A 56,287-nucleotide genomic window follows, 5' to 3' on the forward strand; every position below is an offset into this window, starting at 1 on the left:
TCTCCCAGCCGACGGTCTCCCATCACCTGAAGAAGCTGCGGGAGGCTGGCCTGCTCAGTTCTGAGCGGCGCGGAACGTGGGTCTACTACCGCGTGGAGCCCTCTGTCCTCGCGGCCATGGGGCAGCTGCTGTCTGCCGCCGCCTGACCTCCCTGGCAAGGCCCGCCATCCGCTGCTCGTAAAGGCCGGTGTGGTGTCAGTGGCCGCAGGGATGATGTTCTGATGAGCATCGATATCGAATGGGCCCGAGCCGAGTTGGCCAGCTTCCTGAAGCTGACCGAGCTGTACTCGCCGCCCGATCCACCTGGCGTGGTCGTCTTCAGCAGCCGCCTGGCCAACCGCGGCGGAGGCCGCGAGATCGTGGCGAGTGCCCAGGTCGTGGAACAGATCCTGGACCGGGTCCTGCCGCGATGGCGCACTGAGGTTCCCGACGACCGCAACAAGTCCGTCAACCGCTGGTGCCAGCACCGTGAAGCGGTCCAGCGTGCTGACGCTGTCCTGCTGCGGGAGGCGGAGGTGCGCGAGCGGCTCGGGGACGACGCACCCCAGGTCAGTGCGGCGGCCATGCACCGGTGGGTGTGGGATGGAGCCAGGTCCCTGTGGCGGAGCGGGCACTTCCGTGAGGCGGTCACCGCCGCCGCCAGGAAGGTCAACGCCGAGACCCAGAACAAGGTTGCACGCCGCGACGTGAGCGAAACCGCCCTGTTCCAGAGTGTGTTCTCCAAGGACGCGGCCAAGCTCGGTCAGCCTCGCCTTCGTCTGATGGCGGACGACGGCAGTGACACCTTCCGCAGTGTGCACCGCGGTGCGATGTCCTTCGCCGAGGGCTGCTTTGCGGGCATCCGGAATCCCAACAGTCATGAGGACGGGCTGCCGGAACTGCCGGAGCACGAAGCCCTGGAACAGCTCGCGGCCTTCAGCGTCCTGGCGCGCTGGGTGGACGCCGCGGCCCTCGACGAACCCTGATTCCGCCCGGGGAAGCGTCAGCCCAACAGGGTGGTGATGTCGCGGACGGCGTCCCGGGATGGGCGGCCGACGCCGATCAGCGTGGCCGAGGCGGGTCCCGTCCAATCGCCGTAGCCGAGGAGATGCAGGCGCGGTTCGTCCACCGCCCGGGTGCCGTGGGTGGGGATGTGGCCGCGATCGCCGCGCAGGCCCAGCGGGGCGAGGTGAGACAGGGCGGGCCGGAAGCCAGTGCACCAGATGACCGCTGCGGCTTCCGCTCTCGTTCCGTCCGCCCACTCCGCACCGTCCTCGGTGAGCCGGGCGAACATCGGCTGTGCCTTGAGGAGGCCGGCATCCCGTGCGGCGCGGACCGGTGCGACGGCGACGATGTCGCCCAGCGAGGCGACGCCTCCTGTGTCCGTGTCCCCGGTGTCCACGGCGCGGCGGCGGGCGGTGGCTGCGTCGAAGAGTGCGCGGCCGTCGATGTCGTCGGCCAGGAAACGCGCAGGCCGTTGGGTGACCCAGGTCAGGTCCGTGTGCGCTGCGAGGTCGGCGGCGATCTGTGCCCCGGAGTTGCCTCCTCCGACAACGATGACCCGCTGCCCTGCGAACTCGCGAGGGCTGCGGTACTGCACGGTGTGCAGCTGGCGGCCGGCGAACGTCTCGCGGCCGGGGACGGCAGGGAGAAAGGGTCGCCACCAGGTCCCGGTCGCCGAGACGACCGCGCGGGCGGACCAGGCACCCGTGTCCGTCTCCACCCGCAACCGCTCACCATCACGGCGTACGGCCTCTACTTGGACCGGCCGCTGAACGGGCAGGGCGTAGCGCTCTTCGTACGCGGACAGGTACCGGACGACGTGATCCGCGTCCGGGTACTCCGCTCCGTCCTGGACGGGCATCAGCCAGCCCGGGAGGGAGGAGTATGCGGCCGGGGAGAACAGGCGGAGGGAGTCCCATGTGTGCTGCCACGCGCCGCCTGTTGTGGGCTGGGCGTCGAGGATGACGAAGTCGAGGTTCTGGCGACGCAGGTAGTAACCGGCGGCGAGCCCTGCTTGGCCGCCGCCGATCACCACTACATCCACCGCTCGCGTCACGAGGCCACCACCGTACCGAAGCTGGGCACCTCGGCTCCCGCCGCATCCCTGCGCAGCGTTCCCCCCACCATCGGCCGGATGATGACGCGGGCCGAAGTGCAGGCAGCGGGGTGTGGGCGAGAGCCGAGGCTGTGCATCAGTGCTGTGTGGTGCTGGTAGTGAGCGCGGATGAGGTGAACTTCTTCCGCCAGGCCAGGGACACGTAGACCAGCGCGATCAGGACCGGGACCTCGATGAGCGGCCCGACGACGCCGGAGAGGGCCTGACCGGAGGTGACGCCGAAGGTGGCGATGGCCACCGCGATGGCCAGCTCGAAGTTGTTGCCGGCCGCGGTGAAGGCCAGGGTCGCGGTGCGGTCGTAGGCCAGGCCGATGGCCTTGCCGATCAGGAAGCTGCCGAAGAACATGATCGCGAAGTACACGAGGAGCGGCAGCGCGATGCGGACCACGTCCAGCGGCTGCGAGGTGATCGTCTTTCCCTGGAGGGCGAAGAGGATGATGATCGTGAAGAGCAGGCCGTACAGGGCCCAGGGGCCGATCTTCGGCAGGAACTTCGCCTCGTAGGACTCGCGACCCATCCTCTTCTCGCCCAGGCGTCGGGTGAGGAAGCCGGCGAGCAGGGGCACGCCGAGGAAGATGACGACGTTCAGGGCGATCTTCCACATGGAGATGTCGAGCGTCTCGCCTTCGCCCAGGCCGAGCCAGCCCGGCAGCAGGTCGAGGTAGAGCCAACCGAGCAGGCCGAACGCAATGACCTGGAACACCGAGTTCAGGGCCACCAGGACGGCGGCGGCCTCGCGGTCGCCGCAGGCCAGGTCGTTCCAGATGATGACCATGGCGATGCATCGGGCCAGGCCGACGATGATCAGGCCGGTGCGGTACTCAGGCAGGTCCGGCAGGAAGATCCAGGCCAGCGCGAACATGACGGCCGGGCCGATGAGCCAGTTGATGACCAGCGAGGAGACCATCAGCTTGCGGTCGCCGGTGACCGCGTCGAGCTTGTCGTAGCGGACCTTGGCGAGGACCGGGTACATCATGATCAGCAGGCCGACGGCGATGGGCAGGGAGATGCCGCCTATTTCCACCTTCGCCAGTGCGTCGTTCAGGCCGGGAATCAAACGGCCGAGGCCAAGGCCCAGGGCCATGGCCAGAAGGATCCAGACGGCGAGGAAGCGGTCCAGGGTGGACAGCTTCTGGACGACCGAGGAGTCCTCGGTCGTCGCGGGTGCTTCGGTGGGGGTCACGGACAGGCCCTCTTGTTCTCGGCGGCGTTGCGGGCGGACTCGGCCAGGTCGGTGAACTGGCCGGCGAGCTGGGCGATGACGTCGGGTCGGAGCTTGTAGTACGTGAAACGACCGCACGGCTCGGTCTCCACCACACCCGCCTCGCGCAGCACTCTCAGGTGGTTGGAGAGGTTGGTCTGCCGGGCGCCGGTCTCCTCCACCAGGTGGCTGGCACACAGCGTCTCGCGGGCGAGCAGAGTCACGATCTGGAAGCGGAGCGGATCGCCCAGCACCCTGATCAGTTCAGTGTCGACTGACGTCATCATGTACTGATACTCTCACATCAGTGGCCGCTGATGCCATCGGGCGCTGATGTCACTTGTGCCTGAACTGATCGTGAGACGAGAGAGACCTCCTGATGTCCGAGAAGCCCTCTGTGCTGTTCGTCTGTGTCCACAACGCCGGCCGCTCTCAGATGGCCGCCGCGTGGCTGACTCACCTGGCCGGGGACCGCGTCGAGGTCCGCTCCGCAGGCTCGAACCCGGGCGACGCGGTGAACCCGGCCGCCGTCGATGCGATGGCTGAGGTCGGCATCGACATCTCCGCCGAGACTCCGAAGATCCTCACCGTCGACGCGGTGAAGGAGTCGGACGTCTGCATCACGATGGGCTGCGGCGACACCTGCCCCGTCTTCCCCGGCAAGCGCTACCTGGACTGGAAGCTTGAAGACCCGGCCGGTCAGGGTGTGGCAGCTGTGCGCCCGATCCGTGACGAGATCAAGGTCATGGTCGAGGGCCTGATCGCCGAGATCGCCCCGGAGAAAACGGCATGAGCGCGGACATACGCAACGTCATCGTCATCGGCTCCGGCCCATCCGGCTACACCGCCGCGATGTACGCCGCGCGCGCCCAGCTGAAGCCTGTCGTGTTCGGCAGTTCGATCTTCGTCGGGGGTGCGCTCACGACCACTACCGAGGTGGAGAACTTCCCCGGCTTTCCGCAGGGAATCGACGGACCGGTCCTCATGGAAAACATGAGGGCCCAGGCGGAGCGCTTCGGAGCCGAGATGATCGACGACGACATCGTCTCCGTCGACCTGACCGGTGACATCAAGGAGCTCACCGACAGCGAGGGCACCGTTCACCGGGCGAAGGCCGTGATCGTCTCGACCGGCTCCGGCTACCGCAAGCTCGGCCTGCCGAACGAGGACGCACTCTCGGGCCGTGGCGTCTCCTGGTGCGCGACCTGCGACGGCTTCTTCTTCCGTGACCGGGACATCGTCGTGGTCGGTGGCGGCGACACCGCGATGGAAGAGGCCACCTTCCTCACGCGCTTCGCCAAGTCGGTGACCGTCGTCCACCGGCGTTCGACCCTGCGGGCCTCCCAGGTCATGCAGAACCGCGCTTTCGCCGACGAAAAGATCTCCTTCGTCTTCGATAATGAGATCGCCGAGATCAAGGAAGAGAACGGCATGCTTGCCGGGGTCGTGCTCCGCGACACCTTCACCGCCAAGACCCGGGACCTGGATGCGACGGGCTTGTTCATCGCGATCGGCCACGACCCGCGCACCGAACTCTTCCAGGGTCAGTTGGAGCTGGACGCCGAGGGCTACCTCAAGGTCGAGTCTCCCTCTACCCGCACGAACATCCCCGGCGTCTTCGGCGCGGGTGATGTCGTCGACCACACCTACCGTCAGGCCATCACCGCTGCCGGTTCCGGCTGCGCGGCAGCCCTGGACGCCGAGCGCTACCTTGCTGCCCTCGCCGACGCCGAGAAGACCGCCGAGCCGGCCCCGGCTGCGGCCACTGTCTGACTGACCCGATAGGCAAGGAGGCTCCGATGGCCCTCAAGAACGTGACCGACGATTCCTTCGAAGCGGACGTCCTCAAGAGCGACAAGCCCGTCCTTGTCGAGTTCTGGGCGGCTTGGTGCGGACCCTGCCGCCAGCTTGCGCCGTCCCTGGAAGCGATCGCGGCCGAGCGCGGCGAGAAGATCGAAATCGTCAAGCTCAACATCGACGAGAACCCGGCCACGGCCGCCAAGTACGGTGTCATGTCGATCCCGACAATGAACCTCTACGTCAACGGCGATGTGGCCAAGACCATCGTCGGCGCCAAGCCGAAAGCCGCGCTCGAACGCGACCTCGGCGACGCCATCGTCTGACCGGGCATCACGCTGGCCCAGCGTGGTGCTGGATCCGCCTACCGCTCCGTCCCGACCGACGACCGAGCCGTAGCTTGTGCCTCTCAGCGTTTTCCGTGTCAGCGAAGATGGGAGTTGCTCGCTACGGAAAGTAGCTGCGCGAAGGTGAGGGGCGGTAGGCCGAAATTCCAAGATCACGAAGATCCGGCGATGGCAAGAGCGATCGTTCCCCCGGGCTCCTCTGCGGCAGCTCTTGCTTGAGGCGGTGGTGCGGCGAACGCCGCACGGTTCCCGTTGCAGTCGGATCGAGCAGGATCCAGGCGGACGGAAACGGGGCACTTTGTCCGTTGTTTCGGCATCGTTGCAGGTGAGAGGCGTCACTTGGATGGGTTCGAGTCCCACCCGCCCCACCCAGCATCCCCAGGCAGAATCGTTCTGACCTGGGGAAACGCGTCTTCCGGGGGCGGTTGTGTGTGCAGCGAACGCCTCACGTAGGTGCGGTCTCGCGCCCTCAAGACCATGACTGTGCGGCCTTGACCTGGTGTTTTGCGGCGACTCCGCTGCGGGAGCGTAGTGGGGCGGTCCCACGCGCCGTCCACCGGTCGCCGACGCGGCATCTCGTCCAGCAGGACGATGAAGGCGGAGTCCCATCAGGAAGTCGCCAGTGGGTCTGAGGGCTCCGCTGGTCACCTGGTCGATGGTGCTGGTCTGCAGGGCCCGCTCGGCGGACCGTTCTGTTTTCAGCGTGGTCGGATCGGGTACTCAGTGCCGGGGCGTGGAAGCCCGTCACGAAAGTCATGGATCCTCTTTCGAGGGATGCTCGCGGAACGAGGAAAGGATCGGCGTGTGCGTACACGAACCGGCCCGGTACTGGTGGCTGACGCGGGGTCATCGAGCCTGCGCCTGACGGTCTTCGGCGATGGTGGTCAAGTCCTCAACGAACACCACAGTGACTCTCCGCCTGGCGAGGGGGCAACCGAAGCGCTGCGGCAGTTGCTGAAGGAAGGACCGGCTCCTACAGCTGCGGGTCACCGTATCGTCCACGGCGGATCGGAGCTGCACAGCCACACTCTGCTGGACGATGCTGTGCGTGCCCGCTTGAACCGGGTGGCAGACCTCGCGCCCTTGCACGTCCCCCAAGCACTGACCGTTCTGGACGCGGCTCGGAACCTGCTGCCGGGAGTTCCCCACGTCGCCTGCTTCGACACCGTCTTCCACGGCGGCTTACCCGTTGCGGCACGGGAGTACGCGGTACCTTCCAGCTGGCGCGACAATTACGGACTGCGCCGCTACGGCTTTCATGGCCTGTCCTACGCCTGGGCGCTGGCCCGCACCGCTGAACTCCTCGGCCGCCGTCCCGAGCAGCTGCACCTGGTGATGGTGCACCTTGGCGGTGGCTGCTCCGCCTGCGCGGTGCGCGACGGGCGCAGTGTCGACACGACCATGGGCTTCACGCCCTTGGAGGGTCTGGTGATGAGTCGTCGCAGCGGCAGCATCGACCCTGGCGCCCTGACCTGGCTGCTCACACGGAAGAATGTGTCTGCGGACGAGATCGAGGACGTTCTGAACCACAGTTCCGGTCTGCTCGCCCTATCCGGTACTTCGGGCGACACGCGCGATCTGGTCCGCAGCCGGGCGGCAGGCGACGAGCGCGCCGCACTCGCCCTCGACGTCTTCACCCACCAGTGCCGTCGCGGCATCGCCGGCATGGCCGCATCCTTGAGCCGCCTGGACGCTCTCGTCTTCACCGGCGAGATCGGCGAGGATCAGCCCGAGGTGCGTGAGGAGGTGTGCGCCGGGCTGTCTCTGCTCGGTCTCACGGGCGGCCTGAGACCACTGGTCGCCGAACGCCCCGAAATCATCAGTGAGCCCGGCGCGCGAGTTCCCGTCGTGGTCGTCCCCACCGGAGAGGCCCAGCAGATCGATGTCGAGACCCGGGTTCTTCTGGATCGCGGCTGAGGTGGGCCGACGCCCGCCACCCCGGCGTGACCGGGGTGGCGAGGAGGTGCTCAATGACCTCCGTGATGACGTCATGGACCATGGCGACGAGGGCGGCCGAGCGGGCAGGGCGGCCGGGCCTCGCGAGGTTGCCAGGGAGGCCGCCCGCCGGGCTTCGACCATGAGGTCTGCAACTGCAGCAGCGGTATGAAAGGGTACTTCGACCGCTTGGAGCGGCGGTGTGGGTTCGCCGTCCACTCCGACATACCGCTCGATCCTGCGCGGCGGCCGGCGTCACTCCTCACGGGGCGTGACGGCTGAGGGACCACCTCAGTCCATGTCCTCCTCCATACTTTCGCACCCGGAGTGGAACAGCGCCGAAAAGCTGAAGTACTTCGTGGTGTCGCCGTACTTCGGTGTGAACTCGTAGGCGGCCCACTCGCCGTCTGGCCCGACGTCGGTCGGGTCGAGCAGCCAGAAGTCCTCTCCCCGGGCGATCTCGATGGAACGGCGGAACAACTCGACGTCTTCCTCGTTGCCGGGTATCGAGGAGTAGGTCTCGGTCACGCGTCCGCCGGCCTCGCTGTCCCGCATCCACACGACGCGGTCGCACGGATGGACGCCGTCCACCCAGCCGTCGAGGCGCGTCCACCCGTCGCTCGTCAGGAAGAATCCCCGCAGGCCGGGCGGGAACTGTACGCCGAGCCGCTCCTCGGATGCCGCCAGCGCTTCCCCGCGAGCAGGCGCTTCACCCAGCCACGGCTCAACCCGCTCCCCTTGGTGCAGGGCCTCCAGTTGATCCTCGTCCAGCAGGCCGACCAACTCTTCCTCGTCGGCACGGACCTTCACGTACAGCTCGCCATACCGCTCCAGAAAGGCGCGCCACTCCTCCGGTGTGGTCGGAGCGCCAGCAACTTCATTCTCTTCAGGCTCAGTTGTATCGGTCACACCGATCATGGTGCCAGGCGGATCCGACAACGCTGACGTAGGCGCGGCCTTTTGCGGGGGGCGTAGGAACTGCCGGGCGGTCAGGCGTTGCTGACACCGGTCTCGGAGGTGTGGACCCGACGTTCGGTGATGTAGCGGTACAGGGCACCGAGCGCGGTGGCCTGGACGATGGCACCGATGGGAATGCCTATCAGTCCTACGGGGCCGGCGACGAGGAACACCATCGAGGTCGGTGCGGTGGCCAGGACGGCCCACAACCCGGCGAAGCTGGCGTCTCCGGAGGAGGAAGCGGAGACGGCGTCGATGGTCACCCACAGGCACACCGCGAGGACAACGCCCAGATATCCCAGAGCCAGCGGGTTGACCAGGTAATGACGGAGTATCTGGGGCAGCGAACGAGGATCCTTGTCCATGGCGGATCTCCTGGAGAGACCGGGAAGCCCGGTGTGATGACTGATGTGCTGACGATGTGAACAGTGCCGTCCGCCGGCATCCTCCGCGTGCGTAGCCATACTCATGTTCCTCGTCGTTCTTCGCTGCTGTCCGCCGGGTTCTGACACGCCGAGGCGGTTGAGGATGCCTGGTGAACACACTTCCCGGCCCCCGGACGGGGCACTGCCCTTGCCCGGCTCCGGTGCGATGCGTCAGCCGAATCCGCCCAGCACGATCTTCCACACTCGGGTCGCCACCTGGAGGTTGAGCCGGTCCTCGACGTTCGCGAGGTCGTTGCCGCTGATCTCACGGATGCGCTGGAGCCGGTAGCGCAGGGTGCTGCGGTGGATGGAGAGAGAAGCGGCTGTCTCGTCGTAGTTGCCACCGCAGTCGAAGTATCGGGCCAGGGTCTCCGCCATGGCCGAGTTGTTTCGGGCGTCGTAATCGATGAGTTGCCCGAGCCACTCATGGACGAACGCCTCCAGTTCCCGGAAATCGTTGCCAGGCCCCAGGATGCGATAGAGGCCGAGTTGGTCGAAGAACGTCATGCCGTATCGCTCGAGGGCGTGCCGACGCACTTCCAGGGCGCGCTGCGCCTCCCGATAGTGCTGAGGGATGTCGCCGGGGGAATCACACCGGGCGCTCACGCCAATGCTCCCGGACGGTGCCCCCGTTTCCAGGGTGAGCGCCTCGTACAGCGCTCGAGCGTGCGGCCTGTCATCAGCCAGCAGGACCACGTGCTCGGCACGTCGGGTCAGCAGCGAGCGCATGCCCACGGCAGAGGCCGCCCGGCCCACGGTCTGCGCGAAGGAATCGTCCGCAGCCCGGTCCGACCACTGCACCACGACGATGTAGTGGCTGCGGTGCAGGTCGTGTCCGACGGCCTCGGACCTGGCGTAGGCGCTGGTCTCATCCGTTCCTGCCAGTAGGTCGTCGGCCAGCTCGCGGTGCAGCCTCAGTTCCACTTCGGCCAGGTTGCGCAGGTGTGCCAGCTCCGGGGCGAGTGATGTGGCGGCCTGTTCCAACGCGAGCACGGTGTGCTCGTCTGCCTCGCCCTGGGGATCGACCAGAGCCAGCATGCCCAGGACCTCGCCATGCTGGCGGACCAGCGCGATCAGCCGGCCTTTGATCCGCGCCGGCCCGGCCTCCCTGGCGGCGGCGTTCAGCAACGCGTCCTGCCGGACGGGGTCCGGCTCCGGATAGGGGTCGGGCCGGCTGGGGCCTGCCCAGGACCTCAGCCGGCCGAAGCGGTCCTCGACCAGGGCGGGGAGTCCAGTCAGGCCGTGCAGTGCGCGAGTGACGGCCTCCTCGTCACCGCCCGCGGCGGCGACGTGGGCCATGAGTGCGTGTACAGCACGCCGGTACGCCAGCTCAGCCACGACGGCGATCAGCTGCCGCTGGAGGGCTGCGCGTGCCTCCCTGAGCCGGTGCAGCTCCAATGCCTCCTCGCGGCGGCGGCGGTGTGCGAAGGCGACCGACAGCGCAGCAGCCGTGTGCTGGATGAGTACGGCGAGCAGGGACTGCTCGGCTTCGGTGGGCCGGGAGCGGCACGTCACCACAAGGTAGCCGTGCAGTCCCTCAAGTCCGCGCAGCCCAAGAGCTTGGCCCCGGGGCCTACCGGGGACGGCCACAGGACCGTCCTGCCCCGCCAGATCCCGCACCTTCCGGTCCATGGTCAAGGCGTGATCCTGGCGGTTCTTCGCGCTGGGGACCAGGCCACCGTCCGCTTCGAGGAGGTAACCGGCCTCGGCACTGTAAGGCCCGGCGGCGGCTATGTGGTCCATGGCCAGGCGCAAGATCTCGCTTTCGTCCGGGGTGTCGAACAGGGTGCGGGAGAGCGCCGTAAGTTCGTGGAGGGCCTGGTCGGCGGGAGGCAGCGCCTGTGGGTGGGGCTCTTTGTGTGCGGTTGCGGGAGGACGCCTATGGCTGGTCGGTGTACTACTGCTTTCCCTGTCGGAGCGGCGGTGCAGGTTGTGCGGCCGACTCTTGGCCATGGGATCACTCCCGAGCCCTCAGGGGGCAAGGCAAGCGAGGAAGCGATATTTCGACTCTCGCTCGCGCGCCACCCCGTGCGATATGTCCGTAGTTTCACTCTAGTACTCGTAGGGCGACCGGGCGCGTGCATTCCTGGCCCCCCAGGCGCAGGCGCCGCGCCACTCGGCTCGCCATCCTGGGGTGCGTTGGAAAACCTCCGTACGCAAACCCGCAGGAGGGAGACCGCGATGCCGGAGCAGCATGACAGGTTGGCTGACTTGTACGGGACGTACCGGCTGGCTACCGCTCTGATGGCCCTCCGGCCCCGTTTGTTCCTCCGGCCAAGGGCTGAGCCGAGCCTAGCCCGAGCCGCTACGGGTTGATCGCGGCGCCACATCACTTGGCGCGCTGTGAGGTGCCTGCGGAGGTCCTATCCGTACCTGAAACGAATCTGAACCGGAGAGTCGGCGCAGGCCGCAGCACCGGGAGGAGTTCCTCATGGCCAAGGCAGTGGGCATAGACCTGGGTACCACCAACTCGGTGATCGCCGTGTGGGAGGGCGGCGAGCCGTCCGTGGTGCCCAACACCGAGGGCAACCGGACGACACCGTCCGTGGTGGCCTTCACCGACACCGGGGAGCGCCTGGTGGGCCAGATGGCCCGGCGCCAGGCGATCCTCAACCCCAAGGGCACCATCTACTCGGCCAAGCGATTCATAGGCCGGCACTTCGACGAGATCTCCGACGAGGCGAAAGCGGTGGCGTACGACGTCGTCGAGGGCGACGGCGGGGCGGCCCGCTTCAAGGTGCGCGACAAGCTGTACGCGCCTGAGGAGATCAGCGCACAGGTGTTGCGCAAGCTCGCCGACGACGCCTCCAAGCAGATGGGGGAGCGCGTGACGGAGGCGGTCATCACCGTGCCCGCCTACTTCAACGACGCCCAGCGCACCGCTACCAAGGACGCCGGTCGGATCGCGGGTCTGGAGGTGCTGCGGATCATCAACGAGCCCACGGCGGCCGCCCTCGCGTACGGCATGGACAAGAAGGAGCACGAGACAGTCCTCGTCTTCGACCTGGGCGGCGGCACCTTCGACGTGAGCATCCTTGATGTCGGCGACGGCGTGGTGGAGGTTCGTTCCACTGCCGGGGACAGCCACCTGGGCGGCGACGACTTCGACCGGCGTCTGGTGGACCATCTCGCAGACGGCTTCCAGAAGGAGAACGGCATCGACCTGCGTAATGACCCGCAGGCGCTGCAACGGCTGTTCGAGGCGGCGGAGAAGGCCAAGACCGACCTCAGTTCGGTGACGCAGACGCAGGTCAGCCTGCCGTTCATCACCGCCGACGCCTCGGGCCCCAAACACCTCACCGAATCCGTCATGCGGTCCACATTCGACCAGATCACCGGCGACCTCGTGGAACGGTGCCTGGAGCCGGTCCAGCAGGCAATGACCGACGCCAAGGTCGGTGAGAGCGACATCGACGAGGTCATCCTCGTAGGTGGCTCCACACGCATACCAGCGGTCCAGGCCCTGGTCCGCCGGCTGACCGGAGGCAAGGACCCCAACATGAGCGTCAACCCCGACGAGGTCGTGGCCCTGGGCGCCGCGATCCAGGCCGGGGTGCTGAAGGGCGAGGTCAAGGACGTCCTGCTGCTCGATGTGACCCCCCTGTCGCTGGGCGTCGAGACGCGCGGCGGAGTCATGACGAAGATCATCGAGCGGAACACCACCATCCCGGTGCGGCGCACCGAGACGTTCTCCACCGCCGAGGACAACCAGCCGGCCGTCGACGTGGTGGTCCTCCAGGGTGAGCGCGAGCGTGCTGCCGACAACCGGGTGCTCGGCCGGTTCCAGCTCACCGACATCCGGCCGGCGCCGCGAGGCGAACCCCAGATCGAGGTCACCTTCGACATCGACGCCAACGGCATCCTCAATGTCACGGCGCGCGACGGGGACACCGGCAAGGAACAGGGCATCACCATCAGCGAAAGCTCCAACCTGGACCGCGGTGAGGTCGAGCGCATGGTCCAGGAGGCCGAGCGCAACCAGGGCCAGGACCGAGAGCTCCGCGAGGCCGTCGACGCCCGCAACGAGCTCGACGCCGTCGCGTACCAGGTCGAAAAGCGCCTCGCCGAACTGGGCGACGCGGCCCCCGCGCACGAGAAGGCGCGGGCCGAGATGCTCGTCTCCGATGCCCGGGCGGCGGTCAAGGAAGAGGCGGGCGTGGAGCGCGTGCGGCCACTGGCCTCCGAACTCCAGCAGGTCCTCGCCGGACTGGCTGCCCAGCAGGGTGCTACCGCCAAGGGAGGCTCGGGTGAGGACACCTCCACCGGCGCTCCCCCGAGTGGTGGCAGCGGTGACGATGATGTCATCGACGCAGAGTTCGACAAGGGTTGAGGCCGTCATGCCCCGCCACCCCCAAGAACCCGACCGAGCCACGTCGGCCGAACAGGCTCCGGAAGGCGCCGTACGCCCTCCGCGCGAGGACTCGCGTCAACCCGGCCCGCCTTCCCCGCCGGAAGCGACGAACGACGAAACGGGACCCGACGCCGCCGGCCCTGCACCCGCAGAGGACGAGCACACAGCCCCGATACAGGAACTGGAGGACCGCTGGCGGCGCGCGCTCGCCGACCTCGACAACCTGCGCAAGCGTCACGCGAGGGAACTGGAGCGGGAGCGGACGGTCGAGCGTTCGCGTACAGCCGCCGCCTTCCTGCCCGTCCTGGACAACCTCGAGCTCGCTCTGTCCCACGCCGACGCCGATTCAGGGCCGGTCGTGGAGGGCATCCGGGCAGTCCGCGATCAGGCGGTGAACGTCCTCGAACTGCTCGGCTATCCGCGGCACGCGGAGACCGGCGTGGCCTTCGATCCGGCCCGGCACGAGGTGGTCGGCGTCGTCGATGACCCCGACGTCGAGCCAGGCACCGTCGTACAGGTGCTGCGCCCTGGATACGGCGACGGCGATCGGCAGCTCAGGCCCGCCACCGTGACTGTCGCGAAGCGGGAGTGATCTGCCATGGCACGGGACTTCTACGACGTGCTCGGAGTGTCGCGGACCGCGAGCCAGGACGAGATCCAGCAGGCATATCGCAAGCTTGCCCGCAAGCACCATCCCGACGTCAACAAGGACCCGGCGGCGGAGGAACGCTTCAAGGACCTCAACGAGGCATACAGCGTCCTGTCGGACCCGAAGACCCGGGCGCGCTACGACCGCTTCGGCGAAGACTTCCGCAAGATCCCCGAAGACTTCGACGACCGGGTCGCGGCCGGAGCGGACGGCGGATTCCGCACCCGGCGGACCGCAGGTGCGGGCGGCCCCCGCGTCCGGTACACCACTGGCTTCGGCGATGGCTTCTCAGCCGAGGATGTGGACATCGAGGACCTGCTCGGCTCGCTCTTCGGCGCAGGCGGCGGCTCCGGCTCCGCAGGCGTACCGGGAGCCGACCAGGAGGCCGAACTGCCGCTCACCGTCGAGGAGGCGTACAAGGGCGGCCGCCGTACCGTCACACTCGCCGGGCCGACCGGGCAGCCACGGCGCTACGAGGTCGACGTCCCGCCGGGCGTCACCGACGGGCAGCGCATCCGGCTGGCGGGAGAGGGCGGGCGGGGCAGTGGTGCCGCACCTGCGGGCGACCTGCACCTGCGAGTTCGGATTCAGTCCCATCCTCAGTTCCGGCTGGACGGCCGCGATGTCCACGTGCAGGTCCCGGTCACCCCCTGGGAAGCGGCCCTGGGCGCGACCGTGCCGGTGCCCACCCCAGGCGGTGCCACAGCCAAGGTCACAGTGCCTGCGGGCTCGTCCAGCGGCCGCCGGCTGCGGCTGCGCGGCGAGGGCATGCCGAACCCGCGCGGTGCGAACGGCGACCTGTACGCCGAACTCCGCGTCATGGTGCCACCCACGCTCGGCGACCGGGAGCGTGAACTGTTCGAGGAGCTCGCCGCGACCTCCTCGTTCGACCCCAGGAGGACGCGATGAACGACCGACCCACGGGAGCGGCAGGCGTCGGCCGGTCCGGTGCAGGCAACCGTCCGGTACAGCCGGTCACCTATGTCGCCACCGCTTCGACAGCTACCCGGTATGCGCTCGTTCCCGCCCCGAGACTTTCCCTGGAGGCCGTGGCCCGCCGAGCAGGTCTCCATCCTGATCTGGTCCGTCGGTTCGTCGCCCTCGGGCTGGTCGACGCCGAACGCGACGCCGCCGGCCACCTGGTTTTCGACCGCGACGCCCCAGCGGTACTTGCCCGCATTCAGCGGCTGCGCTCCGGACTCTGCCTCAACTACGCATCCATCGGCCTGGTGCTCGACCTGCTCGACCGCATCAGCCTGCTCGAAACCGCCCTGCGCGGCCGCGGCACGAGGAGTGATACACCCCCATGGACATGAACCGTCTCACACAGAAATCCCAGGAAGCCCTCCAGGAGGCCCAGACTGCGGCCGGCCGCATGGGGCAGACCGAAGTGGACGGAGAACACCTGCTGCTCGCACTCCTCGATCAGGAGGACGGTCTGATCCCACGACTGGTGCAACAGGCGGGAAGCGAACCGAAGGAACTACGCGCGGCCGTGCGCGAAGAACTCTCCCGCCGCCCGAAGGTCACCGGCCCGGGTGCGACGCCCGGCCAGGTCTTCGTCACTCAGCGCCTCGCCGGCCTGCTCGACACCGCTGAACGGGAGGCCAAACGCCTCAAGGACGAGTACGTGTCCGTGGAGCACCTCCTGCTCGCCCTGGCTGAAGAGGGGGCATCGACAGCCGCCGGACGTCTGCTCAACCAGGCAGGGATCACGAGGGACTCGTTCCTGGGCGCGCTCACCCAGGTCCGCGGCAACCAGCGCGTCACCTCCGCCAATCCCGAGGTGGCCTACGAGGCTCTGGAGAAGTACGGCCGCGATCTCGTAGCCGAAGCCAAGGAAGGCAGGCTCGACCCGGTCATCGGCCGGGACGCCGAGATCCGCCGCGTCACCCAGATCCTGAGCCGCAAATCCAAGAACAACCCGGTCCTCATCGGAGATCCCGGTGTCGGCAAGACCGCGATCGTCGAGGGCCTCGCCCAGCGCATCGTCCGCGGCGATGTCCCTGAGAGCCTTCGCGACAAGATCGTGTTCGCCCTCGACATGGGCTCCCTGGTCGCCGGCGCCAAGTACCGAGGAGAGTTCGAGGAACGCCTCAAGGCCGTGCTCAGCGAGGTCAAGGCTGCGCAAGGCGGCATCCTGCTCTTCGTCGACGAACTGCACACCGTGGTCGGCGCGGGCGCCGCAGAAGGGGCCATGGACGCGGGGAACATGCTCAAGCCCATGCTCGCCCGCGGCGAACTGCACATGATCGGTGCCACCACCCTCGACGAGTACCGCAAACACATCGAAAAGGACGCAGCCCTCGAACGACGGTTCCAGCAGGTCCTGGTCGACGAGCCCAGCCTCGAGGATGCCATCTCCATCCTGCGTGGACTGCGTGAGCGCCTGGAGGTCTTCCACGGCGTCAAGATCCAGGACACCGCGCTGGTCTCCGCCGCCACCCTGAGCCACCGCTACATCACCGATCGATTCCTGCCCGACAAGGCCATCGACCTCGTCGACGAGGCATGCGCCCGGCTGCGTACCGAGATCGACTCCATGCCGGCCGAACTCGACGAGATCACCCGCCGCGTCACCCGCCTGGAGATCGAGGAAGCCGCCCTCTCCAAAGAGACCGACCCCGCCAGCAAAACCCGCCTGGAGGAACTGCGCAAGGAACTGGCCGACCTTCGCGGAGAGGCCGACGCCAAACACGCCCAGTGGGAGGCCGAACGGCAGGCGATCCGGCGGGTGCAGGAACTGCGCCAGGAACTGGAGCAGGTCCGCCACGAGGCGGAGGAGGCCGAACGCGCCTACGACCTCAACCGCGCCGCCGAACTCCGGTACGGCCGCCTCCAGGACCTGGAGCGCCGACTCGCAGCGGAGGAGGAGCAGCTGGCCACCAGGCAGGGACAGAACCGGTTGCTGCGCGAGGTGGTCACCGAAGAGGAGATCGCCGAGATCGTCGCCGCCTGGACCGGCATCCCGGTCGCCCGCCTGCAGGAAGGTGAACGCGACAAGCTGCTGCGCCTCGACGAGATCCTTCGCGAGCGCGTCGTCGGCCAGGACGAGGCCGTCCAGCTCGTCGCCGACGCGATCATCCGCGCCCGCTCCGGTATCCGCGACCCTCGCCGCCCCATCGGTTCCTTCATCTTCCTCGGCCCCACCGGCGTCGGAAAGACCGAGCTGACCAAGACTCTCGCCCGGGCGCTGTTCGACTCCGAGGAGAACATGGTGCGCCTGGACATGAGTGAGTACCAGGAGCGGCACACCGTCAGCAGGCTCATGGGCGCACCACCCGGATACGTCGGCTATGAGGAAGGTGGCCAGCTCACCGAGGCCGTACGCCGCAAGCCGTACTCGGTTGTGCTGTTCGACGAGATCGAGAAGGCGCACAGCGACGTCTTCAACACCCTGCTGCAAATTCTCGATGACGGCCGCATCACGGATGCTCAGGGCCGCACCGTCAACTTCCGCAACACCGTGATCATCATGACGTCCAACATCGGCTCCGAGCACCTCCTCGACGGCGCCACCGCCGAGGGTGAGATCAAGCCTGACGCCCGCGCTCTGGTGATGGGTGAGCTGCGCGGGCACTTCCGTCCTGAGTTCCTCAACCGCGTCGACGACATCGTGCTGTTCAAGCCGCTGGGTGAGCGGCAGATCGAACGAATCGTGGAGCTGCAGTTCGACGAACTGCGTCAGCGGCTCGCAGAACGTCGCATCAACGTAGAACTCACCGATGCGGCCCGAGAGCTGATCTCCCACCAGGGCTACGACCCGGTGTACGGGGCCCGGCCGCTGCGGCGGTACATCTCCCACGAGGTCGAGACGCTGGTCGGGCGCGCCCTTCTGCGCGGCGACGTCCAGGACGGTGCGACGGTCCGCGTCGACGCCCAGAACGGAGAGCTGGTGGTCACCTACGACCAGCAGGAAGAGGCCCGGGAAGCGAGGGCAGCGTGAACACCACACGTACGACGACGGTGACCTGCCCGCACTGCGGGCGCGACAACCGCATTCCTGTCGCCGCCGAGGGACGCCCCAAATGCGGCCATTGCAAGCAGCCGCTGCCCTGGGTCGTCGACGCCGGTGACGACGACTTCACCGAAGTCGCCGACAAGGCCGTCCAACCCGTCGTCGTCGACCTCTGGGCCACGTGGTGCGGCCCCTGCCGCATGGTCAGCCCCGCCCTCGAACAGGTCGCCCGCGACCTCGCCGGACGGATCAAGCTCGTCAAGGTCGACATCGACAAGAACCCAGGAGTCAGCCAGCGTTTCGAGGTTCAAGCAGTGCCCACACTGCTCGTACAGGACCAGGGTGAGACGGTCGCCCGACAGGCCGGTGCGGCACCCGCGCACGTCCTGCGTCAGTGGGTCGAGCGGGCCCTCGAAGGTCGGCAGACCACTGCGGGGCGGCGGTGAGTCACCATGGCCCGGCCACCACAGGGGCTCCCCGAAGCCGCACGGTACCGGGCTGTACGTCCGACCCCGACGCGGGCCACATGGGGCCGCCGGACAACGTCCCGTCATCGCCCAGCCCTCCGGTAACGAAAGGAGCCACGAGATGAGTGAAACGACATTTTCCTCCTTCGATACCATGGTGGACAAAGCCAATCGACTCCTCAGGGACATCGAGAAGGCCAACGGCTGGCCCAAGGAACGCCGGAAACAGTCGTACGCCGCTTTGCGTGCCGTCCTGCACCGGCTACGGGACCGCCTCTCCGTCGACGGGGCGGCGCACCTGGGGGCGCAGCTTCCGACTCTGATCCGCGGCGTCTACTACGACGGATGGAAGCCGTCTGAGACGCCAGTGAAACTCAGCGGCGAGGAATTCTTCCAGCGCGTGAGGGACGACTTTCCCTATGCGGTCGACGGCGGTATCGAAAAGGTCGTGCGGACCGTGCTGGAGGCTCTGAAGCACTACGTCAGCGAAGGGGAGTGGGATCACCTCAAGTCCGGCCTACCCAACTCGCTGGCCGCCGTACTGCCGTAGTCCCTGGGCTGACCGGCAGGGTCCGGAACGTCTGCGTGAGCGCCTGCGACCGGACTGGAGACCATCACGGGGGCCGCGGCCGAGCAACCATCCATGAGAGGAGAACGCCATGGCCACGATTCCGGATCCGCACCTGGCAATGGTGCGGCCAGTCACGCCGCGTACCCCGCAAGGCTGCGAGGAGTGCCTCAGGGAGCACACCCCATGGGTGCACCTGCGGCTCTGCCTCACCTGCGGGCACGTCGGCTGCTGTGACTCCTCACCCCTCAAACACGCCCGGCGACACGCGGGCAGCGCCGAGCACCCCATCGTGCAGTCCTTCCAACCGGGAGAGGACTGGCGCTGGTGCTACGTCCACGAGGCTCTGGTCTGATGAGTACTGTCCAGCACAAAAATGGTGCGGTGCGCGAGACGCCGGACCGGTACGGGGCGTTCCCGCGCCTGACACCGGAACAGCTCCAGGACCTGACCGCGCACGGTGAGCGCCGCAGAACCACGGAAGGTGAGGTGCTGTACCGGGAGGGCGAGCCGTTCCAGGAGTTCCTCGCGATCCTCAGCGGGACGGTCGAGATCCTTCAGGACCACGGCGGGCCGGAAGAGCGCACGGTGGCGGCACACGGACCCGGAAGATTCCTGGGGGAACTGGGGATGCTGGAGGGGCAGGCGGCGTTCGACACCGCCGTGGTGCGTGAGGCAGGTGAGATCCTGGCGGTACCGGTGGAGCGCCAACGCACCCTGGTCGGCCGCGACCCCGTACTCGGCGACCTGATCCTCCGCGCTTATCTGGGCCGGCGGTATCTGCTCATCGGCCTCGGCGCAGGCTTCCGCATCCTGGGATCGTGCTATTCGCGGGACACGCTGCGGCTGCGTGAGTTCGCTGCCCGCAACCGGCTGCCCCACCGCTGGCTGGATCTGGAGAGGGACAAGGAGGCTGAGGCGCTACTGCGTCGGTTCTCCATCCGCCCCGAGGAGACTCCGGTGGTCCTCTGGAAGGGCGAGCGGGTGCTGCGTAATCCGAGCAACGCCGAACTCGCCAGGCTCATCGGGCTGCCCGCCCCCACGGCGAAGGCCGCCCAGTGCGACGTGATGGTGGTCGGCGCGGGCCCCGCGGGACTCGCCGCAGCCGTGTACGGCGCCTCCGACGGCCTCACCACGATTTCCGTCGATGCCGTGGCCACCGGAGGCCAGGCAGGCACCTCGTCCCGCATCGAGAACTACCTCGGCTTCCCGTCGGGCATCTCCGGAGGCGAGCTCATCGAACGCGCGGTGCTCCAGGCCCACAAATTCGGTGCCCGCCTCATGGTGCCGGCCCAGGTCAACGGGCTCGTCCCGCAGGAGGACGACTACGTAGTCACCTTCACAGACGGGTCCCACATCCGGGCGGGCGCCGTGGTGCTCGCCTCAGGTGTCCGGTACCGCAGGCTCGAGGTGCCCGGGATCGACCGTCTGGAGGGCATCAGCGTCTACTACGCGGCGACCGTGCACGAGGCCAGTCTCTGCGAGGCAGACCCGGTCGCCGTCGTCGGCGGGGGCAACTCCGCCGGACAGGCGGCGCTGTTCCTGGCCCGCCACGCGTCCGGAGTCCACCTCCTCGTCCGGGGCAGCGACCTCAACGCGAACATGTCCCGTTACCTGGTGGACCAGGTGGAACGGCATCCGAAGATCGAGGTGCTGCTCCACACCGAAGTCCGGGGCGTCTCCGGGAAGGAGAAACTGGAGTCGCTGAGCGTCGAGGACAACGCAAATGGTGAGCGCCGCACACTGCCGGCCGCCGCGCTGTTCGTGTTCATCGGGGCTCGCCCGCGCACGGAGTGGCTGAGGGGCGTGCTCGCCCTGGACGAGAAGGGCTTCGTCTTGACCGGGGCGGATGCCCAGGCTGCTGCCGACGCGACCCGGTGGGACTTGCTCGGCCGTAGTCCATTGCTGCTGGAGACCAGCCTTCCCGGGGTCTTCGCAGCCGGCGACGTGAGGAGCGGCTCGGTCAAACGAGTTGCCTCGGCCACCGGTGAAGGCGCCATGGCGATCCGCCTCGTGCACGAGCACCGGGAAAAAGCCGGCAACCTGGTCCGCACCGCAGGCCCGGAGGGGACTCGACCGGAGACGGGCCAGTCCGCGGCCCGGCGCTGATTCCTCACCGCCAGACCCTCAGGCTGGACACCATCGGTCCAGTGCCGCAGCAGTGAGCGCTTGCGCCCGGTCCTGATGTGACGTGCCGTCCACGCCTCGGGCTTGGTCCACCCGGACCGGCGTCGAGGGTCTCGCACACTCCGGGCGCCCTGTCGAGCGGAAATCGTGCGAGACCAGGAACCGCCGGGGCTTGCCAGGGCGTGTACGAATATGCAGCCCGGGATATTCCGGACGCTCGTGTGAGCGAAGCCCGGTGACGGCTCCTGTCGCGCGGTTCCCGGCGCAATCAGGTACTCAGGAATAGTGAACAAGGACGCGGCCGACCCCTTCGTGCATGTCCGGGGTGCCAGTGAGAACAACCTGCGGAACATCGATGTCGACGTTCCGCGGGACGCGATGGTCGCCTTCACCGGCGTCTCTGGTTCCGGCAAGTCCTCGCTCGCGTTCGGCACGCTCTACGCTGAGGCGCAGCGGCGATACTTCGAGTCCGTAGCACCGTACGCCCGAAGGCTGTTGCAACAGGTCGGTGCACCGCACGTGCAGGAAATAACCGGACTGCCACCGGCGGTGGCCCTGCAGCAGCGACGTGGCTCGCCCAGTTCGCGCTCGACGGTCGGCACCATCACCACGCTGTCCAATCTGCTGCGCATGCTGTACTCCCGCGCCGGCACGTATCCGCCCCGGGCCGCACGGCTGGAAGCCGAGTCGTTCTCACCCAACACCGCGGCCGGCGCCTGCCCGAAATGCCACGGACTGGGCGTAGTCCACGATGTCGCCGAGGACCTGCTCGTCCCGGACCCCTCGCTGAGCATTCGCGAGGGGGCGATCGCCGCCTGGCCGGGCGCCTGGCAGGGCGCCAACCTGCGCAGCGTCGTCAGTGGCCTGGGGATCGACATCGACCGGCCGTGGCGCAGGCTCAGGAAGAAGGACCGGGACTGGTTGTTGTACACGGACGAGCAGCCCTCTGTGTACATCGAGCCGGAGGAGGACCGCGTCGACTACGGCTACCAGGGCAAGTTCTGGAGCGCCCGCAAGCACGTCATGCACGTCCTTGCCGACTCCAAGAGCGAGAGGATGCGCGAACGGGCGCTCCGGTTCGTCAGGAGCGTGCCCTGCCCGGAGTGTCACGGCAGCGGACTGCGGTCCGAGGCGCTCGCCGTGACCTTCGCCGGACGTTCCATAGCCGAAATCAACGCGATGCCGCTCACCGAGGTTGCGGCGCTGGTGCGGCCCGTCGCGCGGCGGTCCGACGCCGACGCCACCACGTCGACGGCCCGATCCGGGGAGACGACCGAGGTCGCGGTCCGGATCTGCCGCGATCTGGTCGCGCGGGTCGACGTACTGCTCGACCTGGGCCTCGGATATCTCAGCCTCGGGCGCCGCTCGACGACCCTGTCGCCCGGCGAGGCGCAGCGCCTGCGGATCGCCACGCAACTGCGCTCGGGGCTGTTCGGCGTCGTCTACGTCCTCGACGAACCCTCCGCGGGCCTGCACCCGGCTGACGCGGAACCGCTGCTGGACGTGCTGGACCGCCTCAAGGCGGCGGGCAACTCGCTGTTCGTCGTGGAGCACGACATGGACGTCGTACGGCGGGCGGACTGGGTGGTCGACATCGGTCCCGGCGCGGGTGAGGGTGGCGGGTGCGTGCTGTACAGCGGTCCGGTCGCCGGTCTGGAGCGGGTGGAAAAGTCGGCGACGAGCCAGTACCTGTTCGGGCGCGCCAAGCCGCTCGAACACCGGCCGCGCACACCGCACGGCTGGCTGCACCTGAGCGGCGTCTCCCGCCACAATCTGCACGACGTGTCCGTGGACGTACCGCTCTGCGTACTGACGGCGGTGACGGGTGTGTCCGGTTCCGGAAAATCGACGCTGGTCACGCAGGTGCTCGCCGAGGTCGTGCGCGGCCACCTCGGGCTCGTGCCCGAGGAGCCCGACGAGGCGCAGCTGGAGGTCGACGTCCAGGACGCGTCGGGGGTCGAGTCGTTCGACCGGCTGGTCCGGGTCGACCAACGGCCCATCGGCCGAACTCCCCGGTCCAACCTGGCCACGTACACGGGGATGTTCGACGCGGTGCGCAAGCTGTACGCGGCGACGGACGAGGCCAGGGCGCGCGGCTACTCGGCCGGGCGGTTCTCCTTCAACGTGCCCGAAGGGCGGTGCGAGACCTGCCAGGGCGAAGGATTCGTCGCGGTGGAACTGCTGTTCCTGCCTGGTACCTACGCACCGTGCCCGACCTGCCAGGGCGCCCGGTACAACGCCGAAACGCTGGAAGTCACCTACCGTGGCAAGAACATCGCCGAAGTGCTGGGGCTGTCCGTCGACGCCGCTGCCCAGTTCCTGTCCGCCGTCCCGGCCGCTGCCCGCAGTCTGGAGACGTTGCGCGAGATAGGACTGGGGTACCTGCGGCTGGGGCAGCCCGCGACGGAGCTAAGCGGCGGTGAGGCGCAACGCATCAAACTGGCCACCGAACTGCAGCGAGCCCGCCGCGGCCACGCGCTCTACCTGCTCGACGAGCCGACGGCGGGGCTGCACCCCTCGGACATCGCACTGCTGCTGCGACAGCTGCACCGGCTCGTCGACGCGGGCAACACGGTCGTCCTCGTCGAGCATGACCTGGACACGATCGTCACCGCCGACTGGGTCATCGACCTAGGGCCGGGCGGCGGTGACGCCGGCGGGCGGGTGATCTCGGCGGGCCCGCCGGCCAAGGTGGCCAGGGCCCGCCGCAGTGCCACCGCGCCCTATCTCGCGGCCCGGCTCGCGGGCTCCTGACGACGGTGCGAGGGGGCTGAGCACCGGTCGAAGAGAGCAGGCCCCGTACGGGGAGAACGATGAAGATCTGGCCGCGCCGCCCGCACCGGCCGGATGGGGCCAGCGTGTCATCGCATCGCCGACGCCACCCCGGGGGCATTCTGTGGGCACTTGCGGTGGACGGACAACGAGAAGGATCCAGTCATGCAAGCGTCGTCGCAGGGCGTTACGGTAGTGGCTCTCCTCGCGGACCCGGACGCACCGACCGATATTGCGAAACGCCTGGCACGGGCCCTTCCTGATCGGCTCGCCGACAAGTCAGGCCAGGGGCGACGGTTCGATGTCGAAGTGGTCAGCCAGCCCTTCACCGCGGGGGCCGAGGACGCGTCCACCTTGATGCGCCGGATCGTGGACCGCGGAAGTGCGGAGAACTGGGACATCATCGTGGCTCTTACCGACCTTCCGCTGCACTCACACAGGCGAAGGCTCGTTGTGGATCTGAGTCACGAACACGGGGCGGCGTTGCTGTCCCTTCCGTCACTGGGGGGCTGGCGGCTGCAGGGAAAGGCCCGGCGGGCCGTGGAAGAAGCCGTGCTCAGCTTGACAGGTCCGCGGGCCACCGGCGCTGAGCGGGCTCCGCGAAGCCAGCCACCGCTGGGACCCTTCGCCGGTCGTCTCGCACCCATCCGTCCGGGCCCAGTCGATGAGGAGGAGTTCGCCGATCTGCGGTACGTCGCCAACGGGCCGCGCGGCTACCTCAAAGTGCTCGTCGGTATGGTCCGCGCCAACCGGCCGTGGCGGCTGGTGCCGGGCCTTTCGAAAGCTCTGGCGGCCGCACTCGCCACGGGAGCCATCGCCACTCTGGACTCCACCGTCTGGAGCCTGGCTACGTCCCTGAGCACGCCGCGCCTCATCGTCGCCACGGTCGGTTCTGTCGGGCTCATGATCGGCTGGTTGATCATTGACGCGAACCTGTGGCATCGAACAGCGGAGGGTTCGCCGGAGGCGAGGCAGAGGGCGGCTCTCTACAACACCTCGACCGTAGTGACCGTGAGTATCGGTGTCCTCGTCTGCTACGTGGGTCTGATGGCCATCAACTTCGTGTGGGCGCTGTTCATCCTCAACGACCAAGTGTTCGCTTCCATGACACGAAACCCGTTGAACGCGACGGGCTACTGGACGCTGTCATGGTTCGTGGCTTCGACCGCCACAGTGGGCGGCGCGCTGGGATCAGGCTTGGAGAGCGACGAGGCGATCCGGGCAGCGGCCTACTCAAAGCGCGAACAGGAACGTCGCCACATGCTCCAGGGCGAGCACGATGGCTAGCTGTATGCAGATGCACAGGAGCCGGTGGCGATGGAGTGCGGCCCCTCCCGCTCGTCTCCTTGGCGGCCTGCGGCCGTCACTCTGTTGTCGGGCCGGGCGGGAAGCTCTCTCGCACGACGGCCGAACCAATGTCCGGCCGACGCGAGCCGGCATGACCCTCCGGCTGGGCTCACACCCGTGACATGGCTGCGGGCCTTCAGGGAAGTCCTCCGATCCGGGCTCAGAATCGAGGAGACGCGGCTGGAGCCCCTGCTCGCGCTGCGTACGGCCGTCGGTGTGGCACTCGTCATCGGGCCGGCGCTATGGCTCGGCTCCCCTGCGTACGCCGCATCCGCCGCCCTCGGCGCATTCTCTGCGGGTGGGGCCACCTTCCAGCGCACGTGGCGCCCACGCAAGGTGATCGCGCTCGGCGCCGGCGCTGGGCTGGCACTCAGTACCCTGGTGGGCTACCTGGCGGCGGGGCAACTCGTGACATTCATTCCGCTGCTGGCCCTGTGGACCTTTGTCGCAGGGCTGGCGTGGGCCGTCGGATCGACCGCTGGGATCGTCGCAGCGACGACGGTCGGCAGCATGCTGGTGACCATCACCCTGCCCACGAGCGTCGGACGAGCCCTGGAGCACGCCGGGATCATCGCGCTCGGCGGAGTGGTGCAGGCCGTGCTGATCTGGCTGTTCCCGATCCGCCGATGGGGGGCGCATCGTGACGCGCTCGCCGACGCTCTGGCCGCCGTGGCGGACTACGCCCGCCAGCTCCGGCACGACCCGACCGCCCGGTTCGACCCCGAGCCCTTGATGACAGCCCGGGACGCGGCGGCCGTCACGCGATCCCAGGCTCGCACTCGTCCCACCGCCCTCCACGGCCCGCGAGGACTCGCCGAGCGAATTCTGCCGGCCATCGCCGCGCTCGCCGACCCGGGCGTCGGCGCACCGGCTGAGGGACCCGGGAGGGACCGCGCGCGGGAACTGCTCGACGCGGCCGCCGACGTGTTGGATGCGGCCGCCCGGTCGATCCGGCGCGGCACCCCCGTCGAGGTACCGCACAGGACTGTGGACCTCCTGCGTGAAGACGAGGAGCACGAGGTGCTCGAGGGCCCCGCGCGGCAGGCCGCCGAGAGGCTCACGGGACTGCTCGGTGAGGCGCTGGAAATCGCTGAGTGCGGCAACGCGCGCAGAAGGACGCCCGCGCAGCACGGCACCGCGGGCGTTGAGTTCCTGGAGCGCCCGACCATGTTCCGGCTGCTCCTGGTCGGCGTGCGGGCGGTCCGTCGTGAGCTCCGACACGACTCGCCCATCTTCCGGCATGCCGTTCGGCTGGCGGCGGTGGCCACGCTCGGCTATATCATCGCCGCCCGGCTACCCCTGGGTCACGGCTACTGGGCGCCCATCGCCTCGGTGATGGTGATGCGTCCGGACTTCCACCGGACGTACGCGCGTGCGGTCGCCCGTCTCGCCGGGACCCTGGTGGGGGTCGCACTCGCCACCGGAGTGGTGGGGGCCTTGGGCCCGGACGCTCATGTCTTCGGTGCGCTGGCGGTGGTCTCGGCGGGCCTGTCGTACACCCTGAACCGTACCGGCTACGCCTACTCCCAGTGTTTCACCGCCGCGTACGTCGTCTTCCTGCTAGGCATGGGCGGCCAAGCATGGGAACAGACAGTCCCGGAGCGGATGGTACTCACCCTGTTGGGCGGAGCCCTGGCAATGCTGGCCTATGTGGTGTTCCCTGCATGGGAGACGCCCCGGCTGCCGGAACGGCTTGCGGACTGGCTCGCCGCCAACGGCCGCTACGCGGCCGCAGTGCTCCGCAATTACGCCGAACCGACCAGGGAACGCCGTGCCGACATGCGCAGTGCCCAACTGGCGAGCAGAAAAGCGCGTGCCGCCTGGCAGGAGGCATACGACCGGGCAAAGCAGGAGCCGGTCCGCCCCAGGGGCCTGACTTCGCGTGAGGCGGAGGAGGCACAGGAGGCACTCAAAGGGTTCGACAGGGCGGCAACGCTCATGGAGAACCGCGTCCCGCAGGACGACAACCCTTTCGCTCCCGAGGTGGAGGGGCTCGCCAAGGCCCTGGAAGCGGACACGGCGCAGGCGGCAGCCGACATGCGCGAACACAGAGACCCGGACTGGGGACGCGTGGAGAATGCTCTCAAGGCGTGGGAGGGCGCCGGTGGCCGGAGCCCAGCGCTACGGCGCGAGGCGGACTTGCAGAAGCGCGCCCTGGAGGACCTTGCGACAGCCGTAAGCCGCACCCCCCTGGAGCGCGATGTCGGCTCCGTGCGCGAGGAGCAGCGGGTGCGGGAAGCCATGGAGGCTGAAGGCGATGGTTCAGGACCCGCGCGCCGGGGTGGGTGACCGCCACGCAGCGTCACTGCGGAGGGGCGGTTCTGGGCCTCGCCCCCGGTGATCCGCTGCAGCGTGTGAGGGTTCGGGACGCCTGCCGGCAGAGTTCCCCGTGTCCGAGTCCGAGTCCGAGGACGCGGAGAGGCTGCCGGGTACCGGTGCAGCGAACGCTGCACCGCTACCCGACCAAGCCGGATCGAGCAGGATGCAGCCGGATGGAAACGGGGAACTATGTCCGGTGTTTCTGCATCGCCGCAGGTGAGAGGCGTCACGCTTATGGGTTCGAGTCCACCCGCCCCACCGAGCGTCCCCGGGCAGAATCGTTCTGACCTGGGGAAACGCGTTTTCCGGGGGCGTTTCGCGTGCAGTGTTCGCCGCACTTAGGTGCAGCGAACGTGAGGCTTCGGTCTTTCCAAGCAGGTATCGCACGGCTGTGACCTGGTCTTTTGTTGCCCTCGTGTTCGTGGGAGCGTTAAGGGCGGTCCCACGGCCGTTTAGGGAGACGCCGCACCCATCCAACCCTGCCGCATCGGCGTGACATCGCCTTCTCTGCACCTGGTCTTCCTCGTGAGCGAATGGGCCGCCGTCATGGATGTTGGTGGCGTATCGTGGTCATGTACATCATGGACTTTTCGTGAGGGGTGGCTGGTATGTCTGTGACCCAGGTTGATCTCGATGACGAGGCGTTGGCCGAGGCGATGCGACTCATGGGTGCCTCGACGAAGAAGGAGACGGTCAACGGGGCTCTGCGGGACTACGTGGCGCGTATCAAGCGGCTGGAGGCTGCCGAGAAACTGGCCGCGCGGGGTGAGCGGGGCGAGTTCGAGGCCGCGGCTGCGGCGCATGCGGCTGCCAAGCGCGCTCGGCGAGCAGTTTTCGAGTGATCACTTACCTCCTCGACGCGTCCGCCCTGTGGCACCTCTTCCGTACGCCAGGGGCGTTGCGTCCCTGGGAAGGGCACATCGCCGCCGGTGTGTTCCACATCTGTGAGCCGACAAGGGCGGAGTTCCTCTACTCGGCCACAAGCCCCGCTCATCGGGATGAATTGGCCGAAGATATGGACGACCTCTGCCATCTTTCGCCGGTTCCCAAGAACGCGTGGCGCTGGGTCGACACCGCGCAGTACAAACTCACCCAGCGCGGGCAACACCGCGCCGCCGGAGCCATCGATCTCCTGGTATGTGCGACAGCGGTCCATCACGGTCACACGGTGCTCCACCTGGACAACGACTTCGCCACGGTGGCGGCGGTCCTCAAGGTAGTGCAGCAACGAGACGTACGCGCCTGACCGCTGTCCATCGGTGATCGTCGCTGGGGCTCCGGCCAACGGGGTTGCGGTGAAGCCCGGCACGGTCGCCTGCTTGCGCATTTAGTGCCCGGGGCGGGGACGCGCAGGGACTACCGTTCCCCGGCGGACTGCCCGCGGCGGGTGGCCTGCAGACTGCCGAGCAGAGTGAGCGCCTGGGCGTCGGCGCTTCCCGGTTCGGCGTGGTAGATCACCAGCAGTTGGCCCGGTGCTCCGCGGACATCGAAGGACTGGTACGTGAGCGAGAGGGGCCCGACGTCGGGATGGTCGAGTTCCTTGGCGTCCTGAGTCTTTCCGTAGACGGTGTGTGATGCCCAGAGTGCGGCGAAGTCCTCGCTCGCCCCGGTCAGGGAGTCGATCAGCTCGTACAGACGCGGGTAGTGGGGGCCGAGGCCCGTGGCGTGACGCAGCCCGGCCACAACCGCCTCGGCCGATCTGTCCCAGCGCGTGAAGAATCCCCGTGCCGCTGGGTCGAGGAACGTCATACGGGCGAGGTTGTCCACGGCTTCGAACGGGGAGAACAGCGCTTCGGCCAGGGCGTTGGCCGCCAGAAAGTCCTTCGCCGGGTTCAGGACGAACGCAGGGGCGTTCGTGTAACCGTCGAGGAGTTGCTTCAGCGGCGCACCGACCGCTTCCCTCGGCAGGTCCCGGTTGTCGTCCCGTACCGCGCCCGCCAGCCGGTACAGGTGCTCGCGCGCGGCGTCGTCCATGCGCAGGGCGCCGCTGATCGCGTTGAGGATCTGCGAGGAAGGGCTGCGCTCGCGGCCCTGTTCCAGCCGGGCGTAGTAGTCGCTGTTCATTCCGGCCAGGACGGCGACCTCCTCCCGTCGCAGCCCCGCCACCCGGCGCGCGCCGTAGGAGGCGAGGCCGACGTCACCGGGTCGCAGACGGGCACGGTGGGCGCGCAGAAATTCTCCGAGATCGTTGCTGGTCACCCGTCCAGGCTATGCCGCCCTCTGGTGGTGTGCCTGGGTGCGCCGTACCCCGGCACAGCCTGTCCTGGCTCCCGCTTCCGCAGTGGCACAGCTTTGCCTCGAAGACACCTGCGAATGAAAGGGGAGCGTGATGAGCCAGCAGTCGGAAGCGTCGGCCGGTGAGCGGGCGGACGTGGTCGGTATGTGGGTGACCGCGGACGGACGCATCCGCCAGGAACTGCGCGTCGACGGTCGCTATGACGAGGCCCGCGGTGACCGCTCCAGCGCCTACACCGGCCGCTACACGGTGACCGGAAACCACCTCGACTACGTCGACGACACCGGCTTCACCGCTACCGGCGACATCCGCGACGGCGTGCTCTTCCACGAGCACCTCGTCCTGCACAAGGAGGACCAGGCGTGAAACACACAGCCAAGACCTTTCTGATCACCGGCGTCAGAGGCGGCCTCGGCCGCGCCTTCGCCTTCGCCGCCTTGGAGGCCGGCCACACCGTCGTCGGCACCGTCCGCAACAGCACCGACGCGGCGGCCTTCACCGCTCTTCACCCGGAACGTGCTCACGCCCGCATCCTCGACGTGACCGACGACGAAGCCGTGCTCGCCGTGACGGGTGGCCATCGGCCCCCTTGACGTGCTGATCGCGAACGCCGGCTACGGCCTGGAAGGGACCTTCGAGGAAACCTCCCTGGCCGACCTGCGCGCCCAGTTCGACGTCAATGTCTTCGGCGCCGCGGCCACCATCAAGGCCGTCCTGCCCTTCATGCGCCAACGGCGCCGCGGGCACATCCTGGCCGTCACCTCCATGGGCGGCCTAGTCGGCTTCCCTGGCGTCTCCGCCTACTGCGGCAGCAAATTCGCACTCGAAGGCATCCTCGAAGCCATCGGCAAGGAAGTCGCCGCCTTCGGTATCCACGTCACCGCCATCGAGCCGGGCTCCTTCCGTACCGCCTGGGCCGGACGCTCGATGATCCGGACACCGCGCACCATCCCTGATTACGACGACCTCTTCGAACCCATCCGCGCCGCCCGTCAGAAGGCCGACGGACGACAGCTCGGCAACCCGGTCCGCGCCGCCAGCGCGCTCCTGCGCGTCCTCGACGCACTCGATCCGCCCGCTCACTTGGTCCTCGGCTCCGACGCCCTGCGCCTGGTCCGCGCTGGACGTGAAGCTGTCGACCACGACCTCGACACCTGGAAAGAGCTCACTCTCTCCACGGACTTCCCGCAGACCGACGAGACGGGATAACAGAGCTCCATACCGCTACGGAAAGCGACTGCCTGCCGTGGGCAGTGAGAGGTCGAGAGGGGAGAAGCCGTCGCCCCCGGGGGGCGACCCGGTGATAAGCGAACGACGGGAGACCCCCCGCTCCTCGGGCGCAGCGATGCGAGCAGCGGGGGGAGGGGGGGAGGAGGAGGTGGTGCAGCGAACGCTGCACCGCATCCGCTGGAGCCGGATCGAGCGGGATCGAGGAGGAAGCAACCGGATCGAAAGTGGGGCATAAGTCGGGCGCTTTGGTAAAGCTGCAGGTGAGACGCGTCTCCCTTTTGGGTTCGAGTCCCACCCGCCCCACCGAGCATCCCCAGGCAGAATCGATCTGACCTGGGGAAACGCGTTTTTCGGGGTGTTTTCTGTGCGGTGGACGCAGCACGATGGTGCAGCGAATGCGTGCTGGGGGCAGGCCTGCGGAGCCATTGCGCTGCTGTGACCTGGGCTTTGCCGGTGCTGTCGCGGCACGTTCTCCGGCAGTCGCTGGAGTCCGAACCGCACGGGCTCTCGGGGTCAGTATGTGGCTGAGGGCGTCAGGTGCTGGGACGAGCTGGTTCGGATCGGACCGGTTGTCGCCGTCTCGCTTCCTCGTCCGGCAAGCCGGCGGGCCGACCGTCCCGGGCGTGCAGTCCGGCATCCGTTAGCGCGCCGCACCCTCATCGAGCTGAACGCCTCGGCGCGATGACCTCGCGGGGCGCGTCTCAGGCAGCGGCGCGGGGCGCCCTCGCCTCAAGGGTCCTCACCCACAAGCAGGAGACGCTCGTCCTCGCCGGCGAAGACCAGGAAGGCGCACGCGAGCCGCCGCCAGGTCCGGGCCCCGAGGCGGCGCAAGCGTCTCCCGGTCGGTCAGAACGCCTGTATGTACACCCGGGTCCTGTCGGCCTTCAGTGCCAGGACGTGGATCTCGATCCACTGGACCTCGCTCCGGCGGCTGTCCCCGACGCAGGGCGGGCAGACCCCCGCCCAGCGGACGCCCTTCTCGCTCTGGGGCTCGGCAAGGCCGAGGTGTTTGAAGAGTTCGGTGGGGGCCGGGAGGTCCTGGCTTCTTGTGCGCAGGGGCTTCTCGGGACGCAGGTCCTCAGCTACCCCCACCGCGGTCCGCTCGTCGGTCACGAAAGAGAGCAGGTAGATGTCCTCCTGCGGATTGATCTGCACGGCGCCCTTCACCTCCGTCGCGCTCTCGGGCACCGCAACCTTCATGAACGCCGATGCCTCCGGAGCGCCCATCTCCTTTCCCCAGTGCGAGGCGCGCCCGTCCGTCGTGCGGTGATCATCCCCGCCGGCACTCGAACAGGAGGTGAGCAGCAGGGCGGCCCCGAGGGCCGCGAGCAGTCGTGACCGCAGGGCAGATCGGTCGTTCACCGGTTCTCCTCGTCGCCGCGCGAGACGTCCCCGCGGGACCCTTCGCGCCCAGGGTCCGCCGGAGTCACCCCGGGGGCTGAGCCACTGTTCAGATCCTGGGTGTAGGTGCTGCTGCTACCGCGCATGTCGAATTCCTGGGCGAAGCCCACCTTGTGGAGTCGCCCCATGTCGTCATCGGGAATGGTGACACCACCGGGGAACGTCGTCGATTTTCCGGAGTCCCAGTTGTACCGGTCCCACACGTTGACCTGGTAGTCGAGCGAGACCTGTGGTTTGCCTCCGTCGCCCGGACTGACGGTGACCATGCCCGACACGTTCTGCTGGTGCGACCCGACCGCGTGGAACCATTCGTCCTCCCCGAAGGTCCGCCCGATCGCCTGGCTCTCCACGGGAACGACGACCGTCCTGTCGCCGCCGGCCTTCTCGAACTCATCCAGGGCCTTCTGACGCCATGCTTCCTGGTTCTCGGCGATGTGAAGCGTGCCGAGGTCGGTCCGGAACCCGGAATCGTCGTGCAGGATGCGGTCGACGTCGAGCTCGAGCGGCTCGCCGGTGCCGCTGAGGTAGTGCTGCATGTTGCGGGATGCCGCGACCTCTCCTGTGACATCGCCGCCTGCGGCGATCGCTTGAGCCTGCGTCAGGACCCAGAGGTCGTGCGCGGTGGGATCCTCCGTGTCGAATGCTCCCGAGCCCGCGTCGGCCGGCCTCCACTCGTACAGCGGGGCCATGATCCCTGCTTCTCGAAGGTCGTCGCCGCGCTCTCGCAGCAGGATGCCGCGGGTCACCGGATCGAGATCACGCCACCACTCCGCCACGGCGGCCGTCCCCTTCGGCATGTTGGCGGCCTTGCCGGCCTCCTCCAGGGAGGGATAAGGACTCTGCACAGGGCTTCTGTTGAAGCCGTTCATGGTCCCGTCCATGATGTCGGAGTCGACCACGGCGGCTGCGAGGGCGAGCCTGATGCCGTCGTCGGCGTCAGTGACCGCCTGGACCGCATGGTCGAGGAGATCGGCCCACCGGGTCACCTGCGCACGCACGCTTTCCTGGTAGCCGGGGTCATGCACGTACGCACTGCGTGCACTCTGACTGAGCTGTTCGGTATCGAACGAGACGACGCCTTGGTCGGAGACACGCATGCCGTCCTTGATCGCGTCGGCGCGCACGGTGTTCACCCTGCCACGGAGGGCGGTGAGCTGGGTGTGTGAATCCCGCAGGATGGACGCAATCGCCTTGGCCTCCTTCTGAGCCCCCTGCAGCTCCTTGAGCGTCACGGCGAACCTGTAGTTCGCGGCATCGGCGCTCTGGCCGACCCACGACGGTGCGAGTGAGACGCCATGGACATCCCGTTCGTACTGCGCTTCGATCGTCTTGAACTTGCCTGCCATCTCACCCCACTTGTCGGCGGCGTCGGTGAGTTTGGACAGGTCGCTGCTCATCACTTCGTGATAGGTCGGCACACATCCCCCGGGGCGGTCGGTCGGCTGGTCAGTAGTCGTCGATCGGGGACGGCGGACCCAGTTGAGAGCCGATGCCTATGTCGTCGTTCCGGAAGTCGATGCCCGTCTTGCTCAGGGCGTGCTTCTCCGCCGCCAGTCGACCCACCAGCGCCTTGACCTGCTGCTCCCACGTCCGGTGCGCCTTCTTCAACGCACCCGACGTGTCCCAGCCGTACCCGTCCCTGGCGCCGAGCTCCTTGACCACCGCTTTCACGCTCTCGGCGGCGTGCTTGCCGTCCCTCTCGACATCGGGTTCCAGATCATCGTTGATGGCCTTCGCCGCCGCCTGCTTCTTTTCCGGGCTTGAGGCGAGATCCGGGACGCCACCACCCCCTGCCGCCGGGGCGAGCTGGTTCAGCCGCATCGAGTCCGTGCGCTGGGCTGCCACGTCGTTCTTGATCTGCTTCCACTCGTCCCAGGCCATGGCCCCCCCCGTAAGCGTGATCCTTCCCGATAAACACACGGAGTGTTATGGCTCAGGTGACAGCTGGTGCTTGGCCAAAAGCTCGCTGCCGAGTGTCTGACGACAGGTAGGCCCCCGCATTCGCGGGGGCCTTTTTCCTTGCTTCAGGGTCATCTGCTTGCCCGATGCCCGCCCGAAGTGCCGTGGGTGTCGCAGGAGTGGGCCGGGGGATGTGCCCCGCACGGGTGCTCGACGTTCGCTCAGCCGTGGACGGGTGGAGCCGGTGCCAAGCGGTAGGCGTCGCCCTCGCGGCGTACGTGCCCGGCGGTCGGGGGCGGGAAGTGGCTGCCGAGGAGGAGCGTGGACGTGCCCGCGACTGAGTCCAGCATCTGACGCCGCGTCCTGGCGGCGAGTTCGGGTGCGATGTCCACGCAGCTGCACAGTCCGGGGTGTGACAGCTGGACCGGGTGGTGGATGCTGTCGCCGGTGACCAGCGCGTGCTCGCCTCCGCTGCTCAGCCGCACCGCCATCTGTCCGGGGGTGTGGCCGGGAGTGGGTATCAGGCGCAGGCCCGGTGCGATGTCCGTCCCCTCGTCGGCGACGTCGACGAGGTCGAGCAGGCCGGCGTCCCGGACGGGGTGGACCGAGTCCCGGAACATCTGCTGCCGGGCTTCGTCCATCTCGGCTCCGGCCCAGTGGTCCCATTCCGTGCGGGTGGTGAGGTAGCGCGCGTTGGGGAAGGTCGGTACCCAGTCGTCGCCCTCGGCGCGTGTGTTCCAGCCCACGTGGTCGGTGTGGAGGTGGGTCAGGATGACGAGGTCCACGGCCTCCGGAGCGAAGCCCGCCGCCCGCAGTCGTGCCTCGTAGTCGCTGTTCAGATCGTGCCAGGCGGGGTTGGCGCGCCGCTTGCCGTTCCCGATGCCGGTGTCGACGAGGACCCGCATGCCGTTTACCTCGACGGCGAAGCTGTGGCTCGCCAGGCGGAGCGAGCCCTGTCCGTCGGCGAAGTCGGGGTGGAGCCAGGGCGTGCCGGTGACGAGGCCTGCCGTCGCTCCGGGCAGCAGCCACCGGCCGGTTCCGGAGGGGAGGGCGATCTCGTCGACGCGGCGCACGGTGTGGTCGCCCACGGTCCATGCGGGCGTCCGGAGGGCGGCGGGGGTCCTGGTCGGCGTCCGGGGCATGGCGGTCTTCCTTACCTGTCGCGGCTAAAAGCAATTGGTTTGCTTTAAGTGACCGTAGGGCCTACGTTCTCCTAAAGCAAACGATTCGCGTTTACGTGGTCGTGAGTCGGGGGCGCTTCCCCCGCCCGACACATCGCGCAGAACCGGAAGGACGCGCATGACCAGCGAACTCACTCCCCAGGAGGCAGCCCGAGGGGCGCTGCGGGCGGGACTCCCTCTCGGCGGTGACCGCCATGGGCCGGTGGCCGCGACGGCCAACCACATCCACTCCGTCATCTCCACGCTGAGGGAACTCGACTTCGGCGACACCCCGCCCGCGGCCTCCTTCCGGGCCGGGGAGGAGGGCACCGATGCAGCCGTTTGAGCTGTCGCTCACCGAGGCCTCCAGGGCGGTGCGCGCACGGGAGTTGTCCCCGGTCGAACTCACCGAATCCGTACTCGGTCGCATCGGCGCGGTCGACGGACGGCTCGGTGCCTATGTCACCGTCGTCGCGGACCACGCCCGGGCGGTGTCCGCCCGGGCCGAGCGGGAGATCTCGACGAGCGGACCGCGTGGGCCGCTGCACGGGATCCCCATGGCCCTCAAGGACCTGATCGACGTCAAGGGGATTCCCACCACGGCGAGTTCGGACGTCCGGGCCGGTCATGTCGCGGAGCGCGACAGTCATGTGGCGGAACGGCTCGGCGCGGCCGGGGCGGTCCTCCTGGGCAAGACGCACACGCACGAGTTCGCGTACGGCCTGACCACGCCGCAGACCAGCAACGCCTGGGACCACAGCCGGGTGGCCGGAGGGTCCAGCGGCGGATCGGCGGTGGCCGTCGCCGCTGGTGCGGCGACGTTCGCCCTGGGCACGGACACGGGCGGCTCCATCCGGGTCCCTGCGGCGCTGAACGGGGTGGTGGGTCTCAAGCCGACCTACGGCCTGGTCTCCCGCTCAGGCGTCACCCCGCTCTCCTGGTCGCTCGACCACGTCGGCCCCCTCACCCGCACCGTCCAGGACGCGGCTCTGGTGCTGGCGGCGACGGCCGGTCACGACCCGCGCGACCCCGCGAGCGTGTCCGGCCCGCCGGTCGGCCACTCCGGAGGAGGTGACCTGAGGGGGCTCAGGGTCGGGGTGCCCGGCACCTACTACTTCGACCGGGTGTCGCCCGCGGTCGAGGAGGCGGTACGCCGGGCGATCGGGCGGTTGTCGGAGCTCGGGGCGGAGCTCGTCGAGGTCGAGATCCCGATGGCGCGCTACATCCAGGCCGTGCAATGGGGACTCATGGTTCCCGAGGCATCCGCCTATCACGAGCGTTCGCTGCGGGCCGCCCCCGGTCTGTACGCGCCGGACGTCCGCATCCTGCTGGAGGCCGGTGAGCTGACCTCGGCGGGCGACTACCTGCGCGCCCAGCGCGCCCGGACGATGATGCGCGACGCCTGGGCCCGGATGTTCGACGGGATCGACGTCCTGGCCGCCCCGGCCGTGCCGATGACGGCCGCCGAAGCAGGCCAGGACACCGTGGAGTGGGCCGACGGCACGATCGAAGCGGTGTCCGACAGCTACGTACGGCTTTCCGCGCCGGCCGACATCACCGGCGTACCGGCTCTCACCCTTCCGGTCGGCCACGACCGGGCCGGCCTGCCGATCGGCATGCAGCTGATGGCGAGGGCCTTCCGGGACGCGACGGTCCTGCGGGTGGGACGGGCCTACGAGGAGGCGGCGGCCGACAGGGGGCGGCTCGCCCCGGTCGTCGTCTGAGCCCCGGCCTTACCCCGGCCCCACGGTTGCCCGGAGTGTCAGGGGCACCACCCTTCGGGCCAGCTGGAAGGGCAGCCGGAAGGGCCAGCTAGAAGCAACGGATTCGCATTAAGGTGGAGAGCATGAGCCCCAAGCCCATGACCCGCCCCGGTGGGCGCAGCGCGCGTGTGCAGGAGGCCGTCCACGCCGCGGTCCGTGAACTCGTCGGTGAGGTGGGCCGCGACGCGGTGACCGTCCCCATGGTCGCGGCGCGGGCCGGCGTGACGCCGTCCACGATCTACCGCCGCTGGGGCGACCTGCAGGAACTCCTGTCCGACGTCGCCGTGGAACGGCTGCGCCCCGAGACCGATCCGGCCGACCTCGGCAGCCTGCGGGCCGACCTCGACGCGTGGGCGGAGCAGTTCCTCGACGAGATGGCCTCTCCGTCCGGGCGCGCCTACATCAGGGACGCGCTCCTCGGGGACCCGGACGGCAGCAACGCCGGCCGCTGCTCCGCCTACGCCGCTGAGCAGATCGACGCCGTGCTGAACCGCGCGGTGGGGCGGGGCGAGCCGGTGCCCGACACGGAACGGGTGATCGACCGCGTGGTGGCGCCGATCATGTACCGCATTCTGTTCCGCCCCGGCGGGCAGGGCGCCGACTACGCGCGCGAACTCGTCGCCAACGCTCTGCACCGTTCCTGACGGACGCCCGCGACTACCGTCCCCCGGAGGACAACGGCACCGGTGTGAACATCGGGGGTTCCTCGTCCACGGTCAGGGCGGTCGGCCCGTACAGCCAGTCCACGAACGCGTAGTCGTACGTGTCGCGGGCGCGCAGCAGTGCGTTGCGCTGTTCGCGGGCGACGCCGTCGAGGTGCCACAGCTCGCCCCACGCGCGGGAGGTGGTGAGCACCCGGCGGCAGTGCTCGGGGCGGACCGCCTCGTAGGCGAAGAGGGCCGCGTCCCAGTCGACGGAGCCGTCGGCGGCGCGGTTGCGGGCGACGTGCTCGCCGAGCACCCAGCCGTCCTCGATCGCCATGATCGCGCCCTGCGCGATGTACTGGAGCGGGGGGTGCGCCGAGTCGCCGAGGAGTGCGATCCGGCCGTGGACCCAGTTCATGATCGGGTCGCGGTCGAACATCCGCCACCACTTCTCCCGCCACATGAAGGGCAGGCCCTCCTGGACGAAGTCGCAGGTCCCGGCGAAGGCGTGGTCCAGCTCGTCCGGGGTGCCCCAGTCCTCCTCGCCGGCGACGGCCCTGGGGGACTCGAAGACGGCGACCTGGTTGAGGAGTTCGCCGCCCCGCAGGCCGTAGTGGACGAAGTGGCACTTCGGGCCGACGTGCACCACGACCTCGCTGAGGTCGAGGCCCTGGACCCGCGGCTGCCCGGCGGGCACGGTGCCGCGGTAGGCGACGTACGCCGAGGAGACGGGTTCGTCGTCGACGAGCAGCTTGCGCGCGGCCGAGTGCAGGCCGTCGGCCGCGAGGACCAGGCCCGCCTCGTGGACCTCACCGGAGGCGAGGGTGACGCCGGCGCCGCGTCCGGTGTTCTCGTACGACACGACCCGCGCGTCGTTGATCAGCTCGACGCCCGCGCGCTCGCAGGCGCGGAGCAGCAGCCCGTGCAGGTCGCTGCGGCCGCTGGTCGCCACCCTGAACGCCGCGGCCCACGCGCTGGAGAAGGACCTGGCCGAGCAGCAGTGACCACGCCCGGCGGCGGCGCGGACTCCCGGGGCCCGCGCCGCCGTTGCCCGGCCGGCTCAGTCGCCGATCGCGCAGGCGTCCCCGTTGAGCAGGAAGCGCGGCGGTGAGGAGCGGTCGCCGGTGTGGTCGGCGAGATAGCCGAGGGTGACGCTCGCGCCGGGAGCGATCGTGGCGTTGTGCCCGGCGTCGGCGGCCTTGACCATGTTGCCGCTCTGGTTCAGGTCCGTGTTCCAGTCGGAGACGACGGTCTGCCCGAGGGCCAGGGGGAATTCGAGCGTCCAGCCGTTCACGGGGGTGCTGCCCGTGTTGGTGACGGTGAGGTCGACCGTCGCGCCCGTACCCCAGGCAGTCACGGTGCGGTCCACCCGGCAGGTCGGTTCCTCCTGCGCGAACGACACCCGGTGCAGTCCGCCGGGCAGGTCGTTGACCACGTAGAACTCCCCGTCCACGGTCGCCCCGATCGACGTCACCTGGGTGGGCATCTCCCCGATCTCCGCCTGCTCGTAGCCGCCTTGGCCGTCCGGGCGCAGCGCCCAGACCGTGGACGAGCAGTAGTCCGTCGCGATGTACGTGCCGCCGGCCAGGTCCGCGTGCTCCTCACCCCGGTAGACCTGGCCGCCGATCACCGAACAGCCGCCCGTGTACGGCGAGTACGTGAACACGGGCTCGGTGTACGTCTCGCCGGCCTTGCAGTCGCCGCCCTCGAACTTCTCCAGGCCCTCGTAGCAGGACCAGCCGAGGTTCAGCCCTCCCCGGCCGGGGGCGAGATGGTCGATCTCCTCCCACCGGCCCTGGCCGACGTCGCCGATCCACATCGAGCCGTCGGCGCGGTCGAAGGAGAACCGCCACGGGTTGCGCAGGCCGTACAGCCAGATCTCCTCGCGGGCGCCCGGGGTGTCCACGAAGGGGTTGCCGGCGGGCACGCAGTAGGCGAGCTCGCCGCAGGTGCGGCTCACGTCGATGCGCATGACCTTGCCCAGCAGGGTGTCCAGGCGCTGTGCGGAGCGGAGCGGGTCGGCGGATCCGCCGCCGTCGCCGATGCTCCAGTAGAGATCGCCGTCCGGGCCGAACGCGAGCTGGCCGCCGTTGTGGTTGCTGTTCTCGGCGTGCTCCTGCGAGAGCAGGACCTCCAGGCGGGACTCGTCGAGCCGGTAGCGGGCGAGGGTGACCGCGCCGTCGGGCAGCGCCGTGTACGCGAGGTACAGGTCCTGGCTGTCGGCGAAGTCGGGCGGGAGGGCGATGCCGAGCAGACCGCGCTCGTTGCCCGACTCGTCCACGGCCGCCTTGATGTCCACGAGCGGGTCCGCCGCCAGGCCGGTGTCCGGGTGGTAGGCACGGACGGTCCCGGACTTCTCGGTGATGAACAGCCGGTCCGTGCCGTCGTCGGGGGCGGCGATCGCGGTGGGCCGTTTCAGCCCGGAGGCGACCTGGGTGGTGGTCGCACTGAGGGACGGCAGAGGTACGGAAGCGGCGCCCGCCGCCGTGTCCGTCCGGGGCGGCGCGGCGTCCGCCGCGGTCGCGGGGAACGAGGCGGGGGCGGTCAGCAGGAGGGCCAGCAGGAGAGGCCCGGCCCAGCGACGTCTTTGCATATCGGCTCCAGGAAAGAGGACGCTTGCACGGCGGTGGTGCCTGTACGCGGTGGGGGGTTCCATGGAGAAGGAGCGGGGCCGCTGCGGTGCACAGCGGCGTGGGAGCGCTCCCGCCGCTCAAGGCTGCTCGTCGCGGGGCGGGGCGGCAACGCGTGTTTGCGCCACGTTCGCACCGTGTGGCGCAAACGTGGCGGTGGCCGGACGGATCGAGCGGTGTCCGCGCCGGCGTCCCCTCAGCTGAACGCGCGGCGGTAGCTGTGGGGGCTCACACCGGTCGTCTTCTTGAACCGGTCGCGGAAGGCGGTCGGTGAGCCGAACCCGACCTGGGCGCCGATGCGTTCGACCGTGTGGCGGGTGGACTCCAGGAGGTGCTGGGCCTGGCGGATGCGGGCACGGTGGAGCCACTGGAGGGGGGTCGTGCCGGTCTGCTCACGGAAGCGGCGGATCAGTGTCCGGGTGCTGATCCCGGCGTGAGCCGCGATGTCGGCGAGGGTGAGGTCGTCGGCGAGATTGTCCTGGAGCCAGCCGAGGAGGGGCTCAAGGGTGCTGCCCTGCGGGGTGGGCACATGGTCGTGGACGATGAACTGCGCCTGCCCGCCCTCCCGTTCCAGCGGCATCACGGACAGCCGGGCCGCATCGGCGGCGACGGCGGACCCGTAGTCCTTACGGATCATGTGGAGGCAGAGGTCCATGCCGGCGGCCGCTCCGGCCGAGGTGAGGATCTGGCCGTTGTCGACGTACAGGACGGCGGGGTCGACCTCGACGTCCGGGTGGGTGGCGGCCAGGAGGTCGGCGGCGATCCAGTGCGTGGTGGCCCGCAGCCCGTCCAGGAGCCCCGTGGCCGCCAGCGGGAACGTGCCCGAGCAGATCGACGCGATGCGCGTGCCGTCCTCGGCGGCGGCCCGCAGCGCGTCACGGACGGCCGGGGAGAGCGGGGCGAGGGGGTTCGCGGTGCCGGGCACGACGACCGTGTCCGCACCCTTCAGCCCGTCCAGCCCCCAGGGCGCGCGCAGGCTGAAGGAACCCGCGTCGGTCTCCTGCCGTTCGGCGCAGACCCGGACCTGGTACCCGGGGCGGCCGTCCGGGAGGCGGGTGCGGGTGAAGACCTCGATCGGGGTGGACAGGTCGAACGGGATCACCTGGTCCAGGGCGAGGACGGCGACGGTATGCATGGCGTAAATGTACCCCTCCACCGGAGAACCGTCATGGTTCCGAAGGGGGCAGATTCATCATCTGCCCAGTTCACAGGCGTGATTCCCGGTCTGGCACTTTTCCGTGGGTACCTGGCACTCACGCCTATGGGAGGCGGCGCGCGAGCCGATTAGCGTCGGGGTGAACCCGGCGCCGACCGGGCGCCCACCGGAACCGAGGACCCTCCCCATGCATGCCCAGATCGTCCTGTTCGACGGATTCGACCCCCTCGACGTCATCGCGCCGTACGAAGTGCTCCACGCCGGTGGCACGGCCTCCGGAGGTCTGGTGAGCGTGGAGCTCGTGTCCGCCGAAGGGCCGCGCGAGGTGGTCAGCGGCACCGGGTCCCTGGCGCTGCGCGCCACCGCGGCTCTCGACCCCGCGCGACCCGGCCTGGTCCTCGTGCCCGGAGCCTCCGGCCGGGTCGGCGAACCGGACGAGGTGCCCGGCCATGACTTCGGCGCCGGGCAGCCGCAGCAGGACGCGTCCATCCCGGTGCTGCTGGGCCGCACGCTGACCACCGAACTGCCCGCGCTGCTGGCGGCGGCGATGGAGAACCCGGAGGTCACCGTCTGCGCGGTGTGCGGCGGTTCGCTCGTCCTCGCCATGGCCGGACTGCTGGAGGGCCGGCACGCCACCACCCACCACATGGGCCTCGACATGCTCGACGCCACCGGGGCCCACGCGGTGCGGGCGCGCGTCGTCGACGACGGCGACGTCGTCACCGGCGCCGGGGTCACCTCCGGACTCGACCTGGCCCTCCACCTCCTGGAGCGCGAGGTGGGGCCCCGGATCGCCCACGCGGTCGAGGAGATGTTCGCCCACGAGCGGCGCGGCATCGTCTGGCGTGACCAGGGCCCGGTCGCCGCCGCCTTCTGACGGGCGCCCGCGCCCGTTCTCCCACCACCGATCCACACCACCGATTCACACCACCGATTCACACCACCGAAGACCTGAGGAAGAGTGCACATGCCCGTCGAAGGCATCTGGGACCTGTCCGTCTCCACCCCGATCGGCACGATCAAGGCCGTCGTCGAACTCCGCAGGGAGGACGGCCTCCTCACCGGAGCCGCCCACGGCGCGGGGGAGGAGGTCCCGCTCCGCGAGGTCCTCCTCGACGGCGACCGCCTCACCTGGAAGCAGGCCGTCACCCGGCCCATGCGCCTGAACCTGGCCTTCGACGTGACGGTCGCGGGCGACACCCTGGCCGGCACCTCCAGGGCCGGGCGCCTGCCCGCCTCCAAGGTCACCGGCCTGCGCCGCACCGCCGCCCCGGCGGCCACGGAGCACTGACCATGACGAAGCTCTTCCTCTCCCTGCACGTCCTGGCCGTCGTCCTGGCGATCGGCCCGGTCACCGTCGCGGCGAGCATGTTCCCCCGGACGCTGCGCACCGCCCACGGCGGTCCCGGCGACGGCGAGGCGCTGACCACGCTGAGGATGCTGCACCGCATCTGCCGGGTGTACGGGGTCATCGGCATCGCCGTACCCCTGTTCGGGCTCGCCACGGCGAGCAGTCTCGGTGTCCTCGGCAGCCCCTGGCTGATCACCTCGATGCTCCTGACCGCCGCGGCCGCCGGTCTGCTGGTCCTGCGGATCCTTCCCGTGCAGGGCGCCGCCCTCGCCGCCGTACAGGCGCCCGGCTCCGGCGCCGAAGCCCGCACCCCGGCCCGTCTCGCCATGGCCACCGGTGTGTTCAACCTGCTCTGGGCCACGGTCACCGTCCTGATGATCGTCCGCCCCGGCTCCACCACGGGAGCGTGACCGTGTCCCTGCGTCCCCTGCGTATCGCGGCCCACGCCGAACTCGTCTCCCTCGTGGTCATGCTGGCCAACCTGGCCACCGTCCACCTCGGACCCGTCTCCTCCCTGATGGGCCCCACCCACGGCTGCGCCTACCTCGTCGTCCTCGTCGCGACCTGGCGTCACGAGCGGGCCAGCTCCGCCGCCAAGGCCCTCGCGGTGGTCCCCGGCGTCGGCGGGCTCCTGGCCCTCCGCAGGCTCGACCCGGAGACGGCCGCCGCACCCGCTCCCTAGCTGCCGTTACCATCCCCTGTGACCGAAACAGCCGAACAAGGTGTATCCCGCACCCGCATACTCGCCGACCTGACGCCGCTGCGTTCCTCCCCGGACTACCGGCGGCTCTGGTTCGGGAACACCGTTTCCTGGATCGGGCAGGGCATGACGGCGCTGGCCGTCTCCCTCCAGGTCTACGACATCACCGGGTCCGCGTTCTCCGTCGGGCTGATAGGTCTCTGTTCGCTCGTTCCGCTGGTGCTCCTCGGGCTGTACAGCGGGGCGGTCGCCGACACCGTCGACCGCCGCAAGCTCGGGCTCTTCAGCGCGACCGGATCGTTCCTGCTCTCCCTCGTGCTGGCCGTGGTCACCTTCGCCGGCGTCGAGAACCTCGGGCTGCTCTACACGGTCGTCGCCCTCCAGGCCGTGTGCTTCGCGCTCAACTCCCCGGCCCGCAGCTCGATGATCGCCCGGCTCCTCCCGGCCGAGCAGCTGCCCGCCGCCAACGCGCTCAGCGCCATGACGTCCACCACCGGCGGCCTGGCCGGCCCGATGCTCGGTGGCCTCATCGTCGGCTGGTGGGGCTACCGGGCGGCGTACACCGTCGACGCCGTCACCTTCACCGCCTCGCTGTACGCGATGTGGCGGCTGCCCTCGATGCTGCCCGACCGGGCGGAGGGGGAGAAGGGCGCCAAGCGGGCGTCCGTGCTGGACGGTCTGCGCTTCCTCGGGACCAGGCCCAATCTGCGGATGACGTTCTTCAGCGACCTGAGCGCCATGGTGCTCGCCCACCCGCGCGCCCTCTTCCCCGTGGTCGCCGTGGTCTGGTTCGGTGGCGACGCGAAGACCACCGGGCTCCTGGTCGCCGCTCCCGCGCTGGGTGCGCTGCTCGGCAGCGTCTTCTCCGGCTGGCTGGGCCGCGTCCGCCGGCACGGGCTCGCGGTGCTGATCGCGGTCGCCTGCTGGGGCGGTGCCATCGCCGTGTTCGGACTGACCCGGCAGCTCTGGCCGGGACTGGTCCTGCTCGCGCTGGCCGGATGCGCCGACTCCATCTCGATGGTCTTCCGCAACACCATGCTCCAGGCGGCGGTCCCGGACGACATGCGCGGCCGGCTCCAGGGCGTGTTCATCGTCGTCGTGGCCGGCGGCCCCCGGCTCGGCGACCTCGTGGCCGGCTCCGTCGCCGACCTGACCTCACCGACCGTGGCGGTGACCGGCGGCGGCCTCGCCTGTGTGCTGGTGGTGTGCCTGCTGGGGCTGCGCTGGCGCGGCTTCGCCCGGTACGACGCCCGGGACCCGCAGCCGTAACAGCAGGTCCACACCCTGATACGCCGTTGTCCGGGATGCGGGCGGCGCTTGTCGGCACGCCCGCGGCGCGGTCAGGATGCCCGCATGGCCCCAGCTCTCGTGTCGCGCCGCCACGTGGATCTCCTGCGTGTCTCGACCATGCTCTGTCGGGCCGGTCTCCGCTGTCCGTCCTGTTGCTGACGTGACACCTCGCCGGCCCTGACGCCGGCCGACGCGCGCCTTCGCCCTCCTGATCACCCCGGACACCCCGGCCTGCCGGTGCCTTCCCGCATCCGTACGCCCGTGGTGCGTCCCCCGCCGCCGTCCCACGAGGATCCCCCATGCCCGACAGCCCGCTCCTGCTCCACTGGTTCCTGCCCACGGGCGGCGACGGCCGCGACCCCGGCGGGGTCACCGCCGTGCAGGGGAGGACCGGCTCGGCCACCCGCCGTCCCGCCGGCATCGGCTATCTCTCCCAGGTGGCCCGCGCCGCCGAACAGGCCGGATTCCACTCGCTGCTGACCCCCGTGGGGCTCGGCTGCGTCGACCCGTGGATCCTCACCGCGGCCCTCACCCAGCACACCGACCGCATCGGCTTCCTGGTCGCCTTCCGCGCCGGTTTCGCCAGCCCCACCCTGCTGGCCCAACAGGCCGATGCCTTCCGGAAGTTCGCAGGCGGTAGGCTCCGGCTCAACGTCGTCACCGGTGGCGACCCCGTCGAACAGCGGGCGTACGGCGACCACTTGGCGCACGACCAGCGCTACGCGCGCACCGACGAGGTGATGGCCGTCCTGCGCGACCTCCTCGACGGCAAGCGCGTCGACCACACCGGTGAGCACCTGACGATCGAGGGCGCCCAGCTCCACGACCCGGCCGTCGAGCACCCCGTCCCCCTCTACTTCGGCGGCGCCTCCCCGGCCGCCGAGGCCGTCGCCGCGCGCCGTGCCGACGTACAGCTGCTCTGGGGTGAGCCGCCCGCCGCCCTCGCCCGGCGCATCGGCCGGCTCCGCGCCATGGCCCCCGAACTGCGTTACGGGCTGCGCCTGCACATCATCAGCCGGGACACCGCCGCCGAGGCGTGGGCCGAGGCCGACCGCATCCTCGCCGGCATCGACCCGGAAGCCGTCCGGGCCAGCCAGGAACGCTTCGCCCGCATGGACTCCACCGGCCAGGCCCGGATGGCCGCGCTGCACGGCGGCGGCTCCGCCGACGCGGCGAAGCTGGAGGTCGCCCCGAACCTCTGGGCGGGCATCGGGCTCGTACGGGAAGGGGCCGGCACGGCGCTGGTCGGCTCGCACGACGAGGTGGCCCAGCGGCTGCACGAGTACCGGCGCCTGGGCATCGGCGAGTTCATCCTCTCCGGCTATCCGCACCTGGAGGAGGCCTTCCGGGTGGGCGAGGAGGTCGCCCCCCGGCTGCGCGCACTCGACGCGGCCTGAGGGAAGCCGGTCGGGGTCCCGGACGGAAGGGCCCCGGGGGAGCGCGCCGGACGGGGCCCCGGGCGCCCTGTCCGGGGCCCCGGGCTCGGGTCAGGACCCCGGGAGCACCGGCCAGGGCTGCCGGGCGTCAGGTCAGGAGACGGCCGTGACGCCCGGCATCTCGCCGCCGGTCGTCGTCGGGTCGATCACCGAGAACACCGCGCCCTGCGGGTCCGTCAGAGCCGCGAACCTGCCGAACGGAATCGTCATCGGACCGAACCGGAGCTGCGCCCCGAGCGAGGTCGCCTTCTGCACGGCGGCGTCGCAGTCCGCGACGGTGAAGTACACGTTCAGATGGGCGGGCACCCCGGCGGGGAACTCGTCACCCATCTTCATCCGGCCGAGCACCGGGTCCGCGCCCAGGTCGTAGAGCGAGAAGTCGATCGCGTCGTCGTCCAGGTGCTTCACCCCGTACCCGAACACGGCCCGGAAGAAGGCGTCCGCCTTCTCCGGGTCCCGGGTGAAGACCTCGGCCCAGGTGTAGGCCCCGGGCACCGCCTGCGCCTCGAACCCCTTGTGGCTGCCCGCCTGCCATACCCCGAACGGCGCACCGCCGGGGTCGGCGGCGATCACCATCGTCCCGAAGTCGCCGACCTGCATCGGCTCCACGATCACATGGCCGCCGTGCTCCCGGACCTTCCCGGCGGTGGCGGCGGCGTCCGGCGAGGCCAGGTACAGACACCAGGCGGACGGCGCCTCCTGGCCGGGCATGGGCGGAGACAGCGCGGCGACCGCCTTGCCGTCCACGTACGCCTGGGTGTAGTTGCCGTACTCCGGCATCGAGTCGCCGTACGTCCAGCCCAGGAGCTCACCGTAGAAGCGCTTCGCCCCCTCCAGGTCGCCGAACGTACCGTCGGCCCAGCACGGGGTGCCCTCGGATTCTGCGGCCATGGCTCGGACCTTTCTTCACTCGGCGGACGGTCCCGCTGGCCACGCTAGCCAAACCCCGCCCGACCGGCGCGCCGAGCGCGTCTCATCGCTCCGGCGCGGCGGGCCCGACGACCGAGCGGGCGATCCCCAGCTCCACCAGGTCCTGGGGGCGCAGCCTGAGCTGGCCGGCGGTGGAGCGCACCTCGTCGGGGCCGCGTTTCAGGATGGCCGCCGCCAGTTCCGGTGCGATCACCGAGAAGTAACTGTCCGCGGTGACATGGGTGTTGTCCGGCGCCGCCAGGGCCAGCGCCCCGCCCGAGCCGCCCTCGCCGATCACCAGCGTCGTCACGGGGACGCGGGCACCGGCGACCGCCGCGAAGACCTCGGCGATGGCGGCGCCCGCCCCGGCCCGTTCCGCCTCCGCGTCGTTGGCCGCGCCGGGGGTGTCGATCAGGGTCAGCACGGGCAGGCCCAGCCGGTCCGCGAGCCGGATCACCCGGGCGGCCGTGCGGTACCCCGCCGGGCGGGTCGCCGTGCCGCACTGCGCGGCGTACGCCACGGGGCGCCCGGCGTGCAGGCCCACCCCGCAGAGCAGCCCCGGGTCCCTGCCGCCGCACCGGTCCCCGCTCAGCGGCAGCCGGTCCTCGAAGTACGCGTCCAGATAGGCCTCGGCCCGTGGCCGCGCCGCCGCCCGGGCCTGCTCCACCGCCTCCCAGCCGGTCGCCGGAAGTCCGGTGGCCGACAGCGCCCCCGGCACCGGGGCCGCCTGCGCCGGACCCGTGAGCGTCAGCGCGGCCAGCCAGCGGCCCAGCGTTCCGGGCAGCTCCTCCGGGGTGACGACCGCGTCGATGTGCCCCGCCGCCAGCTGGCCCTCGGCGGTGTACGCGTACGGATCCGCGCCGGCGGGCCGCACCCGCGAGCCGGCGAACCCGATCTGCGCCCCGGGCAGCGCCAGCACCACGTCGGAGCCGGCCCCCACGGTGGCCCAGCCGCCCCCGGTCGTCGGATCCCGCAGGACGGCGATCTGCGCCAGCCCCTGGGCCCTCAGCCGGCTGGACGCGCGGGCCACCCGCTGGAGCTGTATCAGCGCGATCATGCCCTCCTGCATCCGGCTGCCCCCGGTGGCGACCAGCGAGACCAGCGGCAGCCGCCGCTCGCCCGCCAGCGCGTACGCGGCCTCCAGCCGGTCCCCGGTGCGGCTTCCCAGCGAGCCGCCCAGGAAGCCGAACTCGAACGCGACCAGGACGCACTCACGCCCGTCGACGACACCGGTCCCGTACAGGACGGACTCCTCCTCGCCGGTCCGCGCCGAGGCCCGCGCCCTGGACTCCGCGTAACCGCTCCAGCCGAGCGGGCCGTCCGGGGGTACGGGGCGCTCGGGCGGCCGGTGCTCCGTGAAGCTCCCGGTGACGGCGGCGACCGCCTCCCGCGCGGACAGACGGGCGCACGTGGGCTCAGACACCGAGCGACCTCTTCATGATCTTGCCCAGCTCGTTGCGGGGCAGCGCGTCGAGGTAGCGGACGACGCGGGGCCGCTTGTGCGGGGCCAGCAGGCCCGCCACATGGTCCGCCAGCTCCCGCTCACCGGGGGGCGAGGCGGGGTCGTCCGGCACCACCCAGGCGACGATCCGCTCGCCGAGGTCCGCGTCCGGCTCACCGGTGACGGCCGCCTCCCGTACGCCGGGATGGTCGAGCAGGGCGTTCTCGATCTCGCCCGCACCGATCTTGTAGCCGCCGCTCTTGATCAGGTCGGTGGCCTTGCGCCCGACGATCCGTACGTAGCCGTCGGGGTCGACCGTGGCCATGTCGCCCGTACGGAAGAACCCGTCCTCGGTGAAGGCGGCCGCCGTGGCGTCCGGCCGGTTCAGATAACCGGTGAAGAGGTTCGGGCCGCGCACCTGGATCTCGCCGATGGACGCGGTGTCCTGGAGCACGCTGCCGTCCTCCTCGACGAGCCTGAGTTCCACGCCCGGCAGCGGCGGGCCGACCGTCCCGGCACGGGGCGCGCCGTCGGCCCGTACGCCCGTGTTCATCAGGGTCTCCGTCATCCCGTACCGCTCGACGACCCCGCGCCCGGTCGCCGCGGTGATCCGTTCGTGGTCGTGGACCGGCAGCGCCGCCGAGCCGGAGACCAGCAGCCGGGCACCCGCCAGGGCCTTCGTGAGGTTCCCGGCGTCCGCCGGGCCGTCCAGCGCGCCGGCCAGCCGGTGGTACATCGTGGGCACGCCGAACAGCATCGTCCCCCCGGAGAGCAGCTCCCGGGCCACGCCCTCCACCGAGAACCGGCCGAGGTGGCGCAGCGAGCCGCCCCGGCGCAGCGGGCCGAGGACGCCCAGGACCAGCCCGTGCACATGGAACAGCGGCAGGGCGTGGACGAGGACGTCCTCGCCGGTCCACCCCCAGGCGTCCTCCAGTGCGTCCAGCGACGCGGCGATCGCCCGGCGCGGCAGGACGGCCCCCTTGGGCGGGCCCGTCGTGCCGGAGGTGTAGACGACCAGGGCGGGGGAGTCCTCGGAGGGCTCCGGCAGGGCGGCCTCCGGCGACGGGGCGGCCGCGGCCGTCTCCACATCGAGCCGCTCCAGGCCGCCCAGCGCCGACGGCAGTACGTCGTCCGCCCCGGCCAGCACCACCGAGGGCGCGCTGTCGGTGACGATGTGCGCGAGTTCCCGCGCGCCGGTCCTCGGGTTGAGCGGCACGGCGGGCACCCCCGCCCGCAGGGCCGCCACCACGGCGACGACCGTCTCCGGGGCGGACGTGGCCCAGACGGCGACCCGCCCCGCCGCCGCGATCCGGACGGCGAGGGAGGCGGACGCATCGGCCAACCGGGCGTAGGTCAGGACGTGTTCGCCGAACCGGACGGCCTCGGGGGAGTCCGTCCGGCCGGACGCTCCGCGCAACGCGGGCAGAAGAGAGGTCACACGCCCGAGCCTAGGCCGTGCCCCCGGAGCCCGTCAGGACCGCCCGTCAGCTCTCGCGCCGGACGGTCCGCATCCGGCCGTACGCGTACACCGCGCCCGCCAGCGCCAGGTCGGAGAGCAGCATGAAGCCGATCGAGTACGAGTCCTTCGCGCTGTAGATCGCGCCCATGACCAGCGGCGGCACGAATCCGCCGAGCCCGCCCATCGCGCCGACGATGCCGGTCACGCTGCCCACCACGGCCTGCGGGGTCACCTGCGAGACCAGGGCGAAGACGCTTCCGCTCGCGGTGCCGAGCCCGGCCGCCATGCAGAGCAGCGCGATCGTGCCGAGCGGGTCCAGCGGCGGGTCGAAGGCCTGGACGATGGCCATCAGCGCCGCCAGCAGCAGGGCCCCGGCCGTGACCAGGGCGGGGTGGACCCGGTCCGAGAGCCAGCCGCCGACCGGCCGGAAGATGACGGTGACCAGCGCGAACCCCGCCGCCTTGGTGCCCGCCTCGGTCGGCGACATCTCGTACCAGGTCTTCAGATACGTCGGCAGGTACACCCCGAACGCGACGATGCCGCCGAAGCCGATCGCGTAGAGCGCGGACAGCTCCCACGTCACCCGCAGCCGGCCCGCGGAGCCCAGCCGGTGGGCCAGGGAGTCCGTGGGCACCGTGCGGCCCGGGTGGTCGGTGATGAGGACCGCGGCGAGCAGCGAGTAGACCAGGAGGGCGCCGGCGACGATCCAGAACGGCAGGTTCACGTCGTGCTCGGCGATCCTCGGCGTGAAGTAGCCGGACAGCGCGACACCGCCCATGCCCATCCCGAACACGCCGAGCGCGAGACCCCGTTTCTCGGGCGGGAACCACGAGTTGACCAGCGGGATACCGATCGCGAACGTGGTGCCGCCCAGCCCGAGCAGGAAGCCGACCGCCAGCATCGCCCCGTAGGAGTTCTTCGCCGGGATGAGGAGCAGCACCGGGACGATCGTCAGGGCCGAGACGACCGGGAACATCAGCTTGGCGCCGAACTTGTCGGTCAGCGCGCCCGCCGCGATCCGGCCGAGCGAGCCGACGAGCACGGGGACCGCGACCAGCAGCGACTGCTGGAAGGAGCTGAGCCCGAGCCGCTCCTTGAAGTCGCCCGACAGCGGGGAGATCAGGTTCCACGCCCAGAAGGTCAGGGTGAACCCGATCGTCGCCATGACCAGGTTCCGGTAGGCGGCGGCGGATGGTCTCCGGTCCGGGACGGGGACCTGCTCGGCGGTGGTGTCCACACCGCAAGTCAAGGGGCCGGGGGAGGGGGTGGCACGGCGGACTGGGCCATCCGGGGCGGGCCGGGTCACCGCAGACGCCCCATGGGCAGGAGGCCCTTCCGCGGCCCCCGGGGAGGTCTCCCGCCCCTCTTCCGGCCGCCGTTCACGGCCCATGACTGGGACAATCACCCCTATGGACAGGCTGGACAGAGAGATCCTCGGGATTCTCCAGGAGGACGCCCGGATCTCGTACCGCGATCTGGGCGTACGCGTGGGACTCAGCGCCAACGCGGCGGGTGACCGGGTACGCCGCATGCGCCGCGACGGGGTGATCCGCGGCTTCACGGTCATCGTGGACCCGGCCGCCGACACCCGCTCGGGCCTCGTCGTCTTCATCGACGTGTCGCTGCGCCTCGACACGACGAACGAGGAGTTCGAACGCTCCGTGCTGACCCTGCCCGGTATCACCGAGGTGGTGCACGTGACGGGCGGCCACGACTACCTCGTACGCGCGACGGCGGCCGACCCGGGCTCCCTGGACACGCTGCTGCGCCGGCTGAAGAAGGACGCGGGCGTCGCCCACTCCAACACCCGGATCGCCCTCAGAGCGGCGCCTGCCAGATGACCGTCGGCGACCGGCCGCCGTCCTCGGTGTGCCCGTCGTCAGCGACCGCCAGCCGCACCGCCGGACGTCCGTCGGACAGCCGCGCCGTCGCGTCCACCTCCACCTCGACGGCCGACACCCCCGCCCTCCGGTGCGCCGCGGCCAGGGCGCCGCGCAGCACGTCGAGCAGCTCCCCGTCGACCGGCTCCCTGACCAGGGCGTCCACCGCACCGGTGAACTGCACCGACGGCTGGAAGCCGAGCACCGCCGCCGCGCCGCCCGTCTCGCGCAGGACCCGGCCGCGGAAGGTCGTGGGGGCCTCGGCGGGCGGCTGCTGGAGCGCGAAGATCGCGGTCCTGACCTCCTGGATGGTGGAGTCCAGCTCGTCGACCGCCTGTCCGAGCAGCTCGGCGGTGGTGGTGTCGCCGGCCAGGTCCTTGCGGCGCGTCGACTCCAGCATCATCTCGGTCGCGAACAGCCGCTGGACGACGAGGTCGTGCAGATCGCGGGCGATGCGGTCGCGGTCCTCGTAGACGGCCAGCTGCTCCCGGTAGTGCTGCGCGTCGGCCATCACGAGCGCCAGCGCCGCCTGCGAGGCGAACTGGGAGGCGAGCTGCCGGTCCGTCGCCGTGTACGGGGCCTCGCCGCGCCTGCGGGGAAGGGCGAGCGTGCCGATGAGCCGGCCGCCGCTCTGCAACGGCAGCATCATGCTGGGGCCGAACCGGGAGCGTACGGGGGTCGTCATCCGGTCGTCCGTGGCCGAGTCGTCGATGAAGACCTCCTCGCCGCCCAGCAGCTGGACGAGGACGGGGGAGCCGGGGGCGATGGCCGTGCCGACGAGGCCGGCCGGATCGTCCAGCGTGGAGGCGGCGACGATCTCCATCCCGCCGCCCGGGATCGGCTGGAGGATCACCCCGGCCGCCGCACCGGCCAGCACCCTGGCCCGCTCGGCGACGGTCATCAGGGCGTCCGTGGTGCCCGCCCCGGTCAGCAGCGCCCGGGTGACGGCCGCCGCCCCCTCGATCCAGTGCTCCCGCTGCCGCGCCGCCTCGTACAGATGGGCGCCGCTGATGGCCGCGACGGCCTGCGAGGCGAGCAGCCGCAGCAGCGCCGCCTCGGTGTCCGTGAAGCGCCCCGGCTCCCCGGCGGTGAGGCAGAGACTGCCGAGCACCTCGGTGTGCACCCGGACGGGCACGCCGAGGAAGGAGCGCATCGGGAGGAGCGGAGCTGGCAGGGCGCGGGGGTGCGGGCCCGCGGCCAGATCGTCGGTGCGTACGGCCTGCACGTCGTCCATCAGGGTCCCGAGGACTCCCGCACGCCCGTCGAGGAGCGGGCGCGCGGCACGGCGTTCGTCGTCGGACATGCCGGAGGTGAACAGGTCGGTGACATGGCGGTCCTCCCCGTGCAGGAGGGCCAGGGCGCCGTAGCGCGCCCCGGCCAGCGCCGTCGCGGTGTCCACGATGTGCTGGAGGGTGGTCCGCAGGTCGATGTTCGTCCCGGCCACCGGTGAGCCCGCCGGCTCTCAGCCGGCGAGCGGGGCGAGGACCAGCGGCTGGACGGTGCCGTCCAGCATCGCGCCGAGCCCCAGCACGGAGCAGACGTCGGGCCGCTCCGCGATGTTCACCGGCACGCCCGTGGCGTCGCGCAGCATCTGGTCGAGGCCCGGCAGCAGGGCGCTGCCGCCGACCATCATGATCCCGGACTCCGCGATGTCGGCCACCAGGTCGGGCGGGCAGTCGCGCAGCACCTTGCCCAGCCCGTCGAGCACCGCGGTCAGCGGGGCGTGGATCGCCTGGCGTACGGCGGCGGTGTCGACCTGCACCGAACGCGCCAGACCGGTGGCCACGTCACGGCCGTGGATCTCCGTCACCGCCGGGCCGTTGAGCGTCAGGCCGTTGCCCCGGAGCGCCAGTTGCAGGGGGCGCACCGACTGGCTGGGCAGCATCAGCTGGTGGTGCTGGCGCAGGTGCTGGATGACCGCGTGGTCGATGGCCTCGCCGCCGATCGGGATGCGTACGGCCGTCACGATCGAGCCGAGCGAGAGCACGGCGATCTGGGTGGTGGCCGCGCCGCAGACCATGATCATGGTGGCGGTCGGCTGCTCGACCGGCAGCCCGCAGCCGATGGCCGCGGCGATCAGGGTGTCGACCAGCTCCACGCGGCGTGCGCCGAGCCCCACGAGGGTCTCGACGGTCGCCCGCTGGGCCAGCGGATCGGCGTCGTGCGGGGTGCAGGCGGCGGCCCGCAGCCGGGGCTTGCGGCGCAGCTGACGGCGGAGCTTCTCACCGAGCAGATGACGCAGCATGCGCTGCGCCATGTCGATGTCGACGACGGTCCCGCCGGAGACCGGGCGGGCCACCCGGATGTACGCGGGCGTACGGCCCGTCATCTGCTCGGCGAGCGCGCCGACGGCGATGAGCGAGCCGGTGCGCGTGTTCACGGCGGCGACACTGGGCTCGTCGACGACGAGTCCCACTCCCTTGATGTACACACGGGTCCTCGCGGCCCCGAGATCGACGGCGACATGGCAACGGCGCAACTGTTCGAGACTGACGGTCACGGCAGGTTCTCCCGGGAGCGCTGGCGGGGGGCACCGGCGGCAGCCGGCTCTCCTGGCATCGTCACGCCGTGGCGGGGGCGGCGCGCGCTGGGTGAGCCGTAGGGGGGACCCGAGCTGACGGCGCGACAGATCTCAGGCGCCGCCGGGCAGCAGCCGCTGGAACAGCCCCCAGGTGAACTCGGCGACGCGGGGCCGGTTGCCCGCCGGGTCGGTGAAGGCCAGGGCCCAGCGGGTCGGCGCGCTGCCCTCCATGGGGCGCGCCGGGGCGAAGGCCCTGGCCACCTCGTCGACGGTGCAGGACCACGGGCGCAGGTCGGCGGCCGTACGGAGCTCGGGTCCCGCCGTGCCCGGGGCGCGGACCAGCCACTCGTTCCACACGGCGCCGCCGGGCCCCGCCATCACCTCGAACCGCAGGTCCGGCCAGAGCGGCAGCGGCCACAGCAGCGCGTCGCACTCCAGGTCGCCGACCGTGCGGCGTACGGACGACTCGGGCTCGCCCAGCACCGAGCGGTAGCGGCGCAGCGCGCCCCGGCCGCGCGGGGCGCGCAGCATCGCCTGCCAGCGGCGGTTCGCCTCCCGCATGTCGGCGAGGGAGGCGCTCAGTTCATGACGGGCGTCCTCGACGAGGTCCGGCTGGTGGTCGGCCATCCGGCGCAGCAGGACGAGCTGGAACTGGAGGGGCCCGAACGGGGCGGGAGCGGTCATGGGGCCCATCCTGCCGCGTACCGAACGTATCGGGCGGCGTACCCCGGACTCCTCGATTCCACACAGGATCCTCACCTGCGCGGCTTCCTGTGTTGTTCCGTGCACGTCTAGTCTGCGGGCGCCATGGATTATTGCCACCCGTGCCAACGGCACCTCAACGGGGCGCTGGCCTGTGCCGGTTGCGGGACCCCCGCCGACGCGCTGGTCCCCTATGCCGTCACGGGCGCCTCCGGCCTCTCGGCGGAGCCCGCCGCCGAGACCCTGGAGGCATCCGGGTCCGCCGGGCACCGCCGCCGCGGCAGGGACGACGCCCGCCGGCGCGGCCGCCGTGCGCACCGCAGGCGTGGCCGCGCGCTGCTCCTGACGGCGACGGGCGTGGTGCTGGCACTGGGGGCGCTCAGCCTGGCCGAGCTGGCCATGGAGCCCGGCGGGGACAGCGGTGCCGCGGAGTACGTGAGCGAGGCCACCTCCTCCGCCACCGAGCCCCTGCCGTCCGCGTCGAGCGCGGAGCACGACGATCCCGGCCCGGTGGAGGAGCCCACCGTCGTGCCGGTCACCGACTCCCACTCCGCGACCGCCACGGACGGCCCCGCCGGCGCCACCACCGCGCCGGGGGCGCTCCCGTCGCCCTCCGGCCCGGCGGACACCACGCCGTCCGCACCGGAGTCCTCGTCCGCGCCCGAGGACCCGGACGGCACCGACGCGCCGGCGGAGCCCTCCGGCTCGGGGAAGCCGACCACGGACCCGGAGCCGCCGGAGCCCACGGAGGAGCCCACTCCCAGTCCGTCGCCCACCGAGACGTGCCACTGGATCATCTTCTGCTTCTGACGCCGCAGCGGTCCTAGGCGTCGTCCTCGCCGAGCATCCGTCGCAGCAGATCGCGCAGCACCGTCCGCTCCGCCTCCGACAGCTCGGCCAGCGGCTCCCGGGCGAAGTCCAGGGCGTCCCGCAGCTGCCCGGCCGTGCGGAGGCCCTCCTCCGTCGGGGCGGCGAGCTTCACGCGCCGGTCGGCCGGGTCCGGGCGGCGTTCGACCAGGCCGCGGAGCTCCAGCCGGTCGACTATCCCGGTGATGTTGGACGGTTCGCACTTCAGTTTCCGGGCTACCTTGCGCATGGGCATCGGCTCCAGGGAGAGCAGCCCGAGCACCCTGGCCTGGGCACCGGTCAGCGCGTGCGTGG

General features: G+C 70.2%; 54 protein-coding genes and 1 pseudogene (1 of these 55 cut by a window edge). 33 read left to right on the plus strand and 22 right to left on the minus strand.

Annotated elements, in window-relative coordinates; translation table 11 throughout:
• Both JKV81_RS31235 and JKV81_RS31240 read left to right on the plus strand, forming a co-directional pair.
• A partial coding sequence (locus JKV81_RS31235; protein ID WP_202078984.1) for an ArsR/SmtB family transcription factor occupies window positions 1-146 on the plus strand: 146 nt, incomplete at its 5' end.
• A gap of 75 nt (window positions 147-221) precedes the next feature.
• Window positions 222-965 carry a TIGR02391 family protein gene (locus tag JKV81_RS31240; protein WP_055643694.1) on the plus strand — a complete coding sequence of 248 codons (744 nt, stop codon included), beginning with the start codon at window positions 222-224 and terminating at the stop codon, window positions 963-965.
• Window positions 966-982: 17 nt separating this feature from the next.
• Here JKV81_RS31240 and JKV81_RS31245 read toward each other — a convergent pair whose 3' ends face one another.
• The 3 genes from JKV81_RS31245 to JKV81_RS31255 all read right to left on the minus strand — a co-directional run bounded on the left by JKV81_RS31245 (window position 983) and on the right by JKV81_RS31255 (window position 3,586).
• Window positions 983-2,038, minus strand: a complete 1,056-nt coding sequence (locus JKV81_RS31245) for an ArsO family NAD(P)H-dependent flavin-containing monooxygenase (RefSeq protein WP_107411314.1) — start codon at window positions 2,036-2,038, stop codon at window positions 983-985.
• A gap of 136 nt (window positions 2,039-2,174) precedes the next feature.
• Window positions 2,175-3,281, minus strand: a complete 1,107-nt coding sequence (arsB, locus tag JKV81_RS31250) for an ACR3 family arsenite efflux transporter (protein WP_107411313.1) — start codon at window positions 3,279-3,281, stop codon at window positions 2,175-2,177.
• The gene (locus JKV81_RS31255; protein ID WP_107411312.1) at window positions 3,278-3,586 is read right to left on the minus strand and encodes an ArsR/SmtB family transcription factor; all 309 of its coding nucleotides are present in this window, start codon (window positions 3,584-3,586) and stop codon (window positions 3,278-3,280) included. The genes arsB and JKV81_RS31255 overlap by 4 nt, the downstream gene beginning before the upstream one ends.
• A 92-nt stretch (window positions 3,587-3,678) precedes the next feature.
• On the opposite strand from JKV81_RS31255, the gene JKV81_RS31260 reads away from it, so the two are divergent.
• The 4 genes from JKV81_RS31260 (at window position 3,679) to JKV81_RS31275 (ending at window position 7,360) form a co-directional block, all read left to right on the plus strand.
• Window positions 3,679-4,092, plus strand: a complete 414-nt coding sequence (locus tag JKV81_RS31260; RefSeq protein ID WP_107411311.1) for an arsenate reductase ArsC — start codon at window positions 3,679-3,681, stop codon at window positions 4,090-4,092.
• Complete coding sequence (trxB, locus tag JKV81_RS31265) at window positions 4,089-5,072, plus strand: thioredoxin-disulfide reductase (RefSeq protein WP_107411310.1); 984 nt, start codon at window positions 4,089-4,091, stop codon at window positions 5,070-5,072. Before JKV81_RS31260 ends, trxB begins: the two co-directional genes overlap by 4 nt.
• Before the next feature lie 26 nt (window positions 5,073-5,098).
• A complete protein-coding gene (trxA, locus tag JKV81_RS31270) occupies window positions 5,099-5,422 on the plus strand; it encodes a thioredoxin (protein WP_107411309.1) in 324 nt (107 codons plus the stop codon).
• Window positions 5,423-6,247: 825 nt separating this feature from the next.
• Entirely contained in the window at window positions 6,248-7,360 is a 1,113-nt protein-coding gene (locus tag JKV81_RS31275; protein WP_307820638.1) for an acetate/propionate family kinase, read from the plus strand.
• Between the two features lie 309 nt (window positions 7,361-7,669).
• Here the strand turns inward: JKV81_RS31275 and JKV81_RS31280 are convergent, their stop codons facing one another.
• The 3 genes from JKV81_RS31280 to JKV81_RS31290 all read right to left on the minus strand — a co-directional run bounded on the left by JKV81_RS31280 (window position 7,670) and on the right by JKV81_RS31290 (window position 10,713).
• On the minus strand, window positions 7,670-8,296 hold the full coding sequence (locus JKV81_RS31280; RefSeq protein WP_202078986.1) for an SMI1/KNR4 family protein: 627 nt from the start codon (window positions 8,294-8,296) through the stop codon (window positions 7,670-7,672).
• Between the two features lie 71 nt (window positions 8,297-8,367).
• Window positions 8,368-8,700, minus strand: a complete 333-nt coding sequence (locus JKV81_RS31285; protein WP_202078987.1) for an SCO4225 family membrane protein — start codon at window positions 8,698-8,700, stop codon at window positions 8,368-8,370.
• A gap of 231 nt (window positions 8,701-8,931) precedes the next feature.
• Complete coding sequence (locus JKV81_RS31290) at window positions 8,932-10,713, minus strand: PucR family transcriptional regulator (protein ID WP_202078988.1); 1,782 nt, start codon at window positions 10,711-10,713, stop codon at window positions 8,932-8,934.
• A 478-nt stretch (window positions 10,714-11,191) separates the two neighbouring features.
• Here JKV81_RS31290 and dnaK point away from each other — a divergent pair, with 478 nt between their 5' ends.
• From dnaK to JKV81_RS31360, 14 genes are all read left to right on the plus strand, one after another.
• The gene (gene dnaK / locus JKV81_RS31295) at window positions 11,192-13,090 is read left to right on the plus strand and encodes a molecular chaperone DnaK (RefSeq protein ID WP_202078989.1); all 1,899 of its coding nucleotides are present in this window, start codon (window positions 11,192-11,194) and stop codon (window positions 13,088-13,090) included.
• A 7-nt stretch (window positions 13,091-13,097) separates the two neighbouring features.
• Entirely contained in the window at window positions 13,098-13,703 is a 606-nt protein-coding gene (locus JKV81_RS31300; RefSeq protein WP_129262766.1) for a nucleotide exchange factor GrpE, read from the plus strand.
• Between the two features lie 6 nt (window positions 13,704-13,709).
• Window positions 13,710-14,669, plus strand: a complete 960-nt coding sequence (locus JKV81_RS31305; protein WP_129262764.1) for a DnaJ C-terminal domain-containing protein — start codon at window positions 13,710-13,712, stop codon at window positions 14,667-14,669.
• Window positions 14,666-15,076 carry a chaperone modulator CbpM gene (locus JKV81_RS31310; RefSeq protein WP_129262762.1) on the plus strand — a complete coding sequence of 137 codons (411 nt, stop codon included), beginning with the start codon at window positions 14,666-14,668 and terminating at the stop codon, window positions 15,074-15,076. The genes JKV81_RS31305 and JKV81_RS31310 overlap by 4 nt, the downstream gene beginning before the upstream one ends.
• Window positions 15,067-17,706 carry an ATP-dependent chaperone ClpB gene (gene clpB, locus JKV81_RS31315; protein ID WP_129262760.1) on the plus strand — a complete coding sequence of 880 codons (2,640 nt, stop codon included), beginning with the start codon at window positions 15,067-15,069 and terminating at the stop codon, window positions 17,704-17,706. Before JKV81_RS31310 ends, clpB begins: the two co-directional genes overlap by 10 nt.
• Window positions 17,703-18,164: a thioredoxin gene (trxA, locus tag JKV81_RS31320; RefSeq protein ID WP_129262758.1), complete on the plus strand. Its 462-nt coding sequence runs from the start codon at window positions 17,703-17,705 to the stop codon at window positions 18,162-18,164. Before clpB ends, trxA (JKV81_RS31320) begins: the two co-directional genes overlap by 4 nt.
• Window positions 18,165-18,306: 142 nt before the next feature.
• Complete coding sequence (locus JKV81_RS31325; protein WP_129262756.1) at window positions 18,307-18,735, plus strand: DUF2267 domain-containing protein; 429 nt, start codon at window positions 18,307-18,309, stop codon at window positions 18,733-18,735.
• Between the two features lie 109 nt (window positions 18,736-18,844).
• Window positions 18,845-19,108: a UBP-type zinc finger domain-containing protein gene (locus JKV81_RS31330; RefSeq protein ID WP_129262754.1), complete on the plus strand. Its 264-nt coding sequence runs from the start codon at window positions 18,845-18,847 to the stop codon at window positions 19,106-19,108.
• Window positions 19,108-20,862: an FAD-dependent oxidoreductase gene (locus JKV81_RS31335; RefSeq protein ID WP_129262753.1), complete on the plus strand. Its 1,755-nt coding sequence runs from the start codon at window positions 19,108-19,110 to the stop codon at window positions 20,860-20,862. Before JKV81_RS31330 ends, JKV81_RS31335 begins: the two co-directional genes overlap by 1 nt.
• A 303-nt stretch (window positions 20,863-21,165) precedes the next feature.
• Window positions 21,166-23,634, plus strand: a complete 2,469-nt coding sequence (uvrA, locus tag JKV81_RS31340) for an excinuclease ABC subunit UvrA (protein ID WP_202078990.1) — start codon at window positions 21,166-21,168, stop codon at window positions 23,632-23,634.
• A 183-nt stretch (window positions 23,635-23,817) separates the two neighbouring features.
• Window positions 23,818-24,939 (plus strand): hypothetical protein, encoded by a 1,122-nt coding sequence (locus JKV81_RS31345; RefSeq protein ID WP_202078991.1) that lies wholly within the window; start codon window positions 23,818-23,820, stop codon window positions 24,937-24,939.
• A gap of 177 nt (window positions 24,940-25,116) precedes the next feature.
• Entirely contained in the window at window positions 25,117-27,288 is a 2,172-nt protein-coding gene (locus tag JKV81_RS31350; protein WP_202078992.1) for an FUSC family protein, read from the plus strand.
• A 638-nt stretch (window positions 27,289-27,926) separates the two neighbouring features.
• Window positions 27,927-28,160, plus strand: coding sequence for a type II toxin-antitoxin system VapB family antitoxin (locus tag JKV81_RS31355; protein ID WP_129262747.1), 234 nt, complete (start codon window positions 27,927-27,929; stop codon window positions 28,158-28,160).
• Window positions 28,157-28,564, plus strand: a complete 408-nt coding sequence (locus JKV81_RS31360) for a PIN domain nuclease (RefSeq protein ID WP_202078993.1) — start codon at window positions 28,157-28,159, stop codon at window positions 28,562-28,564. Before JKV81_RS31355 ends, JKV81_RS31360 begins: the two co-directional genes overlap by 4 nt.
• Window positions 28,565-28,674: 110 nt before the next feature.
• Here JKV81_RS31360 and JKV81_RS31365 read toward each other — a convergent pair whose 3' ends face one another.
• The gene (locus JKV81_RS31365) at window positions 28,675-29,517 is read right to left on the minus strand and encodes a helix-turn-helix transcriptional regulator (RefSeq protein WP_202078994.1); all 843 of its coding nucleotides are present in this window, start codon (window positions 29,515-29,517) and stop codon (window positions 28,675-28,677) included.
• A gap of 130 nt (window positions 29,518-29,647) precedes the next feature.
• Between JKV81_RS31365 and JKV81_RS31370 the strand changes: the two genes are divergently transcribed.
• Both JKV81_RS31370 and JKV81_RS31375 read left to right on the plus strand, forming a co-directional pair.
• Complete coding sequence (locus JKV81_RS31370) at window positions 29,648-29,920, plus strand: Atu4866 domain-containing protein (protein ID WP_129262741.1); 273 nt, start codon at window positions 29,648-29,650, stop codon at window positions 29,918-29,920.
• Window positions 29,917-30,763, plus strand: a pseudogene (locus JKV81_RS31375) (oxidoreductase). The gene JKV81_RS31370 and the pseudogene JKV81_RS31375 overlap by 4 nt, the downstream one beginning before the upstream one ends.
• A gap of 867 nt (window positions 30,764-31,630) precedes the next feature.
• Here the strand turns inward: JKV81_RS31375 and JKV81_RS31380 are convergent.
• The 4 genes from JKV81_RS31380 to JKV81_RS31395 all read right to left on the minus strand — a co-directional run bounded on the left by JKV81_RS31380 (window position 31,631) and on the right by JKV81_RS31395 (window position 35,226).
• Complete coding sequence (locus JKV81_RS31380) at window positions 31,631-32,146, minus strand: hypothetical protein (RefSeq protein WP_129262736.1); 516 nt, start codon at window positions 32,144-32,146, stop codon at window positions 31,631-31,633.
• Window positions 32,143-33,582 (minus strand): hypothetical protein, encoded by a 1,440-nt coding sequence (locus JKV81_RS31385; RefSeq protein ID WP_236058262.1) that lies wholly within the window; start codon window positions 33,580-33,582, stop codon window positions 32,143-32,145. Before JKV81_RS31385 ends, JKV81_RS31380 begins: the two co-directional genes overlap by 4 nt.
• Before the next feature lie 49 nt (window positions 33,583-33,631).
• A complete protein-coding gene (locus tag JKV81_RS31390) occupies window positions 33,632-34,066 on the minus strand; it encodes a hypothetical protein (protein ID WP_202078997.1) in 435 nt (144 codons plus the stop codon).
• A gap of 239 nt (window positions 34,067-34,305) precedes the next feature.
• Window positions 34,306-35,226: an MBL fold metallo-hydrolase gene (locus JKV81_RS31395; RefSeq protein ID WP_129262730.1), complete on the minus strand. Its 921-nt coding sequence runs from the start codon at window positions 35,224-35,226 to the stop codon at window positions 34,306-34,308.
• A gap of 157 nt (window positions 35,227-35,383) precedes the next feature.
• On the opposite strand from JKV81_RS31395, the gene JKV81_RS31400 reads away from it, so the two are divergent.
• From JKV81_RS31400 to JKV81_RS31410, 3 genes are all read left to right on the plus strand, one after another.
• Window positions 35,384-35,590, plus strand: a complete 207-nt coding sequence (locus tag JKV81_RS31400) for a hypothetical protein (RefSeq protein WP_129262728.1) — start codon at window positions 35,384-35,386, stop codon at window positions 35,588-35,590.
• Complete coding sequence (locus JKV81_RS31405) at window positions 35,577-36,968, plus strand: amidase (protein WP_202078999.1); 1,392 nt, start codon at window positions 35,577-35,579, stop codon at window positions 36,966-36,968. Before JKV81_RS31400 ends, JKV81_RS31405 begins: the two co-directional genes overlap by 14 nt.
• Window positions 36,969-37,090: 122 nt before the next feature.
• Window positions 37,091-37,651 (plus strand): TetR/AcrR family transcriptional regulator, encoded by a 561-nt coding sequence (locus JKV81_RS31410; RefSeq protein ID WP_129262724.1) that lies wholly within the window; start codon window positions 37,091-37,093, stop codon window positions 37,649-37,651.
• 13 nt (window positions 37,652-37,664) lie between these two features.
• Here JKV81_RS31410 and JKV81_RS31415 read toward each other — a convergent pair whose 3' ends face one another.
• From JKV81_RS31415 to JKV81_RS31425, 3 genes are all read right to left on the minus strand, one after another.
• Window positions 37,665-38,603, minus strand: a complete 939-nt coding sequence (locus tag JKV81_RS31415; RefSeq protein WP_347237638.1) for an FAD-dependent monooxygenase — start codon at window positions 38,601-38,603, stop codon at window positions 37,665-37,667.
• Between the two features lie 108 nt (window positions 38,604-38,711).
• Window positions 38,712-40,244, minus strand: coding sequence for a PQQ-dependent sugar dehydrogenase (locus tag JKV81_RS31420; protein ID WP_202079000.1), 1,533 nt, complete (start codon window positions 40,242-40,244; stop codon window positions 38,712-38,714).
• Window positions 40,245-40,477: 233 nt separating this feature from the next.
• The gene (locus tag JKV81_RS31425; protein ID WP_129262720.1) at window positions 40,478-41,416 is read right to left on the minus strand and encodes a GlxA family transcriptional regulator; all 939 of its coding nucleotides are present in this window, start codon (window positions 41,414-41,416) and stop codon (window positions 40,478-40,480) included.
• A gap of 208 nt (window positions 41,417-41,624) precedes the next feature.
• Between JKV81_RS31425 and JKV81_RS31430 the strand changes: the two genes are divergently transcribed.
• The 6 genes from JKV81_RS31430 (at window position 41,625) to JKV81_RS31455 (ending at window position 46,175) form a co-directional block, all read left to right on the plus strand.
• Window positions 41,625-42,314 (plus strand): DJ-1/PfpI family protein, encoded by a 690-nt coding sequence (locus JKV81_RS31430; RefSeq protein WP_202079002.1) that lies wholly within the window; start codon window positions 41,625-41,627, stop codon window positions 42,312-42,314.
• 90 nt (window positions 42,315-42,404) lie between these two features.
• The gene (locus JKV81_RS31435; protein ID WP_202079004.1) at window positions 42,405-42,728 is read left to right on the plus strand and encodes a hypothetical protein; all 324 of its coding nucleotides are present in this window, start codon (window positions 42,405-42,407) and stop codon (window positions 42,726-42,728) included.
• Between the two features lie 2 nt (window positions 42,729-42,730).
• A complete protein-coding gene (locus tag JKV81_RS31440; RefSeq protein WP_202079006.1) occupies window positions 42,731-43,198 on the plus strand; it encodes a hypothetical protein in 468 nt (155 codons plus the stop codon).
• Between the two features lie 2 nt (window positions 43,199-43,200).
• On the plus strand, window positions 43,201-43,470 hold the full coding sequence (locus tag JKV81_RS31445) for a DUF3817 domain-containing protein (RefSeq protein WP_129262711.1): 270 nt from the start codon (window positions 43,201-43,203) through the stop codon (window positions 43,468-43,470).
• 18 nt (window positions 43,471-43,488) lie between these two features.
• Complete coding sequence (locus JKV81_RS31450) at window positions 43,489-44,757, plus strand: MFS transporter (protein ID WP_124276636.1); 1,269 nt, start codon at window positions 43,489-43,491, stop codon at window positions 44,755-44,757.
• A gap of 320 nt (window positions 44,758-45,077) precedes the next feature.
• A complete protein-coding gene (locus tag JKV81_RS31455; protein WP_129262710.1) occupies window positions 45,078-46,175 on the plus strand; it encodes an LLM class flavin-dependent oxidoreductase in 1,098 nt (365 codons plus the stop codon).
• A 132-nt stretch (window positions 46,176-46,307) separates the two neighbouring features.
• On the opposite strand, the gene JKV81_RS31460 is transcribed toward JKV81_RS31455, so the two are convergent.
• The 4 genes from JKV81_RS31460 to JKV81_RS31475 form a co-directional block, all read right to left on the minus strand.
• Window positions 46,308-47,105 carry a VOC family protein gene (locus JKV81_RS31460; RefSeq protein ID WP_129262708.1) on the minus strand — a complete coding sequence of 266 codons (798 nt, stop codon included), beginning with the start codon at window positions 47,103-47,105 and terminating at the stop codon, window positions 46,308-46,310.
• Between the two features lie 82 nt (window positions 47,106-47,187).
• On the minus strand, window positions 47,188-48,522 hold the full coding sequence (locus tag JKV81_RS31465; RefSeq protein WP_236058283.1) for a carboxyl transferase domain-containing protein: 1,335 nt from the start codon (window positions 48,520-48,522) through the stop codon (window positions 47,188-47,190).
• A 16-nt stretch (window positions 48,523-48,538) separates the two neighbouring features.
• Complete coding sequence (locus JKV81_RS31470; RefSeq protein ID WP_202079010.1) at window positions 48,539-50,002, minus strand: acyl-CoA synthetase; 1,464 nt, start codon at window positions 50,000-50,002, stop codon at window positions 48,539-48,541.
• Between the two features lie 46 nt (window positions 50,003-50,048).
• Window positions 50,049-51,188, minus strand: coding sequence for an MFS transporter (locus tag JKV81_RS31475; RefSeq protein WP_236058287.1), 1,140 nt, complete (start codon window positions 51,186-51,188; stop codon window positions 50,049-50,051).
• A 244-nt stretch (window positions 51,189-51,432) separates the two neighbouring features.
• On the opposite strand from JKV81_RS31475, the gene JKV81_RS31480 reads away from it, so the two are divergent.
• Window positions 51,433-51,864, plus strand: a complete 432-nt coding sequence (locus JKV81_RS31480; protein ID WP_014156425.1) for an Lrp/AsnC family transcriptional regulator — start codon at window positions 51,433-51,435, stop codon at window positions 51,862-51,864.
• On the opposite strand, the gene JKV81_RS31485 is transcribed toward JKV81_RS31480, so the two are convergent.
• The 3 genes from JKV81_RS31485 to JKV81_RS31495 form a co-directional block, all read right to left on the minus strand.
• A complete protein-coding gene (locus tag JKV81_RS31485) occupies window positions 51,842-53,347 on the minus strand; it encodes a sensor histidine kinase (protein ID WP_202079013.1) in 1,506 nt (501 codons plus the stop codon). The genes JKV81_RS31480 and JKV81_RS31485 overlap by 23 nt on opposite strands.
• A gap of 18 nt (window positions 53,348-53,365) precedes the next feature.
• Window positions 53,366-54,403, minus strand: a complete 1,038-nt coding sequence (locus JKV81_RS31490) for a rod shape-determining protein (RefSeq protein ID WP_202079015.1) — start codon at window positions 54,401-54,403, stop codon at window positions 53,366-53,368.
• Between the two features lie 132 nt (window positions 54,404-54,535).
• Entirely contained in the window at window positions 54,536-55,108 is a 573-nt protein-coding gene (locus JKV81_RS31495) for a hypothetical protein (RefSeq protein WP_124276643.1), read from the minus strand.
• A gap of 123 nt (window positions 55,109-55,231) precedes the next feature.
• On the opposite strand from JKV81_RS31495, the gene JKV81_RS31500 reads away from it, so the two are divergent.
• Window positions 55,232-55,936, plus strand: a complete 705-nt coding sequence (locus JKV81_RS31500) for an SCO2400 family protein (RefSeq protein WP_202079017.1) — start codon at window positions 55,232-55,234, stop codon at window positions 55,934-55,936.
• Window positions 55,937-55,949: 13 nt separating this feature from the next.
• Here the strand turns inward: JKV81_RS31500 and JKV81_RS31505 are convergent, their stop codons facing one another.
• A protein-coding gene (locus JKV81_RS31505) for a MarR family winged helix-turn-helix transcriptional regulator (protein WP_202079019.1) crosses the window boundary here: on the minus strand, window positions 55,950-56,287 show its 3' portion. The gene runs 97 nt beyond the window's last position; only the last 338 of its 435 coding nucleotides appear in the window; its start codon lies off the right edge, out of view; its stop codon occupies window positions 55,950-55,952.

Source organism: Streptomyces silvae (assembly GCF_016745505.1).
Taxonomy (GTDB): Bacteria; Actinomycetota; Actinomycetes; order Streptomycetales; family Streptomycetaceae; genus Streptomyces; species Streptomyces silvae.

Excerpts from the sequence above, each read along its gene's own strand:
- JKV81_RS31240 (WP_055643694.1), top strand. The coding sequence starts at position 222 with ATGAGCATCGATATCGAATGGGCCCGAGCCGAGTTGGCCAGCTTCCTG.
- JKV81_RS31255 (WP_107411312.1), bottom strand. The coding sequence starts at position 3,586 with ATGATGACGTCAGTCGACACTGAACTGATCAGGGTGCTGGGCGATCCG.
- JKV81_RS31260 (WP_107411311.1), top strand. The coding sequence starts at position 3,679 with ATGTCCGAGAAGCCCTCTGTGCTGTTCGTCTGTGTCCACAACGCCGGC.
- trxB (WP_107411310.1), top strand. The coding sequence starts at position 4,089 with ATGAGCGCGGACATACGCAACGTCATCGTCATCGGCTCCGGCCCATCC.
- trxA (WP_107411309.1), top strand. The coding sequence starts at position 5,099 with ATGGCCCTCAAGAACGTGACCGACGATTCCTTCGAAGCGGACGTCCTC.
- JKV81_RS31280 (WP_202078986.1), bottom strand. The coding sequence starts at position 8,296 with ATGATCGGTGTGACCGATACAACTGAGCCTGAAGAGAATGAAGTTGCT.
- JKV81_RS31285 (WP_202078987.1), bottom strand. The coding sequence starts at position 8,700 with ATGGACAAGGATCCTCGTTCGCTGCCCCAGATACTCCGTCATTACCTG.
- JKV81_RS31290 (WP_202078988.1), bottom strand. The coding sequence starts at position 10,713 with ATGGCCAAGAGTCGGCCGCACAACCTGCACCGCCGCTCCGACAGGGAA.
- dnaK (WP_202078989.1), top strand. The coding sequence starts at position 11,192 with ATGGCCAAGGCAGTGGGCATAGACCTGGGTACCACCAACTCGGTGATC.
- JKV81_RS31300 (WP_129262766.1), top strand. The coding sequence starts at position 13,098 with ATGCCCCGCCACCCCCAAGAACCCGACCGAGCCACGTCGGCCGAACAG.
- JKV81_RS31305 (WP_129262764.1), top strand. The coding sequence starts at position 13,710 with ATGGCACGGGACTTCTACGACGTGCTCGGAGTGTCGCGGACCGCGAGC.
- JKV81_RS31310 (WP_129262762.1), top strand. The coding sequence starts at position 14,666 with ATGAACGACCGACCCACGGGAGCGGCAGGCGTCGGCCGGTCCGGTGCA.
- clpB (WP_129262760.1), top strand. The coding sequence starts at position 15,067 with ATGGACATGAACCGTCTCACACAGAAATCCCAGGAAGCCCTCCAGGAG.
- JKV81_RS31325 (WP_129262756.1), top strand. The coding sequence starts at position 18,307 with ATGAGTGAAACGACATTTTCCTCCTTCGATACCATGGTGGACAAAGCC.
- JKV81_RS31330 (WP_129262754.1), top strand. The coding sequence starts at position 18,845 with ATGGCCACGATTCCGGATCCGCACCTGGCAATGGTGCGGCCAGTCACG.
- JKV81_RS31335 (WP_129262753.1), top strand. The coding sequence starts at position 19,108 with ATGAGTACTGTCCAGCACAAAAATGGTGCGGTGCGCGAGACGCCGGAC.
- JKV81_RS31345 (WP_202078991.1), top strand. The coding sequence starts at position 23,818 with ATGCAAGCGTCGTCGCAGGGCGTTACGGTAGTGGCTCTCCTCGCGGAC.
- JKV81_RS31355 (WP_129262747.1), top strand. The coding sequence starts at position 27,927 with ATGTCTGTGACCCAGGTTGATCTCGATGACGAGGCGTTGGCCGAGGCG.
- JKV81_RS31370 (WP_129262741.1), top strand. The coding sequence starts at position 29,648 with ATGAGCCAGCAGTCGGAAGCGTCGGCCGGTGAGCGGGCGGACGTGGTC.
- JKV81_RS31385 (WP_236058262.1), bottom strand. The coding sequence starts at position 33,582 with ATGAGCAGCGACCTGTCCAAACTCACCGACGCCGCCGACAAGTGGGGT.
- JKV81_RS31390 (WP_202078997.1), bottom strand. The coding sequence starts at position 34,066 with ATGGCCTGGGACGAGTGGAAGCAGATCAAGAACGACGTGGCAGCCCAG.
- JKV81_RS31395 (WP_129262730.1), bottom strand. The coding sequence starts at position 35,226 with ATGCCCCGGACGCCGACCAGGACCCCCGCCGCCCTCCGGACGCCCGCA.
- JKV81_RS31400 (WP_129262728.1), top strand. The coding sequence starts at position 35,384 with ATGACCAGCGAACTCACTCCCCAGGAGGCAGCCCGAGGGGCGCTGCGG.
- JKV81_RS31405 (WP_202078999.1), top strand. The coding sequence starts at position 35,577 with ATGCAGCCGTTTGAGCTGTCGCTCACCGAGGCCTCCAGGGCGGTGCGC.
- JKV81_RS31410 (WP_129262724.1), top strand. The coding sequence starts at position 37,091 with ATGAGCCCCAAGCCCATGACCCGCCCCGGTGGGCGCAGCGCGCGTGTG.
- JKV81_RS31420 (WP_202079000.1), bottom strand. The coding sequence starts at position 40,244 with ATGCAAAGACGTCGCTGGGCCGGGCCTCTCCTGCTGGCCCTCCTGCTG.
- JKV81_RS31425 (WP_129262720.1), bottom strand. The coding sequence starts at position 41,416 with ATGCATACCGTCGCCGTCCTCGCCCTGGACCAGGTGATCCCGTTCGAC.
- JKV81_RS31430 (WP_202079002.1), top strand. The coding sequence starts at position 41,625 with ATGCATGCCCAGATCGTCCTGTTCGACGGATTCGACCCCCTCGACGTC.
- JKV81_RS31435 (WP_202079004.1), top strand. The coding sequence starts at position 42,405 with ATGCCCGTCGAAGGCATCTGGGACCTGTCCGTCTCCACCCCGATCGGC.
- JKV81_RS31440 (WP_202079006.1), top strand. The coding sequence starts at position 42,731 with ATGACGAAGCTCTTCCTCTCCCTGCACGTCCTGGCCGTCGTCCTGGCG.
- JKV81_RS31455 (WP_129262710.1), top strand. The coding sequence starts at position 45,078 with ATGCCCGACAGCCCGCTCCTGCTCCACTGGTTCCTGCCCACGGGCGGC.
- JKV81_RS31460 (WP_129262708.1), bottom strand. The coding sequence starts at position 47,105 with ATGGCCGCAGAATCCGAGGGCACCCCGTGCTGGGCCGACGGTACGTTC.
- JKV81_RS31475 (WP_236058287.1), bottom strand. The coding sequence starts at position 51,188 with ATGGCGACGATCGGGTTCACCCTGACCTTCTGGGCGTGGAACCTGATC.
- JKV81_RS31480 (WP_014156425.1), top strand. The coding sequence starts at position 51,433 with ATGGACAGGCTGGACAGAGAGATCCTCGGGATTCTCCAGGAGGACGCC.
- JKV81_RS31495 (WP_124276643.1), bottom strand. The coding sequence starts at position 55,108 with ATGACCGCTCCCGCCCCGTTCGGGCCCCTCCAGTTCCAGCTCGTCCTG.
- JKV81_RS31500 (WP_202079017.1), top strand. The coding sequence starts at position 55,232 with ATGGATTATTGCCACCCGTGCCAACGGCACCTCAACGGGGCGCTGGCC.